The organism is Corynebacterium mendelii (assembly GCF_017307055.1).
Classification (GTDB): Bacteria; Actinomycetota; Actinomycetes; order Mycobacteriales; family Mycobacteriaceae; genus Corynebacterium; species Corynebacterium mendelii.
This window is the reverse complement of the sequence record NZ_JAFLEQ010000003.1, coordinates 599,404-657,074: the sequence shown is the minus strand read 5'-3', so window position 1 is coordinate 657,074 and position 57,671 is coordinate 599,404. Positions and strand designations below refer to the sequence as shown.

The window sequence follows — 57,671 nt, the reverse complement described above, 5'->3', positions numbered from 1 at the left end:
CTGCGGGTTTTGTTCAAACACCACGGCTTTCGTCGCCGGGGTGGAGCGCAGAAACTCGATGGCCACCGAACCGGATCCACCGCCGATATCCCACAGCACCTCCCCGGGGCGGGGCGCCAGGGCGCACACTGTAAGGGCCCGGACATGCTGCTTGGTGATCTGGCCGTCGTGGTCGAACATGTCATCGGCCAGGCCGGGAAGCCTGGTGGCGGTCGGCCCCTGCGGTATCACCGCCACCACCGACAGCGCCGATGACACCTCCGGCGGGCAGCCGGCGGTGCCGGCGGTGATTTTCTCGTCCGCCGAACCCAGATCGGACAGCACCGTGACCCGGGCGTGGTCGTGGCCGGTGTCCCTGAGCAGCCGACAGATCTTGTCCGGGCTTGTTTCATCACGGCTGAGCACCACGAAAGGCCGTCCGTCGCCGATCAGCGGCACCAGTGCTTCGATCCGGCCGGTCACCAGGGATACCACCGGGGTGGTTTCCACCGGCCAGCCGAGTCTGGCGCAGGCCACAGACACCGACGATGCCAGCGGATAGACGGTCACGGCAGCGGTGCCCAGAATCCGGCACAATGTGGTGCCGATCCCGTGGAACATCGGATCCCCGCTGGCCAACACCACCACCCGGGTGCCGCTGAGCCCGGCGAACATCTCCTCCACCGCGGGGACCAGCGGTGACGGCCAGGGCCGGCGTTCGCCGTGGACAGTATCCGGGATCAGATGCAGCTGCCGCCAGGAACCGATGATCACCTCGGCCGAGGAGATTATGTCGCGGTGGTGCTCGGGAAGGGACCGCCAGCCGTCGGCGCCGATCCCGACCACCGCCACCGGGGGGTCGGGTTCTGCCGGTTTCCGGCCCGGTTCAATCCGGGCGTTCGATGAGCTGATCATGGACCCACTCTAGCCGAGCGGGAGTCCCCTACCGCGGCATGTGCCGCCACACCGGCCGGGGCACCAGGCGCATGATGCGGGCCAGCAGCTCAAGGCGCCGGGGAATCCACAAGGTGCGGCTGGTGTGCACCCCCGACCGGTTCTGTTTGTCGATGGCGCCGACAATGGCCTGCGCCACCTGTGCCGGGGTCACCGACAGTGGCGCGGGTGTCATGCCCTCGGTCATACGGCCGATGACGAAACCGGGGCGGGCGGTGATCACCCTGACGCGGGAGCCGTGCAGCCGGTCGGCAAGCCCCTGGCAGAAAGCATCCAGCCCGGCTTTGGTTGACCCGTAGACATAGTTGGCCCGGCGGGCCCGCCACCCGGCGATCGAGGACAACGCCACCACCGTCGAATCGATCGGCTGGCGCCCCAGCAGGTCGGCAAGCACGGTCAGCAGGCTGATCTGGGCGGTGTAGTCGACGGTGGCCACCCGCACCACCTCCTGCTCATCGGTGTCGGCCACCTGCTGGTCGCCGAGAATCCCCACCGCCACCACAGCCAGACTCAGCGGGCCGTGGGCGGCAATCGCACCGGTTGCCATCTGCCGGTGGGAGGCGAAGTCGGTGGCTTCGAAAAAACACACCGAGGCTGTAGCCCCGCGGGCCGCCAACTCACCGACAAGCCGCCCGCAGGCATCGGGTCTGCGGGCGGCGACGGTGACATGGTCGCCGGGACGCACCCACAAAAGGGCGATCCGGGATCCGATCTCTGAGGTCCCGCCGACCAGCAGCATGTGGCGTGCCGGTGTCGTCACTGCAGGCTGCGGGGACGCTGGTTGAGTACCTCGCATCCGGTGTCGGTGACAACGACAATATCTTCGATACGGGCACCGGTGATGCCGGGCACATAGATACCCGGTTCGATGGAAAACACCATCCCGGGGGCCAGCGTCAGGTCATTTCCGGCGGTGATGAACGGTTCCTCGTGGGTCGACAGACCGATACCGTGGCCGGTGCGGTGCACGAAATACCTGCCCAGGCCGGCCTCAGAGATGATCCCGCGGGCAACCGCATCAATCTCGCTGCATGATACTCCCGGGCGCACCGCCTCGATCGCCGCCATCTGGGCTTTTTCCAGCACCGCGTAGGCGGTGCGCATTTTCTCGGACAGATCATCCGGTGTGGTGCCCTCCACCAGATAGGTGCGGGTGCAGTCCGAGCGGTAGCCGGCGCCGATGCTGCCGCCGATATCGACCACCACCACATCGCCCTGCTCGAGTTTCCGGTCGGAAAACTCGTGGTGCGGGTCAGCACCGTTGGGGCCGGAACCGACAATGACGAAATCGACACTGGTGTGCCCGCCGGAGATGATCAGCGAATAAATGTCGTCGGCGACCTCACGCTCGGTGCGGCCGGGAACCAGCAGGCTTTTCACCTGGGCGTGCACTTCATCGATGGCGCGGGCCGCGGCCTGCAGCTGCGCGATTTCCGCCGCGTCCTTGATCATGGTCATGGTCCGCACAATCGGGGTGGCCAGCACCGTCGAATCGGACCGGTGGCCCAAAAGCTGCTGGAAACGGAGCACATGGTCGGCGGTCAACGACTGGCCGACACCGATCTTCGCCCAGTAGGCGCCGGTTTTGCCGCGGGCCGCATTCAGCGCCAGGGTGTGCGGATCATCGCCGTCCTCCCACCCGAGAACCCGGATACCGGCGGCCGCGGCCGGTGAGCGTTTCAGCTCGCCCACATCGGTTTTCGGGGTGACGATCACCGGCTGGCGCCCGTCGGCGGGAATGGCCAACACCGTCAAACGCTCATGGGTGGCTATCCACGAGCCGGTGAAATAGGCGAAGTCGCTGCCGGTTCCCAGAATCAAACCGGTCAGCCCGTCGGCGGCGGCCTTCCCGGCGGCCTGTTCCAGCCGGGCGGCATAGACGGAGGGTTCAAATTGAGAAAGTGCTGTAGCTGACATGCATACAAGTTTAACCTGTCGGGGCCCTCCATTAGGATCAAATTCCATGGCTTATGACGCACCCGGCTACACCGCCCGCTGCCGACTGACACCGCCCTGCCGGGACTGGGCCGGGGCTGCGGCGTCAGCGGTGGTCCGGCTAACCTACGGGCACCGTTACGCCACCGGATTTCTGACGAATCTGGAACGCATCCGCCTCGCCATTGAAACCGGCACCCTGCCCGACGCGGTGGCACAGCCTGCTCCCCTGGTTATTTTCGCCCGGCATTCCCTTCCGGCCGCCGCCGGCCGGACCATCCGGGTGACCGCCGGGACCGGACGGTTCACCATCGCCGCTGCAGTGGCCATCCCCCACACCGATATTGCCGTCGGAATACTGGGCGACGACCCGGTCACCGGTGTGGTGTTGCCCGCCCTGGGCATGGGGGGACGTTTCCTCGGCTCCGAGGCGATCAACCTGGGTTTCGGGGGCACGGCCGACCACAGCCCGGACACACTGACCCCCCAGGTCGGGCGGGCGAGAATGATTGCCCACCTTCCCTTCGCAGTCTCCCGGGACACCGGCATCCGCATCCGGCACGCCGGTGTTGTGGCATCGCCGTCGACGATGCGCAACGGTGATTCCGGCGGCCCGGTCATCATCCGCAACCAGGTCGTCGGCGTGCAGTCGATGCTGCTGAACCTCGGCCGGCTGCAGCTGTCGAGTATCAGCCTGATCGGCCCCCACCTGGTGCCCATTATCCGCGCCGCAGTTCATCTCACCGGCACACACGCAGCCGCCTGACACAACCTGCACAGATCCCCGCCCCGGCTCCCCCGGCGGCAACAGCGGACAACCCGCCCCCTCGGCCGGTAGCCGCCGGTATGCCCACCGTCTCATGCAAGCACTTCGGAGACTTCTCCCCCCTGCACCGTCAGAATGCGGGTGGCCCGGAAGGAATCCTTCAGCCGCCGGTCGTGGGTGATCAGCATAACCGTGCCGGAAAAAGCATCGATCGCCTGCTCCAACTGCTCAATGGCCGGCACATCCAGGTGGTTGGTCGGTTCGTCGAGCACCAGGGTGTTGCAGCCCTGGGCCTGCAGCAGCGCCAGCGCTGCCCGGGTGCGCTCCCCCGGCGACAGATTTTTTCCCGGGCTGGTGACTTTCTGCTCGGCCAGGCCGAACTTCGCCAGCAGTGTCCGAACCTCGCTGGTGGTCCAGTCGGCCAGCAGTCCGGCGAATGCGTCGCCTAGGCTCACGGTTGTGGCAAACCGGTCCCGCAGCTGCTCCACCCGGCCGATCACCACCGACGAACCCAGATTGGCGCTGTCGGTCAGCGCCTGAAGCAGCGTCGATTTACCCGCCCCGTTATCTCCCTCAATAAGCACCCGGTCGCCGGCGTTGATCTGCAGGGAAATCGGACCCAGTGAAAAATCGCCCGCGGTGACGGTGGCATTGTTCAGCGTTGATACCACCGTCCCGGATCGTGCGGCTTCGGCAATGCTCAGCTGCAGCACCCATTCCCTGCGGGGTTCGGTCACCTCCTCCAGACGGTCGATGGCACGCTCCGACTGGGCGATTTTCGCCGCCTGTTTCTCGGTGCGGGCGGTCGAGGCGTTGCGCAGGATTTTATCGTTGTCCTTCGCCGGTGCCGAGGCCCGCCGCTTCCCCTTGTCCAACCAGTTTTTCTGGGTGGTGATCCGCGCGGCAAGCCCGGCCCGGCGGCGCTCGTAATCCTCATAGGCCTGCCGGGCACGGTCCCGGGCGCGTTGTCTTTCAGTCAGGTAGGCCTCGTAGCCGCCGCGGAATATGGCGATGGTCTGCTGCGCGGAATCAAGTTCCACAATCCCGGTGGTGGTGCGGGCCAAAAACTCCCGGTCGTGGCTGATGACGATCATCGGCCGGTGGTCACCGGCGACAAACTGCTCCAGAATCTCCAATCCGGCGGCGTCAAGATCATTGGTGGGTTCATCCAGCAGCACAATATCGTGGCGGGCCAGCATCAGCGCCGCCAGATTCGCCCGCGCCGCCTGCCCGCCCGACAACCCCGACATGGCGGTATCAGGCGAGACATCCAGTTCCAGTCCGGCAGCCACAACCGCGAAACGTTCGTCGAAATCGGCACCCCCGAGAGCCAACCAATGCTCCAGCGCATCCGCATAGGCGTCGCCGACATCACTGGTGGCCAACTGTTCGGCCAAATCATCCATTTCTTTCCCGGCCGCCGATACCCCGGTGCGGTCACGGACGAAATCGGCCACCGACACATCATCGCGGGCGACTTCCTGCCGCAGCCAGCCGATGGTGGCATCGGGGGGACTGACCGTCACCCGGCCGGTGGTCTCCAGCCCGGCCGCCGGGCAGGCGCCGATCACCGACAGCAGCGTCGACTTGCCGGACCCGTTGGCCCCCAGCAGACCCCATGTTTCACCGGGGGCCACCACCAGGTCAAGACCGTCGAACAGCCGCCGCGGCCCGAAGGCGCAGCCAAGATTATGCAGGGTGAGGGTGGCCATGGCGGTGTTCTCGATTCTCGTCCGGATCTTTGCCTGTCCGGTCGGCGGTGTGGTAGGCGGCCTTCCGGTGCCCGGCACACGACAGGATGTGGTGCATGAGGGGGTGAACAATGAATAAGAGGGTGATGAAACGGTTCGGTCAGGCGCCGATGGCCACCACACCCCGGCGGATCGCATCAATGGCACGCCGGGCGTTGCGGGTGATTTCCTCGGTGTAACCGGTGGCCGCGACCTGTTCCAGCAGATCGATGACCTGGCGGCACCAGCGGACAAAATCACCGGGGGTCAACTCCGCCCCGCAGGCCGCGGCCGCAGCCATGCAGTAGTCCATCGGTGCCCCGGCGGTCCACTGGTGGATGGCCAGTGAGAAACCGCCGTCGGGTTCCCGGGTTCCGGGAAGCGACCACCGCTGCTCATCGACGGCCAGCTCCCCGTAAATCCGGGTGATGCCGTTCATGGCGTCGGCCAAACGTTCAGTCGGCGCATCAGGCCTGCCGGAGGTTTGTTTGCGGGTTTCGAACACGCACATCGACACCGCCCCGGCAAGCTCGGCGGGATCCAGGTCATTCCAGATGCCGCGGCGCAGACACTGGGCGACCAGAAGATCGGACTCATTGTGGATGCGGGCCAGGTTCTCCCCCTCCGGGGTCACCGACGGGGTTCCGCCGGTCTCAGCTGTTGCACCACCGGCGAATTCGACATAGCCGTATTCGGCCAACAGTCCGACGATCCGGTCGAAGGTGCGGCCCAGGGTGTCGCGGGCGGAGCCGATGGATTTTTCCAGCCCCCGAAGTTTCACGCGCGCTTTGACCAGCCGTTCGGCAACACGGGCGATCTCTTCCCGGTGGGGGAAACGGTGCCCCGGGTGCTGCCGGATTTTCACCGCCAGATTGTCCAGTGTTTTCGGCTTTTTCGGCTTCGGCGCCCGCAGCTTCCGCGGCGGCGTGATTTTCTGGGAAAACAGGGCCTCCATCTCGTATTTGCGGCGCCTGCCGGCCGGTGCGCCTTTATGTTTTTTCAGCTGGGTGTGCCCGATTTTCTGGGGCGGGACTTTCAGCTGTGCGGCATGCAGCCGTCCGTGCCAGCCATCACCGGAGGTCACCCACGGCTCAGGTGAGGTCCCCGGGCGGGCGGTTTTGGTGACAATGCCGGTGTGGACCTTTTTCTTTTTGTCCGCCCAGGCGATGATGTCGCCGACGACCAGGCTGTCGAGCAGCTGCATGGTCATCTCGTCGGCCATCTCCAGCCGCCGCCGGTGGAAGGCTTTTTCCTCCCGGTTGAGTTTCTGCCGCAGCTCAATGTAGTCGAGGATGGTGGTGAAAGCGGCTTCGTGGAGCGCCCGGTCATCGTCACCGTCACCGGCGGGCAGCAGCAGTGCCCGCATCCTCTCATCGAATGGGATGCGCCCCAGCATGCCGCGCAGTTCCCCTTCGGTGGCGGCGACCAGCTTTTCCGCCCGCTCCAACCGGTCGGTGTCGGCGACGACATCGACATCGGTTTGGAACTGGGCGAAGGATTTTTCCAGCAGCCGGTGGGCCGGCTGGAAACCGATGGTGTTGATCAGGTTCACGGCCATGTTGTAGCCGGGCCGAAACGTCGAGATCAGCGGATAGGTTCTCGTCGAGGCCAAACCGGCGACGAATTCGGCATCCACCGACGGGGTCCACAGCACCACCGCGTTGCCCATCACGTCGATGCCGCGGCGCCCGGCACGCCCGGTCAGCTGCGTGTATTCGCCGGGGGTGAGATCGACGTGGGCTTCCCCGTTGTATTTGACGAGTTTTTCCAAAATGACCGTCCGGGCCGGCATGTTGATGCCCAGCGCCAGGGTTTCGGTGGCGAAGACCGCTTTCAGCAGCCCCTGGGTGAACAGATCCTCGACAATGTGACGGAACGCAGGCAGCATGCCCGCATGGTGGGCGGCGATACCGTGGCAGGCGGCTTTTTTGAACTGCGGGAAATTGAGAACCGCCAGGTCCTGCTCGTCAATGCCTTCCACCCCGTGGTCGACGATCCGGGCGATCTCGTCTTTTTCGTGGGCGTTGGTCAAATCCAGCCGGGAGCGCAGACACTGGAACACCGCATCGTCGCAGCCCGCCCGGGAGAAAATGAAGGTGATCGCCGGCAGCATGTTTTTGCCCTCCAGGATCCGCAGCACCCCGGCGCGGCGCTGCATCCTCGACGGCGCCCGCCGGGGGGTGTGCCGGTTGCGTTTTCCCCTCGGCTCCCAGTTGCGGCGGGAGCCGGCGGTTGTCGCGCCGAATTCCTGCGGGGTGTCGGGGCCGGTTTTGCGGGCGGTGGAAATCGCCTGGATCAGCTGGTTGTTGACTTCCCCTGTGGCCCCGGATTTCAGCAGCGGATGCAGTTTGCCGCCGACCATCATCCACTGGTCCAAAGGCACCGGCCGGGTTTCGGTGACCACGATGTCCGTGTCGCCGCGCACCGTTTCCAGCCAGGCGCCGAATTCCTCGGCATTGGACACTGTGGCCGACAGCCCTATCACAGTGACCGATTCATCCAGGTTGAGGATCACCTCTTCCCACACCGGTCCCCGGGAACGGTCGGCCAGGTAGTGGATTTCGTCCATGACCACATAGGCCAGCCGGTCGAGCGCCTCCGATCCGGCATAGATCATGTTGCGCAGCACCTCGGTGGTCATCACCACCACATCCGCCCGGCCGTTGATGGACACATCCCCGGTCAGCAGCCCGATATTGGCGGCGCCGTGGGCGGCGACGAAATCGTGGTATTTCTGGTTCGACAGGGCTTTGATCGGGGTGGTGTAGAAGCATTTCGTGCCCTCTGCCAGGGCTTTGTGGACGGCAAATTCACCGACGACTGTTTTTCCCGCCCCGGTGGGCGCGCACACCAGCACCCCCCGGCCGGCGTCAACCGACCGGCAGGCAGTGACCTGGAACTGGTCGGGTTCGAAGTCGAGGGTGTCGGAAAAGGAATCGAAAAAAGCGGTCCGGGCGTTGTTGTCCGTCATGGCACCAAGGATAACCGCTGGTGCCCCACAGTCGTCGCGGCCTGTCAGTAGCCCCAGGTGACCACCCCGCGGCGGATGTGGCTGATCGCCTGCGAGGCGACGGCGGCCAGGTGCCGGTCCCCGCTGAGGGTGACAATCGTTTCCAGCAGCCGGGTGGTGGCCTGTGCCCAGTCGACGAACATTCCCGGTGACAGCGACTGTCCGGCCAGCCGGGCGGTTTCCCGGCATTCGGCCAGTGTCTTGCCCGTCGTCCACAGATACATGGCCACACAGGCCTGCTCGTTGGGGGCTTGGGCCGGGGCAAGACCGCGGGCGCGGGCGGACTGCTCCAGCTGCCACCAGGTCATTCGGGTGACGGTCATGGCGAACTGCATGGCGCGGGTGGGCGCTTCGACACCGGTTGTGTTGCCCGCCGGTCCGGTGCACATCGACGCCACACCGGCAAGCTCGGCCGGTGACAGCCCCGACCACACCCCGCGGCTGATGCATTCGGCGGCCAGCAACGAAAACCGTCCGGTCAGCCCGGCCAGCAGTGTGCCGGTCGCCGTGAGCTTTTTGTCGGCGACGGCGGTTTTTCCGTCAACGTCACCGTCACCGTCATCGTCGCCGTCGGCCGGATCGGCAGCGGTGTGCTGTGCCGTCGCATCGTCCATGTAGCCCAGTGAGGTCAGCTGGCTGCAGGTGATGTCGAAAATCCGGGTGGTGCCGACCCCGAGTTCGATGCGCTGGTCGCGAAGCTGCGCCAGCGAGCGGCGGGCTTCGATCAGCCGGTCGGCGAGCAGCCGCATCAGCTCACGTTCCTCCCAGCCGTGGACCGGGTGGGCGGCTATCCGGTCATCAAGGGCGCTCAAATAGTCGTCGCCGATACTGCGTTCGGGGAAATCGGGCACCGGGTATTTTCCGGCGGCAAACCCGGCACTGACCTGTGCCCGGTAGTCGGGGACCCGGGAAAATGACTCCGCTCTTTTGCGCCTCGAGACCGGGGAGGCGGAGATTTTCCTGCTCCGTGGGCGGGCCGCGTTTTTCGGCGGGCGTTCCAGCCGCATCACCCCGACTTTCACCGGCGGGTAGGCCACAGAGTCGGCGGTGAGCCATTCGCCGCGGCCGGACGGGTGGAAAATATGGACCACCGGGTCGTTGCCCTGCGGGGCGGAATCGTTGACCACGGCCGCCAGCCGGGTCGAGCGTCTGCCCGGAAGGGCGATGACATCACCGTGGTTGAATTCCGTCAGCCGCTTTGCGATTGTGCGCCGCAGATTTCTGTGGGCCTGACCGGCCAGATAATCCAGATGGCTCATCCGCTGGTTGCACAATAATGCGTAGTCAACCACCAGTTGAACCATCTCGTCGCGGCCGGTTGTGCCCGGCGCCTGGCCGGCGTTGTCGGCAATCGCTGTGTGAAGCTTGTCGACCATTGTTTCCGCTTCCCGGATCCGGGCGGTGATCTCCCCGGTAAAGGTACGGTCGCGGCGTTCGGCGAAAGAGCACGCCACCAGGGTGCGGGCACGGTGGTAGCCGTAGGCGTCGGTCAGCCGGGCGGCCATGCCGTGGTAGGGCACCAGAGCCGATTTCAACCGAGGTGGAATTCCGGTGGCCATGGCGGCCAGCTGTGCGGCAGTGACCGTGTCATCGGCCACCACCACCGCATGCCCGTAGTCGTCCAGGCCTTTGCGTCCCGCCCGGGCCGCCAGCCGCGCCCAGGTACTGGCGGTGATCTGTTCCTCGGCTTCCGGTGTGTGGTGGCGCCTGGAGGACAGCACCACTGTTTTTGTCTGCGGGGTGAACAACGCCTCCTCTTCCCCGGCGGTGAACACCACCTTGACCAGCCCGCGGACAAATAGATCCTCAATCATGCGGCGGAAAAGCGGCAGCACCCCGGTGTGGTGGGCGGCATAGCCCGCGACCAGTTGACTGCGCAGCACCGAAAAACGCAGCTCGTCGAGATCCTCGATCGGGATGCCGGCCACGGCGGCCTCCACGATCCGCCGGATAGCGGCACTTTCCTGCTTGTCGGTCAGGCGCACTTCATGCGCGAGACAGGATTCGGCGACCTGGTCGCAGCGCAACCGGCCGGGAACCACCACCACGGCCGGCAGCATCGCATTGTCGGCCAGTATCTCCAGCTGCCGGTGGTATCCGGTCGACGAGCCGGCGACCAAGGGACGTCTGCCCCAGTTGACCGGCGGAACTTTCTGCCCCTTGGGCCGCCGCGGACCCCACAGGCTCGTCGTCTCCGGGGGCACCGATGCCCGGGCCAGGGCCAGCAGCTGGTCGAACAATTCCTCCCGGGTCGGCTCCCCGCCCGGTTGCCCCCGGTCGCTGCGCCCGGCAGCGGTCGCCGTCTTCCCGGCACCGGTAAACGTCACCGGGGTGCCGTCACCGCCGTCGCCGTGGTTGTCCCCACCGGTCTGCCCGGCGGGGCTTGCGGCGGTGGTTCCGGCGTGGCCGTCGGCGTGCTGCGACTCGTGCAGGGGAAGCAAAGCATCAGCGGCAATAACCCAGTGTTTCAGCGGCACCGGCCGGGTGTCAACGGTGACCAGCTCCACTTTCTGCCCCAGGTTGCCCAGCCACACGGCAAGATCGGCGGCGTCGGGACCCCGGTCACAGATGGCGACATAGGGCACCGATCCGCCCACCGCCATCATCACTTCTTCCCACGCCGGTCCACTGACCCTGTCCCCGATGTGGTGCACCCCGTCCAAAATGACTTTGTTCAAGGCGGCGAAACGCCCGGGAAGGGTGTGCATGCGGGTGCGCATGATCTCCACGGTGGTCACCACCACCGGTGCGTCGGCGTTGATTTCGCGGCCGTCCATGATCAGGCCGACCTTGGTGCCGTCGAGCAGGTTCTCCAGTTCCCGCCGCCGGTGGGTGGCGGTGAGAGGGGCATCGACAATCCAGGCGCAGCGGCCCCCGGTGTCCCGGTTGTGCCAGGCGGCGAACGCGCCGATCAACCTGGCCCCGGCTCCGGGAAGAGCGGACAACAGCACATTGGCGCCGCCGGCCACCAGTTCACAGGCCTGAAGCTGGTGCGGTTCGGCCTGCCGGTCAAGCCCGGTGAAAAACGATTCCACCGTGCTTGCGGCGGTGGCAGTGTGCTCGTCAGTTCGCGAAAAAGAACCCGGTTCCATGACAACCACCCTAGCGGGCGGATGGGCCGCCGCGGGCAGCGTGTGGCCGCAGATGTGACAGCCCGCGGGAAGAAGGAGGTTTAGACCACGTCGTCGAAGTCACCGGGACCCGGCTGCTGCTGTCCGCCCCGCCGCAGGCCGGGGGGTTGCGCTGCGGCGGATCCGTAGGAACCGGGGCGCACCGGCTGCACCGGCCCGAGCGGTTGGGCGGGTTCGATCGGCTGCACCCCACCGGCACCGGTGGCGGCCGAATCCAGGCGTGATGCCTGCGTGTCGTCGACATCGAGCCATTCGGGCCGGTTGACTGTGCGCCGGCGGTCGTTGATCCGGCAGAACTGGAACGCCAGCTCCACCAGCAGACACAGCACCAGGCCCAGCACCAGCATCGAGAAAGGATCCTGGCCGGGGGTGGCCACAGCGGCGAAACAAAACAGCACGACAATGATTATGCGCCGCTTGTCACGGACCGCCTCATAGGGAAGCAGCCCGAGGATGTTGAGCATCACCACTATCAGCGGCACCTCGAAAGAGATGCCGAAAATCACCAGCAGCGTCAGCAGGAACTTGAAGTAGAGCATGCCGTTGAGGGCGGTGGTCTGCGTGTCCTGGCCGATGGACAACAGAAAACTCAGGCCCACGGAGACAATGAAGTAGGCCAGCACCGCCCCGGCGGTAAACAGCAGCACCGCCAGGGAAATGAATATCCGCGAGATACGTTTCTCGTTTTTCATCAACCCCGGGGTGATAAACCCCCACAGCTGCCCCAGCCACACCGGGGAGGAAAACACCGCCCCGGCCAGCGCACCGGCTTTCAGCCGCAGCATGAACATGTCAAATGGCGCGGTGGCCAGCAGCTTGCATTCCCCGTCGGCGGAGAAATCGGCGCGCCGCTCCGGGGGGATGTCACAGTAGGGTCCCCGCAAAATATCGCCCAGGGTGGGGATACGGATGTTGACCGCCCCGACCGCGATGTGCACCCCCTGCGCGTACCAGATGTAGCCGATGATGGTGCCCACACACAGCGCCGCCACCGACACAATCACCCGGCGGCGCAGTTCCTGCAGATGCTCCACCAGACTCATCGACCCGTCGGCGCCGCCTTTGCGGCGCACCGGCAGCCGCAGCCTGCGGCGCTGATTGTCAGTGTCAGTCATAGGTGGAAGATCACAACCGGTGTTGAAGGTGCGGGGGGTCAGGCAGCCGGGCGCGGGCATCTGCACTGGCGGTGCCGGGCGCGTGTCATGGGCCGGCCCCCGGCGGCAGATGACTGCCGTCCCGGCCGTCGTCTGGTGTGGCTGGTGTTTTTTACTGCTGCTGGTTGGGGTTGTTTAAGGGGTCAACCGGCTGCTGTTGGGAAGCGGCCGGGTTCGGTTGACCGGGCTGCGGAGCCTGGTAGCCGGTGCCGGTGATCTGCTGTGGCTGGGGGTTGTCGTCGTCGTTGGCCATTTCCTTGACCTCCGATTTGAAGATGCGCATCGAGCGCCCCAGAGACCGGGCGGCATCGGGCAGCCGTTTGGCGCCGAACAAAACGACGATGAGGACAAGGAGGAGAAGAATTTCGGGGAAACCGAGAGAGGGCATGTCGTGGTCCTGGTGGTCGGCGTTGGGGTGTCCGGCCGCACCGGCAATCGGGTGCCGGTGCAGCTAGGGCGGGCCACCCACAGATGTGGTCGGCTCTACGACGTGCAGGCCGGTGGTGTCTTAGGACGGGTAGGCCGCGCGGGCACGCTGTGCCCGTTCGGCGACTGCCCGGCGCACGTCGTCGGGTACATCCACTGTAATCCCCCCGCCCTGGGAGAGCACAAATGAGGTGATCCAATCATGGGTGTGCCACCGGATGACGGCGTTGAACAGGCCGTCACGGCGCGCCCGGCGGGAAATCTGGATCGGCTCATAGTCGGCCAGCCACCGCAGATGCCCCGCCACTGAGGCCTTGGCCACATGGGCTTCATCGAAGTTGAAGGGGTCGGCATCATCGAAGGCGAATTTGTCGGCCCGCGGATCACGGTCACTATCGGTGGCCACGGGGTTGCTGACGCGGTCGAGCCGGAAGTTCCGCGGCTCCTGCCGGTCCCGGTCGAAACCGGCCACATAGCGGTGCCCGTGGTGGAAAAACACCACATAGGGGTCGATGGTGCGCTGCTGCGGGGTGGTGTCGCTTTCCTTCAGGTAGTCGAAGCTGACAGCCGTGCGGTGTTGCCGCGCCGCAGCGATGGCGGTGAGGATCCCGGCATCCGGATCCTTGTCCGGATCCCCGCCGCGGATGACCACATCCAGCCGTTTGCCGCAGATGGCCAACAGCTTGTTCAGGGCCGATTCGATGGCCTCCGGTTCGGCGACACCGGGAATGCTGCGCAGCTGCTCCAGTTCCAGAACCAGGGCGCCGGCCTCGGCCAGCGACAGCCGCAGCGACCGGCCGAGCTTCATCCCCCGGGTCAGCTGCAGCTGGTAGTTGTCTTCGTCTTCATCGATGAGCACACTGTCGTCGAGGTAGGGTTCGCAGCCGTTCTCGCACAGGCCGACCATCCCCAGGACCTTCAAATCTTCTTTCAGTGTCTGCTGGTCGACACCGAGTTCCTCGGCCGCGACCCACGGGCTGGGGGGCGTGGGCCGTTGCTTCAAATACCGCACCAGGCTGATCCGCCGGGCTGTGTCTATGGAATGATTCGTCTGTTTCATCATCGTTGTTCCTGCGTTTCAAGCGGGCTGTTCGGTGTTCCTGGCGGATGCTTTTTTCAGTTGCTGTGCTGTTCGATCAGGGCGTCCAGGCCGGCAACGATGTCGTCGACCACATCCGCCGGGGATTCGACCACAAGATCCGGGCCGAATTTCAGGGCGGTGGACACCAGCTCCGGGCGCACCACATGTAACAGCCGGTAGCGCCCCGGCTGCAGGGCCACCCCGCCGGTGACGAAACGGACAACCGGCGGCGGGGCGGTGGGGCTGACGGTGACCACCGCATCAACCCGCGGCGCCAGGGAGTCCAGGGTCTTTTCAACCAGGGCGCGGATATCGGCCGGAGCCGGTTTGTCGACTGTTGCCTCGTCGCCGGTTTTGCGCACGTCAGTGAGCTTGGACACCCGGAAACACCGGGTGTCTTTTTTCTCCGGATCCCAGCCGACCAGATACATTTTGCCTTCGTGGTTGACCAGGCCCCACGGCTCGAGTTTGCGTTTTTCCGCCACCGCTTTGTCAAAAGCCCGGTAGCCGAAGCTGCACACCATGTTCTCGTCGGTGGCCGCCAGCAACGTGGTGATCACCGAATCATCCATCGACAGATTGTCGTCGAGGAATTTCACCGGTTCACTGACCGGCCGGTCTGCGTCGATGCGCCCGTCGACTTTCAGTTTCCGCCACCCGGAGCGGGCGAAAGAACCCAGCTGGGAGCCGTCGGAGAGGGAACCGGCCAGGGTGATCACCGCGGCCTCATCGGGGGTGAAGTCGATTTCGGGAAGCCCATAGACATCGGTGTCCAGCCGCACCCCGCCGGTGTCGATCCGGGTGATCGGGACACCGGTGACCTGCAGGCGGCTGACATCCTCGCTGAGCATGCTCGACAGCCGTTCCCGGGCGTCGGCAGAGGTGGGTTTTTCGTAGCCGAACACCTTGTTGCCGATTGTTTCCGTCGAGGCTTCTCCCCCTGTTCTGTGCAGAAGGAAAATCAGCAGGTTGAGCAGGCGTTCTTCCATCGGTCCGATGGGTGTGCGTTCCGGTTTGGCGGTGATATCGGTCATGGTGTGAAGACTCGTGTCCTTCGGCGTGGGTGTAAAAGCCGTGCGTGCCGGGTGCCCCGGCATGCCCCGCACACGGTGTGGGTGACTGCGCCGGCAGCTGCCGCACGGCGGTGACCATCTTGTTCACCAACGCTACCGCGGCAGCCGTGTGCCTTTGTTTTGGCGCGCCGCGGGTACCCCCGCCGTGCGGCTACTGCGCCGGAAAATGGCGCGCCATGTGTTCCAGCAGTTCATCGACTGCCGCCGATTCAGTGGCAAACGGGTCCGGCAATTCGACGGCAACCGGCTCCGGGCGGGAAAGTTTCACCCGCATCCAGTCGACGGTGACCGGGGCGCCGAGCCTGTCGGCGGTGCGCAGAAACCGCCCGCGGATCGCCGCCCTGGTGGTGGGTGGCGGCGCATCGATGGCCGCCTGGATGGCACTGTCGCTGACCCGGCTGTTGATGCGCCCGCGGTCCGTGAGAGCCTGCAGCACCGACCGGCCGGGCCGCAGATCGTGGTAGGCGTAGTCCAGCCGGGCCAGCTTCGCGTCGCCCAGTGTCAATCCGCGGTCCAGATAGGCGTCGAAGAGCTTTGTTTTCGCCACCCAGTCCACCGATCCGGCAATCGGCGTGAGATCCCCGCTGTCCAGGCAGTCCAGCACCGTCGTCCACAGCCGGTGGATCGCCTTGAGCTGTGCGGTGGGGGTGCCTTTGCCCTCGTCCGGTTCGGGGCGCTTGTCCAGCCACCGGCCGGCCGCATCGCACCAGGCCCGCTGGATGGCCAGCGCGGTGGTGGTCACCGAGTGGTCGAGATGAACCGGCGCCCGGCCGGTGGTGTCGCGTGCCACCGTGTGGATTTGTTCGATCGATCCGGTCAACTCCAGGCCGTCGGGGGCGGCGTGCGCCTCAATCATCTCCAGCACCAGCAGGGTGGAGCCGATTTTCAGCCGCAGACTGTCATCGGCCATATTCGAATCCCCCACGATCACGTGCAGGCGCCGCCACCGGGAGGAATCGGCGTGCGGTTCATCCCGGGTGTTGATGATCGGGCGGGAACGGGTGGTCGCCGAACTGACGGCCTCCCAGACATGATCAGCCCGCTGGGAGATAACGAAGCAGGACTCATCGATATCCGGGTACGCCGCACCCGGGCGGGCGATGGTGCCTGCCCCGCAGATCAGCTGCCGGGTGATGAGAAACGGCAGAAACAGCGCCCCCAGGCGTTTGATCACCACGTCACGGCCGACCAGATAGTTTTCGTGCGCCCCGTAGGAATTACCCACCGAATCGACGTTGTTTTTCAGCACCCATATGGTGGCCCCGTCGCCGCCGAAGTCGAGGGAGCCTTCGGCTTTGACGGCCAGTCCGTCGATGATGCGGTCGCCGGCTGCCACAAAGGCCGCCAACTGGTCGATGGTGGTGCATTCGGCGGTGGCCCATTCCGGGTGGGCGCCGACATCGAGGTAGAGCCGGGAGCCGTCGGGGTGGAAAATATTCGACGAGCCGTACTGTTCGGCCACCGGCCGGAACATGGCCCGGGCCACATCGTCGGGGCTGATCACCGTCCCGTCCGCCAGGCGGCCGGTGACCCCGTATTCGGTTTCCAGCCCGATGATCCGGTTGACGTGGGCGGCTGCGGGATTCAGGGCGGAAATGGTTACTGTCCGCCCTTCTGGACGTAGGAGCGGACGAATTCCTCGGCGTTGTCCTCCAGAAGATCGTCGATCTCATCGAGCAGATCATCCGCCCCCTGGGCGTTGATCTGGCTTTGGGCGCCCGGCTGCGGGTCCGCGCCGTCGTCGCCGGAGGGTGTGTGGGCTTGCTTGTTGACCTGCCGACCTGTGGCCATCGGTATCGGTTGCTCCTTTGCGCGTGGCTTGCTGGGTGCCGGGAAACGGCCTGTGGGAAAGTCTAGCCCGTTACAGCCGGTAGCCCAGGGCAGGCTTACTGCCCCAGCGTGTTGTTCCACCTAAACGGCTGTCATCCCCGGCGTGTCACCCGGCCCCGGGGTGGGCCTGCCACCGGGGCGGCTCTACAGTGGTGCCATGTCCAGACTCGTATCCCGGCTGGATGGTTTCTCCGAGACCATCTTCGCCACCATGACAAATCTCGCGGTCAGCCGCGGCGCCATCAACGTCGGCCAGGGCTTTCCCGACGAGGACGGCCCGCAGTCCATGCTCGATGAGGCCTGCCGGCAGATTGCCGCGGGCAACAACCAGTACAGCCCCGGCCGGGGGGAAATGATCCTGCGGCAGGCTGTGGCCACCGACCGTGGGCTCTCGACCGGTATGGAGGTTGACCCGGAGTCGCAGGTGCTGATCACCGTCGGCGCCACCGAAGCGATCACCGCCACTGTGCTGGCCCTGGTGGAACCCGGCCGGGAGATCATTGTTGTTGAACCCTACTATGACGCCTACGCGGCCGCCGCCGCCCTGGCCGGGGCGCGACTGGTGCCGGTGGCACTGGAGCTGGATGATGACGGCTTCCACCTCGACCCGGCCGCACTGGCTGCTGCGGTCACCCGCGACACAGCCATGATCATCATCAACACCCCGCACAACCCGACCGGCATCGTGCTGGAAGAACAACAGCTGAAAGCCATAGCCGACATCGCCATCGCCCACGATCTGCTGGTGCTGGTCGACGAAGTCTATGAAAAGCTCGTCTATGACGGGCGCCGCCATCTGCCGCTGGCCGCCATTGACGGCATGGCCGGGCGCACCATCACCGTGTCGTCGGCGGCGAAATGCCTCAATGTCACCGGCTGGAAAACCGGCTGGGCGATCGGTCAGCCGGATGTAATCGACGCGGTGGCCAAAGCCAAACAGTTTCTCACCTTCGTCGGATGCACCCCGGTGCAGCCGGCGGTGGCCCATGCACTGCTCAACGAACGGGAGTGGATGGCCCGGCTGTGTGCGTCGATGCAGTCACGGCGCGACCAGCTCTCCGCAGCGCTGGTGCAGGCGGGTTTTCGCGTCTACCCCACCGGCGGCGGATATTTCATTGTCGCCGATGCCGCTCCCCTGGGGGTGGACGATGCGGCGCACTTTGTCACCACCACCCTCATCGACCACGGTATTGCCGCGATCCCGGTCAGCCCCTTTGCGTCCTCTGGGAACCGGCACCGTTTCGATTCGCTGGTGCGTTTCGCTTTCTGCAAAAAGGAGCAGACCATCGCCGAGGCGGCCGCGGTGCTGTCCCGCCTGAACCTGGCCGGGGGCTGACAGGTTTTTCAGTCCGGCTCGTCGATGCGGACCAGCCCGCGCTGGGCCAGGCGTACGGCAATATCGACCGGGTCACCTGCCGGGGTGATCACATCCCGGCAGTCGGCTTCGGTTCCCATCCCGGGATCGGGCAGCACCATGCGGACACAGCGTTGGTTGTTCGACACCACCAGCGAATCCCAGTTCGCCGCGACCACACTGTCGCTGTAGTGGTGCATGAACGTTCCCCTGAGATACGCCCGCGAATCCACCGGCGGTTTCCCGGCGGCCCGGGTGATCTCGGCGGGGTCGACGAGGGTTCTCATCCGGCCTTTGCCGACAAGAGCGTGGTAGAGCGAACGCTGCGGATCAATGTCGGCGTACTGCAGGTCAACCAACTGCAGCTTCGGTGAATCCCATCGAATCCCCCGGTCGGTGAAACCTTTCACCAGGGCGTATTTGGCCGTCCAGTCCAGCAGGTCGCTGGTCGACAGCGGATCGTCGTCGAGCATGCCGACAATGTTCTCCCACAGCTCGACGACTTTTTTGTCCCCCTCGCCGGTGGCGAAGTCCCGGCTGGCGGCGAGGTATTCCCGCTGGATGTCGAGGGCGGTGGCGGTGCTGCCGTCGGCCATGGGCAGCCCGGCGGTGAGGGTCAAGTCCCGGGAGATGGTTGTCACCGCCTCCACCGGCCGGGCCAGCGCCAGGTGGCTGAAATCCACCCCGGCCTCAATGGCGTCGAGCACCAGTTTGGTGGCCCCCAATTTCAGCAGGATCGACACTTGTGAGCAGTTGGTGTCCCCGATGATCACATGCAGCCTGCCGAAACGGGCGGCGTCGGCGTGCGGTTCATCGCGGGTGTTGACAATACCGCGGTTCATTGTCGTTTCCAGCGAGATTTCCTGCTCGATGAAATCGGCCCGCTGGCTGATCTGGAAGCCGGGTGTTTGACCCCGCTGCCCCAGGCCCACCCGTCCCGCCCCGGCGTAGATCTGGCGGGTCGCGAAAAACGGGATCAGCGCCTGCGCCATGGTGGAAAAATCGGTGTCCCGGGAGTAGGTGTAGTTTTCGTGCGCCCCGTAGGAGGCGCCCTTGCCGTCGGTGTTGTTGCGGTAGACCTTCAGCGGCGGGCAGGGGTCGTGGCCCTGCAGAATCGACCGGTTGGCGGCCGACAGTTCCGCCACTGCGCGGACCGCCCGGCGCATGATCACATCCCCGGCTTTGTCGTGGATCATCGCCACGAGAGGATCGGATGTTTCCGGCGACGAGAATTCCGGGTGGGCGTGGTCGACGTAGAAACGGGCCCCGCCGTCGGTGAGCACATTGGCCACCCCGAGCGCATTCGGGTCGACCACCGGAACCGTGTGGTAGCGCTTCAAATCGAAACCGCGGGAATCCTTCAGCGGTGATTCGGGCGCGAAATCCCACCGGGTGCGTTCCCGGGAACTGGTCAGGGCGGCGAAAGCCACCACCGCATGGGTGGAGGTCACTATCGGCGACAGCCCCGGCTGTGTCGGGGTGGCGATGCCGTATTCGGTTTCTGTTCCGATGAAACGTGTCATGGTGGCCTGGGGGATCTGGTCGGCGGACGGGTGGTGCGACAGGCCCGCGCGCGGGTGTCAGTAGGACAGGATACGGGCTGCGACAACCGTCAGCCCGTGCCGGCCGGCGATGCGTGACCAGGCCTGCGGGTTGGTGGTGTTGGGCAGGTCCTCGTTTTCCAGGTTTTCCGCGTCGATGGCACAGATCAGATGCCGTTCGGTGATACCGGCTGGGTTGCCGGACAGATGGTCTTTGATGGCCTCTTTTTTCGCCCGGCCGACAATATTGGCGATCATCGCCCCGGAGACGAAATCGGAATAGTGCAAAATCTCGGTCGACCCGTCCACCAGGGTCAGCTCCACGAAAGGCTTCGGGGTGAAAAGATGCGCCACCGCCTTGTCGATCAGATCGGGGGTCGGCTGGGCGCAGGGCACCGAGCTTTTCAGGTGCTTGGCGAAAATATCGGCTGCTTCCCGGGCAGTGGGGCGGTGCACCCGGATTTTCACATCCAGCCGGCCGGGCCGCAAAATAGCCGGATCAATCAGTTCCTCGCGGTTGGTGGCCCCGATGACAATCACATTCGACAGGGCTTCCACCCCGTCAAGTTCCGCCAGAAGCTGCGGGACGACGGTGGTTTCCATATCGGAGCTGACCCCGGAGCCGCGGGTGCGGAAAATCGATTCCATCTCGTCGAAGAACACAATCACCGGACGCCCCTCGGTGGCCAGTTCCCGGGCACGTTCGAAAATCAGCCGGATCTGCCGTTCCGATTCGCCGACGAACTTGTTGAGAAGCTCAGGGCCTTTGACATTGAGGAAATAGGAGGCGTGACCGTCGCCGACCCGGGTGGCCAGGGAGTTGGCGACCGCTTTGGCGATCAGTGTTTTACCGCACCCGGGAGGCCCGTAGAGCAGCACGCCCTTGGGCGCTTTCAGGTCATAGGTGCGGTAGAGCTCCGGGTGGAGGAACGGCAGTTCCACCGCGTCACGCAGACGGCTGATCTGTTCGTCCAGGCCACCGATGTCGCGGTAGGTGACATCGGGGACTTCTTCCAGCGCCAGCTGGGTGATTTCCGCTTTGGGAATGACCTCGAAGGCGTAGCCGGCTTTGGCGTCGATGAGCACGGTATCGCCCGGCTTGGGGGTGTGTGCCGCGGGGCCGACAAGCCGTCCGGCCAATTTGACCAGATGTTCGGTGCCGGAGGAATCGGCGACGATCGCCCGGGTGGAGTTGACGATTTCCTCCACATGGGCCAGCTCCCCGCTGTCGGTGAAACCGGTGACCTCCACGATCTGGGAGCCTTCCCCCAGCATCACCAGGCTGCCGGGAACAAGGGTTGCCTCATCGAGGGTGGGGGACACGCTGACCCGCATGCGTCTGTTGGAGGTGAAAATCTCCGCCTGGGCGGTGGTGCCTGCGGTGAAGCCGAGAAAAGTGCCGTACACGCACGGCGGTTCCGCCAGCCGCTCAACATCGGTTTTCATCTCGTCGAGCTTGTCGCGGGTGGTTTTGAGCAGTTCGACGAGCTTGGCGTTGCGGGCGCCCAAAGTCCGGTTGGCGAGCTTGAGTTCCGCCAGCTGCTGGCGGGAGTCGCGGTCGCCGGAGTCGGTGCCATGACGGTTGGTGCTCGTTAAAGGGCGGGTCATGTCATCCAATCTATACTAAGCATGTCCTTAACCCCCGACCCGGCCGGCCGCACCTGCCGCCCGCCCGATGTCCCCGGTGCACAGGCCGCGGACAGGCTGAACACAGTTCAGTTCGATTGTTGTCTCATCCACCGGACAGCGGCAGCGGGCCGGGTGCGGGTGCCGTGGAGCAGCTATTTGCGTGCCCGCCGCTGCGGCCGGGGGGCCACCGTGCCGTCGGCCAGACGCCTGGCCCACACCAGAAAAGCGGTGTGCGCGTTCATCCGGTGCTCCGGCCGAACCGCCAGTCCCTCCACCTTCCATTCCCGCAGCAGGGTCTCCCAGCTGCGTGGCTCGGTGAAACAGCCGAGCTCCCGCAGTTTTTCCACGGTTTTCATCAGCTGCGGGACGGTGGCCACGTAGGTCATCAGCACCCCGCCGGGAATGAGCAGTTTCGAGGCGGTGTCCAGGCAGTCCCACGGCTCGACCATATCCAGGATGATCCGGTCGACCGGGCCGTCGGTGTCGTCCGGCGTGACTTCGTTGAGGTCGCCGAGCCGGAGTGTCCACCAGTCGGGGATGGTGCCGAAGTATTCCTCCACATTGTCGCGGGCGAAACCGATGTGGTCGTCGCGGATTTCCCAGGAGTAGACGTGGCCGGTCTCCCCCACGGCGCGCAAAAGAGCCATCGACAGCGCCCCGGATCCGGCCCCCGCCTCCAGCACCCGGGCGCCTTTGAAAATATCGCCCTCGATGAGAATCTGGGCGGCGTCTTTCGGGTAGATCACGGCCGCCCCGCGCGGCATCGACAGCACATGGTCGACCATCAGATGCCGGAAACACAGGTACTGCCCGCCCTGGGCGCTGGTGACGACCGTGCCTTCGTGGGAGCCGATGATGTCGTCGTGTTTGATGCCGCCTTTATGGGTGAAAAACTCCCCACCCTGTTCCAGGATGATGGTGCTGTGTCGTCGTTTGGCGTCGGTGAGCTGCACTCTGTCGCCGGGCTGGAAGGGTCCTGAATAGGCCATGGGGATTGTTGTTTTTCGATTCTCGGTGTCGGTGGGCAAAAAGCTCAGCGGGCAAAGACACACCCTCGTGCCAGCCGGCTGGCGGGGCTTTTTTAAAAAACCCCGGCCATTTAATCTAGCAAGCGATGCTACCGGCCAAGACTCAGGTATCCGGCCAGCGCGCGGCCCAGGTATCCGATATCGGCGGTGGCACACATCTCCCGGGCGGAATGCATCGACAAAATCGGCATGCCGATGTCGACGGTTTTGATTCCCAGCCGGGTGGCCGTCAGCGGACCGATGGTCGAGCCGCAGGGCATGCCGTTGTGGGAGACAAACACCTGTGAGGGGACCCCGGCGCTGCGGCAGGCCCGGCGGAACAGGGCCGCCGTTTCGGCCTCGGTGGCGTAGCGCTGGTTGGCGTTGGCTTTGATGGCGGGTCCGCGGCCCATCATCGGCCGGTTGATCGCGTCGTGGTGCCCGGCATAGTTGGGGTGCACCGAATGCGCGGCATCCGAGGACACGCAGGTTGACCGGGCGATCATGCGGGCCGTGTGTTCCCTGTCGGCCCCCAGGGCTGCGGCGGTACGGGTGATCACCTCCGACAGAATCGGCCCCTGCGCACCCAGGCGGGTGGCGGAGCCGACCTCTTCATGGTCGAAGGCCGCCAGGACCGCGATATCACCGTTGTCCGGGGTGGGGATCCCGGTGAAATCAATCTCGGTGTCCCCGGTTGTGGCGGCCGCGTGCAGCAGTGCCTGCAGGGCAGGCCACATACTGGACAGATTATCCAGCCGGGAGGCGGCCAGAAGATTGTGGTGGGCGCCGAATACCGCCGGTTTTTCCGCCAGCGCGGAGATCAAATCATGGCCGACAATCTCCCCGGCCCGGCATCCGACGATCCCGGCGATGATCTCCATGATGTCGGTGTCGGCGTCGGCGGCAATGATCGGCTGCATGTGTGTCTGCCGGTCGGGGGAAAACGAGTTGTTTTTCTCCCGGTCGAGGTGAATGCACAGATTCGCGACCCGCATCACCGGACCGGTGTCGATGGTGTGCAGTGCCCCATCGGCGGTGGCCACCACCCCGGCCAGACGCAGCTCCCGGTCGAACCAGCTGCTCAAAATGGCGCCCCCGTAGACTTCGACCGCCGCCTGGGAAAAACCGTGCTGGTTGAGGGTTCCGATGTCTTTGAGCTTCAACCCCGGCGAGTCGGTGTGGCAGCCGATGATCCGGAAAGCAGAATCCAACCCGGCATTATCCGGCACCACGAACGCCATCAGGGATCCGCCGCGCAGCAGATAATGTCCCCCGGGTGAGGCATCCCACGGTCCTTCCCCGTCGGCGGCAATGGCGGTGAAACCGGCGCGCTCCAGCAGCGCAGCGCCCTGTTCGGCCGCATGCCGCGACGACGGGGAGCTGTCGATGAAACGGGAAAAAGCCTCCACTGTGGCGGGGCTGACAGCTAACGGGTTATCAACATCAGGCATGGACCCATATCTACCACCACCGCCCGCCCCGGCCCGAAACACCTGCCCGCTGCCCGCCCCCGGTGGCCGGTGACCACCCCGCTCCGGGCCCGCGGGCGGATGGGTGCACCGCTAGTATCCGGTGCCCATAATCCGGGGGCGGCGCAGCTGTACGACCGGCTCCCCGGCAACGGCTTCGGCATCCCGCAGGCAAGCATCGGTGATCACGATTCCGCCGGTGCCTTCCGGGAAAATCAGGGCGGTGGAATCCAGCAACGCCCTGGTGTGTCTGAGGTCCCGGTCACGGCTGGCGCGCACCACCGCGTAGGTGGGGCCGGAATCAATCAGCTCCCCGACCGCCAGCCAACTGCCGGCCCGTGTCGCGTCGGCGCTGATCAGGGGCGCGTTAGCCAGAAACAGTGCCCGGGCCCTTTCGGCGAAGGTGGCGGCGAGATCGCCGTCATCGACAGCCAGCGCCGTGGCATGGGCGACCACCAGGGCTTCGGTCAGCACTGCCGCCGAAGCCGGGGTGACGCTGTCAAAGCAGCGGTGGGTTTTCAGTCCCGTTCCGGCCACCGGCTCCCGGGAATCGAAGTAGCGGCCCGGGTGCAGCGGATCGGCGTAGTCATGTTCTATGTCGGCGAGCAGTTCCACGGCCAGCTGCCAGTGGTTCCCGGTGTGCTCATTGACTTTCAGCAGCGCCAGAACCCACCACGCCAGGTCGGCCAGTGTGGCCGCCGCGCCGCCGGGTTCCCGCTTGTGCCGACGGTTGTCCGGATCGATCAGGGACAGCCCGGCGACTTCCACGGCCGCGGCGGCCGCCAGCACCGCCTGCAGGGCGGTACGCCCACCCAGCACATGGGCGGCCTCCACCATCCCGACAATGGCCTGGCCGTTGTATTCCATGACCAGGTTCTCGTCGCGGCGCGGCCCCTGTTCAGCCCGGCGGGCGGTGATCAGCACTTTGCGAATCGCGTCGAGCTGATCGGCTGACGGCGGATCGGTGGCCAGTACCGGCACACTGCCGGTATGGAATTTCGGACTCCGCGGGTGGTCGGGGATGTCGAACAGCCGGGCGGCTTTGCGCCCCATGTCCTCGCCCAGGATCCGCTTCAGCTGCGGACGATTGAGCAGGTAGCTTTTCCCCTCCACGCCGTCGGTGTGCGAATCCAGCGAGGTGGCGAACCCGCAGCCGGGAAGCTGCATCTCGGTCAGCACGAATCCGAGGGTGGCCCGCAGGGCGTGGCGCGCCATAAAGTCGCTGCCGACACTGGCGTAGGCGGCCAGGGCCCGCATCATCAGCGCCGAATCCGACAGCCGCTTCTCACACTGCGGCACCATCCAGGCGTTGTCGGCGGTGTAGTGGAAAAAACCACCCCCCACCTGGTCGTGGATCGCCCCCGTCACAATCGCGTTGAACGCCCGGCGCAGCGCCGACGACAGGCTTTCCGAACCGGTGTTTTCCACCCGCCGGGCCAGCGCCAGCAGGATGGAGGGGCGCAGGAATTTCGGTGCGCCACCGAAACCACCGTTGACCCGGTCCTCCCATTGCAGAAGACGGTTGAACCCGGCCGCGCGGACCCGCACACAGTCGTCCTCGGTGGCCGGATCACCGGTGCCGCTTGTGGCCGCATGCTCGATGAGCACCTCCCCGGCGGAGGCGGCGATATCGGTCAGGCGCTGCCGGTTGTTCTGCCAGGTGTCGGCAATCCCGGAGATCACATCGGCAAAACCCAGCCGGCCGCCGCGGGTGGCCGGCGGCAGATACGTCGAGGCGTAAAACGGTCGGCCGTCGCAGTCGGTGAACACAATCAGCGGCCAGCCGGCCGACTGCCCCAGCGCCTGGGCGGCGGCCAGATACAGCGAGTCGACATCCGGGTTCTGGTTGCGGTCGACGAGGACGCTGACCATGGTGTCGTTGATCAGCCGGGCGGTGTCATCGACGGTGAACGACTCCTGCGACATGGTCCGGCACCACTGGCAGGAGGAGTACCCGATGACGATCATCACCGGCACATCCCTTGCGCGGGCTTCCTCCAGGGCGTCGGACCCCCAGCCCCACCAGTCGATCGGGTCGTCGGCGTGATCCGCCAGAAAGGGGGACGTCGAGTTGCTCAGTCGGTCGGCCATACCACTATTGTGCCCTTTTTTCACCCTCTGTGCGGCTGCGGCGGACACTATGACCACCCGTCACCGGCCGACCGCGCACGGGCTAAAGTTACAACCCGCCATGGATTCACCCGCCAATGACCACCCCACCGACACAGTCGACTCCCGGCGGCACCGCCGCCCGGTGCGGCTGTCGGTGACCACCGCCAACGATTTCAAACAGTGCCCGCTGAAATTCCGGCTCCGCCGGATCGACGGAATCCAGCAGCCGCCGACACTTCCCCTGGTGGTCGGCATCACCGTCCACCGGGTGCTGGAAGTATTTTTGGGCAAGAAGCCCGCCGACCGGGATTTTCGCACCATCCCCCGGCTGCTCGAGGAAGCGCTGAGCCATGTTCGCGCCCGCCCGGAGGTCGACCAGTTCATCACCGACACCGGCGAAGACACCGTCCGCGAGGAGTGCCTGGCGCGCCTGCGCCAATACTGGCGGACGGAGAACCCGGCCGCCCTGACATGCCGCTCGACCACCGAGATGCCGATCACCCACGATCTGGCCGGCGGTGTCCCGGTGACCGGTTTCATCGACCGGGTCGATGATGCGGGCGGTAAGGTGAGGATCCTCGACTACAAAACCGGAAAACTGCCGAAACCCCGCTACCGCGGCGAAGCGCTGTTCCAGCTGCGTTTTTACGCCCTGGTCTACTGGCGTATCACCGGCACCATCGCCAGCCAGCTGAAACTGCTCTACCTCAAGCCGGGGGCGGCCGGTGAAATCACCGACACACCCACCAGACAGCAGCTCGAAGACACAGAACGCGACATCGAAAGGCTCTGGGCGGCGATCACCCGGGCGGGGGCGACCGGCGAATTCGTCACCCGCCGCGGCCCGCTGTGCAACTGGTGTTTCTACAAAGACACCCACTGCCCGGAATTCGGGCACACTCCCCCTGCCTATCCGGGCTGGCCGGGCGGGCAGCCGTCCACCCAGCCGCAGCTGACGGCCACACCAACCGACCCGGACCGGTAACCAGCCGCGGGGACAGGAAAACACGGCACCCGCCCGCAGCGCCTGCGGGCGGGTGCCGTGAACCAGTCTCGGACAGGGTCCGGGCGGAAAAAACCCGTCAGTTTTCCAGGTAGAGGGTGCCCCGGAAGACCGGGTGCATGAGATTTTCCTTGCTCAAGACCTGGTCGAGGGTTTTTTCATCCATCAGCTTGTGCTCCAGGACCAGCTCCCGGACGGTTTTTCCGGTGTCAGCGGCCTCTTTGCCGATCACATCGCCCCAGTGGTGGCCGATGAAGGGATTGAGAAAAGTCACGATTCCGATCGAGTTGTCCACGTAGGCCCGGCACACCTGCGGGTTGGCGGTGATCCCGGTGACGCATTTGTCGGTGAGGGTGACAACCGCATTGCGCAGGATACGCAGCGACTGGAACAGCGATTCGCCGATCACCGGTTCCATAACATTGAGCTGCAGCTGCCCCGCTTCGGCCGCCATGGTGACAGTCAGGTCGTTGCCGAAGACTTTGAAACACACCTGGTTGACGACCTCGGGGATGACGGGGTTGACTTTCGCCGGCATGATAGACGAACCGGCCTGCCGGGCCGGAAGATTGATCTCATTGAGTCCGGCCCGCGGCCCGGAGGACAACAGCCGCAGATCATTGCAGATTTTCGACAGTTTCATCGCGGCGCGTTTGACCGCCCCGTGGGCCAGCACATAGGCGCCGGTGTCGGATGTGGCCTCGATCAGATCCCGGGCGGATTTCATGTCCAGGCCGGTGACCTCGGTCAGGGAGGCCACCACCTGGTGGCGGTAGCCGGCCGGGGTGTTGACACCGGTGCCAATGGCCGTGGCCCCCAGGTTGACTTCCAGCAGCCGGTCGGCGGCGTCTTTGAGGACCTGCTGTTCTTCGGCGAGGTTGTGGGCGAAAGCCTGGAACTCCTCGCCGAGAGTCATCGGCACGGCATCCTGCAGCTGGGTGCGGCCCATCTTCAAAATGTCGATGAATTCGTGTCCCTTGTCGCTGAAGGCGGCCTGCAGCTGGTCGATGGCCGAAATAAGCTCGCCCAGGGCGTAGTAGACACCCAGCCGGAAACCGGTCGGGTAGGCGTCGTTGGTCGACTGGCTCATATTGACGTCATCGTTGGGGTTGATGATGTCGTAGGAGCCTTTCGGCTTGCCCATGTATTCCAGCGCCAGGTTGGCGATGACCTCGTTGGTGTTCATGTTCAGCGAGGTTCCGGCCCCGCCCTGGAACACATCCAGCGGGAACTGGTCCATGCAGCGGCCTTCCTCCAGAATCTGGTCGCATGCCCAGCAGATGGCCTCGCATTTGTCGGCGGGCAGGGTGTGCAGCCGCCGGTTGGCCAGCGCGGTGGCTTTTTTCACCTGCACCATGCCGCGGATGAATTCCGGCACCTGGTTGATGGTGGTGCGCGAAATCTGGAAGTTCTCGATCGCCCGCAGCGTGTGCACCCCGTAGTAGGCATCGTCGGGAACCTCCATCGTCCCGAGCAAATCCTCTTCGATGCGGTAGCCGGGACGGGCGGAATGGGCAGGGTCCGCGGTCCCCGCAGTCTTCGTCTCCCCGGCGGAGGAATCCTCTTTCGTCGCCTTCGTTGTTTTCGCGGGCTTCGTTTTGCCGGATTTCTTCTGTGCCATGGTGGTCACTGTCCTCACATTGTCAAAAAATAAAAGGGTGTGAAAATCAAACTTCACCCGCCCGGGCAACAACACCGGCAGGCCGTACCACCCGAGTGTAGTAACCGGCGGGCAATCCACCACCCCGCTTTCCACCCCATCACAGGGGCATTTCCCTCTGGTGGGGCCGCCCCATCGACCAGGCGCACATGACATAAGGGGGCCGCACCGGAAAATACCGGTGCGGCCCCACACGAACCCGTGCCCGCAGGATTTTTCAGCTGCGGGTGTTACAGGCGGGCGATACGGATTTCGGAGGCCAAGATCGCCTCGCCGCCGATCGCCGCGATCTGGTCCATGATGTGGTTGGCGTCGACCCGCGGCACCATGGCGCGTACCGCCACCCAGTCAGCCAGGGCCAGGGGGCTGACTGTCGGGCCGGAGATACCCGGGGTGATTGCCTGGGCTTTCTCCAGGGCGTCCTTGCGGACGTTGTAGTCGAGCATGAGGTAGTCGCGGGCGTGCAAAATACCTTCGATCCTGCGCAGCAGCACCCGGCGTTCCTCGGTTTCCGGTGCCCCGGAGCGGGCCACCACAACAGCCTCGGATTCGATCAGCGGTTCCCCGAAAGGTTCCAGGCCCTGCTGGCGCAGGGTACGTCCGGTGGAGACGACATCGGCGATCGCGTCGGCGACGCCGAGTTTGATCGATATTTCCACCGCCCCGTCCAGTCTGATGACCTCAGCGGCCTGTCCCCTGGCAGCCAAATCCCGGCGCACCAGGTTCGGGTAGCTGGTGGCGATGCGGCTGCCGTCAAGATCATCGGTGGTCAGTCCGGCACCTTTGGGGGCCGCGTAGCGGAAAGTGGAGGAACCGAAACCCAGGGCCATGACCTCGGTGACATCGGCCAGCGAGTCCGCCGCCAGATCCCGGCCGGTGATTCCCAGGTCGAGCTGGCCGTTGGCGACATAGATGGCGATGTCTTTGGGGCGGAGAAAAAAGAACTCGACGCCGTTTTTCGTATCGGCGACCGTCAGCGATTTCGTATCGCCCCGGGAGGAGTAGCCGGCTTCTTTGAGGATGGCCATGGCAGTCTCCGACAGGGAGCCTTTGTTGGGTACAGCGACTTTGAGCATGGTGGGGTGTGGGTTCTTTGATGGTGGGTTGGTGGGGGAAAACGTGAAATGGCGGGCGCGCATTCCGGACAGGGCGCCGACCTGTTAAAGATGCCGGTAGATGTCCTGCGGTGACAGACCCCGGGAGATCATCATCACCTGCGACCAGTAGATCAGCTGGGAGATTTCTTCCGCCAGCTCGTCGTCGCTTTGGTATTCACCGGCCATCCACACCTCGGCGGCTTCCTCGACGACTTTCTTGCCGATGGCGTGGACACCTTTTCCGAGGGCCTCGACGGTGGCCGAACCCTCGTTGTTCGCCGCGGCTTTGGCGGCCAGTTCCGTGTACAGCGATTCGAAGTCTTTCACAGCCGCAATTGTTCCACAGCCTCTGCCGGTCTCACCCACGTGCCCCGCGCAACCTGGTGAACCAGTCGGTGATCTCGTCAAGACTGCTGGCCGCCAAAACCGCATTGCCCTGCGGCGGGGTGCCGGTGAGCTGACCGATGGTGGTCACTCCGTCGGCAACCGTGGTGTGTTCGTCGGCCGGCAACCCAATGACGGTGCAGCCGGCGGCGACAGCGGCAGCCATCCCGGTTGTCGAATCCTCGAACACGAGGGTGTCGGCGGCGGTGGCACCCAGCCGGGTGACAGCCTCCAGATACATATCGGGTGCGGGTTTGCCGTGGGCCACCTCGTCGCCGCAGATGGTGGTGGCAAACAACTCTTCCCCGAGGGCGTCCAGCGCCGGTTGCGCCAGCACCCGCGGGGTGTTGGTGGCCACCGCCATGGGGATGCCCGCGCGGTGGATACTGTCCAGCAGCCGGACAATGCCGTCGTCGACGTGAAGATGCTCGGCAAACAGCTGCCCCATGCGGTCGACCATCCAGGCGTACCACGTCTGCTCCAGTTCCCGGGTGGGCGTGACCGAGGCGTTGGTGGCGCACACCCGGAAGGTGTTGGAAAATGATCCGCCGATAGTCTCCTGCCGCTTCTCGGCTGTCAGCGGGGCACCCAGGTGTTCGGCCAGTTCAAAAGTGGCGATCGACCAGATCGGCTCCGAATCGACCAGGGTCCCGTCCATGTCCCAGACAATTGCATCCATCACGGCACCCCACCATAGCGGCACAATGCCGAATCCCGCAGCGCAGACCGGCCGGCCGCCGGCTTTTACAGCTCGTCGATGCCCAGCCCGCAATCATCGCCGGCGTCTGCGTCATCATCCGGATCGATGCTGAAGGTGATCGCCTCCAGGTTGTCCTCGTCGGCCCCGCAGGCGGTACCGGCGCGGCGGATGAGCTGGCGCAGCCGGGTTTCGTCGTCGTCCTCGATCAACGCCCCGTCATGTCTGCGGTTGCAGTCAATCAGTGCGTCCCACCAGCAGGCGACAGCCTGTTCGGCCGCGGCCGGATCCCCGGCCGCGCTGTCCAGGGCCGTCAGCCCCCGGTCGAGAACCTGTGCCACATCATCCACGGCCGAAGGATCGATCAGCGGCATCCAGTTGTGTTTTTCTTCCTCGCGCAGATAGGCGCCGGTGGCGAAATCCTTCAGTTCGCCGACGAATTCCTCGATGTCGGCGCCAACGGCCCGACGTGCCGGTCCAGGTGTGTTCACAGGTAAACCCCCAACAAAGATCCGAGAGCACGGCTGACGGTGTTTCCCGCCTGACTGTCCGTGCCCGTCGGCCGGGAGGTGGACGCGGTGGCCCACGCGTCAACAGCGGCCAGGGCACCGGGGGTGTCCAGGTCATCGGCCAGACGGTTTCTCAGTTCGGCCACCAGTGTATCGGCAGCCGCGGCATCACCGGCGCTGCGCGCCGCGGCGCGCCACAGTTCAAGGCGTTGACCGGCCCGGGCCACAAGCCCGTCGGAGAAATCCCGGTCACTGCGGTAGTGCCCGTCAAAGATCGCCAGCCTGATCGCCGAGGGGTCGTGCCCGGCGTCGGTGAGTTTGTGGACAAAGACCAGGTTGCCGAGCGATTTGGACATTTTTGTCCCGTCCAACCCGATCATGCCGGTGTGGGCGTAGTGGCCGGCCATCGGGGTGATGCCGGTGGCGGCTTCCACATGGGCGGCAGTGTATTCGTGGTGGGGGAAAATCAGATCGCGGCCGCCGGCCTGGACGGCGAAATGTGCGCCGAGCCGCCCGGCCGCGATGGCCGCGCATTCGATGTGCCAGCCGGGGCGCCCGGCACCGAAGGGGGCCTGCCAGAACGGTTCGCCCTCCCGGTGGCCCTTCCAGACCATCGCATCAAGCGGGTGCCGTTTGCCCGGCCGCTGCGGGTCACCGCCGCGTTCGGCCGACAATTCCAGCATGGTGTGGTTGTCGTAGCGGGATTCGTAGCCGAAATGCTCGGTTGCCTCAACCGTGCAATAAATGTCGGTGGCGCCGGTGTCCGGGTCGGTGAGACGGTAGGTCACCCCCCGGTCGATGAGGGTGCCGACCAGCTCGATGATCTCGTCGATGACGTCGGTGACGGCGACGAAATCATCCGGCGGGATCACCGACAGTGCCGCCATATCGGAGCGGAACAAATCAATTTGTTGACTGCCCAGGCTGCGCCAGTCCACCCGGTCGCGGTCGGCGCGTTCAAACAGGGGATCGTCAATGTCGGTGATGTTTTCGACGAAATGGACCCGGTAGCCGTTGTCCAGGATGAGCCGGTGCAAAACGTCGAAAGCCAGGTAGGTCGCCGCATGGCCCAGATGCGTCGCATCATAGGGGGTGATTCCGCAGACGTACAGTCCGACCGGGGTATCGGTGGTGGCGGGAAGCTCCACGGGGAAAATGCCGTCGCGGGCATGGTCGTACAGGGTCGGTGGCACCGGCGTGCCGCCAACAACATCAACAACAGGGTGCGTCCAGGTGTGCATGCCCACCAGGCTACCGGCCTGCCCGGCGCCGCTGTCCGCGCCCCCGCCGTTGCCCCGGCGGCGGGCGGGTGAGCGATTGTGCACCGCTCATGCCGCCCCCGTTTTACCCGGGTGTGTCACACGGGGCTGAGATAGCCGGTGGCCAGCAGGGCCATGACCGCCAGGCCGACCGGGATGCGGTAGGCGGCGAACCAGGCGAAGGAATGGCCGGAGACGAACTTCAGCAGCCAGGCGATGGAGGCGTAGCCCACCCCGAAAGCAATCAGGGTGCCCACCCCGAGCTGGGCGGCGCTGGCGGCCTGGCCCGCCTCCGGGGAAAACGCGTCCGGCAGGGAAAACAGTCCCGAGGCCAGCACCGCCGGGATAGCCAGAAGGAAGGAAAAACGCGCCGCGGTCGGCCGGTCAAGCCCCAACAACAGCCCGGCGGAGATGGTGCCGCCCGAGCGGGAAACCCCGGGGATCAGCGCCAGGCACTGGGCCAGCCCCATCACCACCGCGTCTTTCATGGTCAGTGCCGTCATGCCGCGTTTTTTGCTGCCGTATTTTTCCGCCGCAATGAACACGAAGGAAAACAGCACCAGCACGCTGGCGGTGATCCACATGTTGCGCAGCCCCTCACGGATGACATCCCGGCCCAGAAAACCGATCACCCCGACCGGGATGGTTCCGGCGATGACCATCCACCCCATCGCATAGTCCTGCCCCCGTTTCGAGCGGTCGGCAAGACCCGTGAACCATCCTTTGATGATCCTGATGATGTCCTTGGCGAAATACACCAACACCGCGGCTTCGGTGCCCAGCTGGACGACCGCGGTAAACGAGGCGCCGGCATCGGTGCCGAACACCAGGTCGGAGACGATGCGCAGATGCCCCGAGGAACTGACGGGCAAAAACTCGGTCAGCCCCTGCACCACCGACAGCACAATGGTCTGCGGCCAGCTCATCGCCGGTTCGGGGGAAGCGGTCTGGGCGAAAGCGTGGGAGACAGTGCCGCTAACCGCTCCCGCCCAGTCGGTGACATGCTGGGTGGCGGCGGTAACGAAGCCGGGAAGTTTCAAGTCGATCACGCGGGCCTACGCTACTACGGTTTGGTCCCCCGGTTGTCCGTGCCACGCCACCGCCCCCCGCCCGAGGGCATCCCCGGTGGGGCGGGAAAACCCCCGGGAACACCCAAACCGCATGGTAGTGTGGCTAACCGTGAAAAAACGCGCGCTCGGCACCACCATTGCACTTTTATCCCTGGCCGCCGGCACACTGGTCGGCTGCGGCCAGCAGGATACCGGCGACGGGGAGTCAATCCAGTACGGTTCTGCCACCCCGGCGGATTCCCCGGCGGCCGATCATCCGGCCGGAACCGGTTTCACACCCGGCGGTGATGTGGCCGGGACTGTCGGCGGCTACCGCACCATGGTCTCGGACGGGCACCGGTTGGCGCTCCGCGGCGAGACCGGTCTGGCCGTGGGAAGCGTGGGGCAGCTGGAAGACGGATCGGCGTTTACCACCCGGCTGGATAAGGCTTGCGGCGATGTCTCCGCCACAGTCGATCCCGCCCGACAGGCGGGTACTTTCGTTCTCGCCTGCCCCGCCGGTGCCGATGGTGCCGGTGAACCGACCGTGTATCTCATCGACGCGAAAGAGCCGTCGCTTGACCGCACCGTCACCGTCGACCATCCGGTAACCAACGCCGCTGTCCTCACCGATGGCCGGGTGGTGGCCACATCCCGCGACGACTCGACGGTCACCGTCACAGGTGCCGATGGCCGGGACACCCGGGAGATCAAGCTGGACGACAATTCCGACCGGCTGATTGCGGTACCGGTCGACGGCGGCACCGACGGGGTGGTTTCCGCTAACCGGAAGCTGAGCAAAATCGCCGGCATATCGCTTCCCCAGTCCGATGCCGCCTACCTGCGTGGCGGGCGCGGCTTCGCGGACATGCGCCCGGCCGGTGACCAGACATTCATTGTCACCGATGCGCTGGAAAATGAACTGATGGTGTTCACCATCGATCCGGTGGTCAGGCTGCACCAGACCGCCCCGGTGGATCCCTCCCCGTGGGGCTTGTTCTGGGATGCCGACCACCAGCTGGCGTGGGTGTCGTCCACCGCCGCCAACACCATTACCGGCTATTCGATTGCCGCCGGTGTCCCGGTGGCCCACGGGCAGCTGTCCGCACAGCCCAACGTCCGCGCCATCGCCGGCGCCGACGGCCATATTGTCACCGTCTCCGCTGATTCACCGGTGATCACCGTCATCGACAAAGCCGATGTCGCCCGCGCCGCCGACCAGGCCCCGGCCGACGACGGCGCCGCCACCGGCGATAAACCGGTGCACCCGAACAAACCCACCGCCACCACCACCGCCACCGAATAGAAAACGACGACCATGCGACAACCCGTTCACGCCGCCTACAGCGCACTGTATCCCGTGGCACTGAAAGCCATGTTCAGGCTTGCCCCGGAAACCATCCACACCGCCATGATGCGGGGATTAAACGCCTACGCCGGAACGCGCAGCCTCCACGGGCCGGTGGGCCGGATGTTCAGCGTCGATGACCCGATCCTCGGGCAGGACCTGTTCGGTGTCCATTTTCCCGCCCCGCTGGGACTTGCTGCGGGCTTCGACAAAAACGCCTCCGCCGCCGACGCGTGGCAGTCCCTCGGTTTCGGCTACGCGGAACTGGGCACCATCACCGCCAAAGCGCAGCCCGGCAACCCCCGGCCGCGCCTGTTCCGTCTGCCGGACGATCACGCGATCATCAACCGCATGGGCTTCAACAACCAGGGTGCGGTGCAGGCCGCGGCGAACCTTCGGGCACACCGGGGCGACGGCATTATCGGCATCAACATCGGCAAAACGAAACTCACCCCCGCCGACCGGGCGGATGAGGACTACCGCTACTCGGCCGCGATGCTGGGGGATCTGGCCGACTATGTCACCGTCAACGTCTCCTCGCCGAACACTCCCGGTCTGCGTGACCTGCAGGCGGTGGAATCCCTTGAACCGATTCTGTCGGCGGTCACCGATTCCACCGATTCGCCGGTGCTGGTGAAAATCGCCCCCGATCTGTCCGATGACGATGTCGACGCGGTGGCGGATCTGGCCGTGAAACTCAAACTGGCGGGCATTGTCGCCACCAACACCACCATCACCCGTGACGGTCTTGTCACCCCGCCGGCCCGGGTGGAAGCCATGGGCGCCGGGGGGCTGTCGGGTCCGCCGGTGGCCGCCCGGTCACTGGAGGTGATCAGCCGGTTGTACCGGCGGGTCGGCGGGAAGCTGGTCATTGTCGGTGTCGGCGGCATCGAAACACCCAAGCAGGCTTGGGACCGTATTGCCGCCGGTGCCTCGCTGCTGCAGGGCTACACCGGTTTCATCTACGGCGGACCGGCCTGGGCCACCGACATCCACACCGGAATCGCCGACCAGCTGCGCAAATGGGGATTTTTCTCCATCTCGGAGGCTGTCGGCTGCGGCAAACCCTGGCTGGGCGACTGACCTTCCGGCCGCCACAGCCGCGGCCGAGCCGAAGATCAGGTGTTGAAGTACTTGGCCTGCGGGTGGTAGAGCACGAACGCGTCGGTGGATTGTTCCGGATGCAGCTGGTATTCCTCGGAGATCTTCACCCCGATCCGGCCGGCGTCGAGTAGCGCGACCACTTCTTCCCGCGGCTCCAGGGCCGGGCAGGAACCATAGCCGAAGGAGTAGCGGGCACCCCGGTAATCCAGGTCGAAAAACCTGCGCGGATCAGTGGCGTCGAAGTCACCGACATGGACACCGGCCCCCAAATCCAGTTCGGCGCGGATGCGGGAATGCCAGTATTCGGCCAGCGCCTCGGTCAGCTGCACCCCGATACCGTGCACTTCCAGATATTCGCGGTAGGAGGATTCGGCGAACAGCTCGTTGGCGAAATCCGCGATCGGGGTGCCCATGGTCACCAGCTGCAGCGGGAACACATCGACCTTCCCCGTTTCTTCCGCGCGCTGCCGGTCGAGGATGAAATCGGCGATACACAAATGCCTGCCGCGGATTTGCCGGGGGAACTCAAACGAGGTGACCACCTCGGCATCAGGGGACGGTTCGGCCAAAAGATCAACGCGTCGACCGTCTGAAACAGCCGGAAAATAGCCGTAGACGACGGCGGCATGGTCGAGGATTTTCTCCGCTTTCAACCGGTCCAGCCAGCCGCGCAACCGCGGCCTGCCCTCAGTTTCGACCAGTTCCTCAAATGTCGGCCCCTCCCCTTTCCGGGCGCCTTTCAGCCCCCACAGGCCCATGAACAGGGCACGTTCATCCAGGTTGGGCAGATATTCTTTCAAGGGTAGCCCCTTGACAATGCGGGTTCCCCAAAACGGCGGGGTGGCCACCGGGAAATCCCGGGCCACATCGGAGCGCTCCGGAATAACCAGGTCCTTGTTTTCCTCCCGGCGTCTGGCTGCCACCCGGAGGGCCTTTTCCCGCCGGGCCTGCCGTTCCAGACGTTTTTTCTCCCGCTGTTTGGCGGCTTTGAGGGCCTCCGGATCCGCCAGCGGGTCATCACCTTTTTTCAGCGCCATGATCTCATCGAGCAGGCGCAGGGTTTCGAATGCATCCCGGGCGTAGTGCACCTCGCCGTCATAGACCTTGGTCAAATCGTCTTCGACATAGGCGCGGGTCAGGGCGGCGCCACCCAAAATCACCGGGGTTCCGGAGGCTTCCGCCTCATTCATCGCCTGCAGGTTTTCTTTCATCACCACCGTCGATTTCACCAGCAGCCCGGACATGCCGACACAGTCGGCGTTGTGCTCCTCAACGGCCGACAAAATCGTCGAGATCGGCTGTTTGATACCGAGGTTGATCACGTCGTATCCGTTGTTCGACAAGATGATGTCGACCAGGTTTTTGCCGATGTCGTGCACATCACCTTTGACCGTGGCGATGACAACCTTGCCCTTGGATGATCCCTGGCCGGCATCTTCCATGAACTGTTCCAGGTGGGCGACCGCGGCTTTCATGGTTTCAGCCGAGGCCAGCACGAACGGCAGTTGCATCTGCCCGGAGCCGAACAGCTCACCGACAGTTTGCATGCCGCGCAGCAGGTCATCGTTGATGATGGCCAACGGCTCTTTTTCTTTCCTGGCGGCATCAAGGTCGTCGACCAGGCCGTTTTTCTCCCCGTCGATGATGCGCTGCGCCAGCCGGTCAAACAGCGGCATCGCGGCCAGGGCTTCTGCCCGCTGGTCGGCGGAGTTTTTCGCGTCGACGCCCTCGAAAAGATCCATGAACGTCGACAGCGGATCGTAGTCGGCGCGCCGCCGGTCCCACACCATGTCAAGTGCGACTTCCCGCTGCGTGTCATCGATGCGGTTCATCGGCAGGATTTTCGACGAGTGCGCGATCGCCGAATCAAGGCCGGCTTTGATGCACTGGTCCAAAAACACCGAATTGAGCACCTGGCGGGCGGCAGGATTGAGTCCGAAGGAAATATTGGACAGACCCAGTGTGGTGTGGATATCGGGATAGAGTTTTTTCAGCTCCCGGATCGCCTCGATGGTTTCGATGCCGTCCCGCCGGGTTTCCTCCTGTCCCGTGGAGATCGGGAAGGTCAGGCAGTCGACGATAATGTCCTGCTGGGCCAGCCCGTAGGTGCCGGTGATGTCGTCGATCAGCCGGGAGGCGATGGCGACCTTCTTTTCTCTGGTCCGTGCCTGGCCCTCTTCGTCGATGGTCAGGGCCACCACTGCGGCGCCGTGTTTTTTCACCGCCCGCATGATCGTCCGGTAGCGGGAATCCTCGGCGTCGCCGTCTTCGAAGTTGACGGAGTTGACCGCACACCGGCCGCCGAAAAACTCCAGGCCTGCTTCAATGACCGCCGGCTCGGTGGAGTCGATCATCACCGGCAGCGTCGACGAGGTGGCGATCAACGGCGCCAGCACAGCCATATCGTCTTTGCCGTCACGGCCGACATAGTCGACGCACAGGTCAATCATCTGCGCACCGTCACGGGTCTGCTGTTTGGCGATCTCGATGCAGGTGTCGGTGTCGCCGGCCAGCATCGCCTCCCGGAAAGCCTTGGAACCGTTGGCGTTGGTTCGCTCACCGATTAAGGTGATGCCGGTTTCCTGGGTCAGGGGCACCTGGCTGTAGAGCGATGACACGCAGCCGCCGGGAATAAGCCCCGCACCGGGTTCCCGCTTGGCCGGAGCAAGCCCCAGCACATGCTCGCGGACTTTTTTTATGTGTTCCGGGGTGGTGCCACAGCAGCCGCCGACCATCGACAAACCGTAGTCGGTGACAAAATGTCCCAGCGCTTCGGCCAGTTCATCGGCGGTGAGCGGATACTGGGCACCGTTAGGTCCCAGAATCGGCAGGCCGGCGTTCGGCATCACGGACACCGGTTGCCCGGCAGTGGCCGCCAGGTAGCGCAAGTGCTCGCTCATCTCCGCCGGACCCGTGGCACAGTTCAGCCCCACCATGTCAACCCCCAGGGCATTGACCGCGGTGTAGGCGGCGGCGATATCCGATCCCAGCAGCATGGTGCCGGTGGTTTCCACCGTCAGGTGCACCACAATCGGTACTTCCACCCCCAGCTGGTCGAAAGCCATCCGCACGCCGTGGACCGCAGCTTTGACCTGCAGCAGATCCTGGCAGGTCTCGATCAGGATCGCATCTGCCCCACCTTCCACCAGCCCGAGTCCGGCCTCGGCGTACCAGTCGCGCAACAGCCCGAAGGGTGCATGCCCCAGCGACGGCAGTTTGGTGCCCGGTCCCAACGACCCGAGGACGAAACGGGGAACACCATCCGGGCCATCACCCATCTCGTCGGCGACTTCCCGGGCAATCGAGGCACCCTTGAAAGCCAGTTCCCGGCACCGGTCGGCGATATCGTAGTCGTTCAGGTTCGGGTGGTTGCAGCCGAAGGTGTTGGTCTCCACCAGGTCGGCCCCGGCCTCGAAATAGGCGCGGTGGATGCCTGCCACCACATCGGGACGGGTGTCGTTGAGAATCTCGTTGCAGCCCTCCAGCCCGGCGAAGTCGGTGTCGACATCAAGATCGTGTGCCTGCAGCTGGGTGCCCATGGCTCCGTCACCGATGAGTACCCGGCGGTTCAGGGCGGCAAGGAAGTCTCTGGGACAGGGTGTGGTGACCATGAATAGACAGAGTAGTACAGCCGGAGTGAACCCCCAAAACCACAGTTCACCGGACAGAAAGATTCTCTGCTGCCCGTATCAGGCCAGCAAAGCTCAACGGACGGTTAGTTTTGTTTCATGATCCGGTTGCGGATCAGCACACCGGCGATCAGCGATGCCACACCGTAGGCCGGAAGCCAGAAGGACTCCATGGACATCAGTACGACATGGGGAACAAACCGGCCGACGATAATCATGCCCACTGCCGCGCCCAGGGCGATAAGCCGTGACATATTGGCGCGCTGGGCCGCACCGACAGTGAAAAACGCACCGACGATCAGGCCTGCCGCGCAGTTGAGCAGGAAGGTCGGCGTGACCTCGAAGGCACTGAAAAAACCTTCGCGGAAAGCGTGGACCGCGAAGGTGATGAACATGACGAAGGCGAGCACCAGAAAAGCGCCGCCGATACGGATGGCTGTGGGCACAGTAGCCGGCGGACGGTTGGGCTGGGTATTGCTGGGATTCATAGGTGCCCCATTCTACGCGTCAGGCACACAGACAGCTCCGCACTATCCCCAGGAAGTGCCTTCGGCACTGTTCCCGGCCCGCTATGGGGGTGGGAACAGTGCCGAAAATCTTTCATATGTCCCCGTCACCGTTGAGGCGTCGGGATGGGCCACGGAAGATTAGCGAGGCATAGGGGGCATGGGGATCATGCCGTTCTGGAAAGCGAACCCGATGCCACCAAGGGCAGCCAAGATGGCAGCGACCACGGCAATATACTTGACCTTGTCGCCGGTCTCGATGTATTTGCTGGACAGGTTCTTGGCATCGGTGGCAGACGACCCCTTGACGATCTTGCACTCTTCAAGCCGGTCGGCAGATGCCTGCACAAAAAACTTCCACTGCTCTTTATTGCTCTCGTTCAGCGTACCCGGTAAGTACTTACGGATATCACCGGCAAATTCCTTTGATTCTGTCTCGGCTTGAGCAAGCAAATCCATCTTGGTCTTGACTCCATCGGGGAGGTCAATTGAAGACTTAAGATCAGAACACTTCGCATTGGACCATAATTTCGCATACTCCGATTTGGTCCAGGTGGTTTCGGCAGTAGCAGCGGGAGCCAACACACCGCCGAGCAGGGCAGCGGTAGTGACAACGGTTGCAATCTTGCGCATCAGAGAAATCCTTCACAGTAGGGGGCACCTCGTTGGTGGCTTGAGCCTGATATTACACCAAGAGATATACTAAGACAACGATTATCGATTGAGATTATCCATTCGGAAGATAATGAGCGAATTCGATACCGTACCTAAAAATGACACTGCCGAAAGCCTTCATCAGGGGCAGTTTCATCGCCGTCGCCGGATCGCTTTCTGGCAATGACAGCAGGTGGTTAAATCTTCCATGGGTAAACGTCGGCAGTCAAGTCTGAGACGTTACACATGCCGTCGAAAACCGGTTGGCTCCCCCGTTTGGGTAAGAAATAACCCCGTGACCACGGTGCGGACTTATTCGCCGAACCAGGCACACGGGGGTTATTCCTTATCGTGACGGGTCACGCTCCCACCATCCACGCTGTGGCCGGTGGGGTGCATCCGCCAAGTTTTTTAAGAAGCGCCGGAAGGCTTCCTACCTGTTTTCGTGCCAGCCCCACAAAATGGACCGGCCGATCGAATGGAAGTACAGGTTGAATCCCAGCACCGTCGGGGTGGCATCCTCCGGGATGTCGAGTTTCTCAACGTCGACGGCGTGGACGGCGAACAGGTAGCGGTGTGGACCATGTCCGGCCGGGGGCTGCGGGCCGTAGTAGCCGCGCTTGCCGCCGTCGCCTTTGAGCACTGTGACACCGTCAATCCCACCCATGGTGTCGTCACCGGCCCCCTGCTTCAGTTCGGTGATATCGGCGGGAATGTTGCAGGCCGCCCAGTGCCAGAATCCGGATCCGGTGGGCGCGTCGGGGTCAAAGCAGGTAATGGCAATCGACTTGGTGCCCTCGGGGAGATCGGACCAGCTCAACTGCGGGGAAACGTCGTTGCCGCCGAGAAACTTCTCGTCAAAGGTGCCGCCATTGTCGAGATCGGTTGATTCCAGCGGAAACGAAGGAAGGTCCTTCAGGGGTGCGTATGGGTCCGGGCCGGGGAATCGGGGATCGTCTGCATAATTGCTCATGCCCCCTGTTTACTTCAATAGTGGGCCGGAGGAAACCCCCAACACCCCCCTGTACCCAAACTGTTATCCAACAATCATGTGGCTTTAAGGTGGATCATCCCCGGCGCAGGAGGGAGGGGGCCACTCCCGCAGGTCAGCGGCAACGTACTGGTAGGCGCCCTTTCCGACGCGCTAATCCGCAGGTGGAAAAAATGACGGGGGTATCTTATTTGTATATACCGCCACTGTCGGTGGGTGGAGTGTTCACCTGTGGCCGCCTAATCCGGGCCATAACCGGTCAGGTGGCTGACCATCGTTGGTACAGCTGCGCATACCGGCCGCCTGCGGCGATCAGTTCCTCGTGGGTGCCGTCTTCGATGATGCGCCCGTTGTCCATCAGTAAAATCCGGTCGGCTGTCTCGGCCTGGTCGAGCCGGTGGGCCACCACCAGGGAGGTTCTGCCCTCCGACAGCATGGCGGCCGCTTTTTCCAGGGCTCTGGCGTGATCGGAACCGGCCTCACTGGTGGCTTCATCCATGATCAGTACCGGCGGATCCACCAACAGTGTGCGCGCCATGGCGATCTGCTGGGCAACCACCGGTTCTATGTCGTCGTGCCCGGCACCGATGTTGGTGTCGAGTCCTGCAGGGAAGAAACGGTTCCACGAATCGGTCTTCTCATCCAGGCCGACCGCGGCCAGGGCTGCGAGCAGTTCGGAATCCTCTGCCCCGGGCTTGGCCATGGACAGATCCCCGCGCAGGGTTCCGGAAAACAGGTGCACTTCCTGGCTCATCAGCAGTACCTGCCGGGTGGTCCAGGTATCGGGGACCGTCGCGGTATCGGTGCCGCCGACGGTGATGGTTCCGGATGCCGGTCTTACCAGACCCGCAATGGCTGCGGCCAGTGTGGATTTACCGGCCCCGGAAGCCCCCACCAACGCTGTGGTGGTTCCCCCTTCCAGGGTCAGCGACAGATTGTCGATCACCGGTGGTGCGCTGTTGTAGGCCACGGTCAAACGGTTGCAGTCGACGGGCACGCCGGGGGCGCAGTCGGCGGGAAGCACCTGCCCGGCACGGCTGGTGTCAGCCAGGTTCGCCAGCGACACGGCCCGCCCGAGGGAAGTCAGTCCGCGCTGAATGGATCCGGCGAACATGAGGATATTGAACACATGGACCTCCAGACGGGCCACCAGCAGCACGGCGGCGGTTGCCTGCCCGAGGGTGATGGTGCCGGCGGTGATCGCCAGCATGGCGATGCCCAGGGTGAGAACCAGCAGCACCGTGTAGAGCAGAAAAGCCTGGGTGAGCACCTGGTTCAGGGCCGCCGAGACTTTCGTGCGGGCGGTCACCGCTTTCCAGGAGTTGTTCTCGAGGCGTTTTTTCGCCCAGTCCCCCAACCCCAGGGCCCGGATGGTGGGCATGCCGCGCACCGTATCAAGCAGCATGTTGTTGCGCCGGGCTTCGGCCGTGGACGCATTGTTCGATAATCCGGGCAGGATCAACAAACTGACTTTCACCGCCGGCCAGGCCACGGCCACCAGCACCACGAACAGCACCGCAAAATGCCAGCTGACCATGATCAGGGCAAAGAAGGTGAAGGGAAAAGCCAGGACAGTGATGATCAGGCGGGTTCCGGCATCCCTGATCAGACTGAGTGTGTCATCGATGTCGCGGGTCAAACGGGAAATGACGTTGCCGGTTCCCAGCTCAAGCACATCGGGAACCGGGGCGTTGAGAGCCGATCCGAGACATGCTTTGCGCAGGTCAACGCCCAAACGAGCGGACCGGGACAAAAGAAACCAGCTTCCCATGGTCCGGCCGAGGGTTTCCAGCACCATCAGCACCGCGATAGTTGCGGCCAGCGTGACAACGGCGCTGTGCCCTTTACCGAAGATACCGACGGCCTGACCGGTTGCCACGTCCACCATCCGCCCCCACAGGCTGTTGCCGGCGGTTTGGGCGCCCATGGTGATGCTGAATATGCCAATCGTCAGGATCCACCAGGAAGCGGACGGTTTCGACGGCATGCGGCCCAGGGTGCGGACAATGGTGCCCACCGGAGCCGGCTGGAGGGCGTCACCGGCGTCGGGCTGTGCGGTGGTGTCGGTTGCTGTGCGTCCACTCATTGTTGTTCCTCCTCCCGCCTGCCGGGGACCCGGCATATTCGGGTCAAAGCACTGCCGGTAAGTACCCGGTCGGCAACCGACTTCCAGGCATGTGCCCCGGTGATCACAACGGTTGTTTTCCGCCCCCGGATTGCCGCCGTGTTGGCGGCCACCGCATCCAGGGTGACCGCATCCAGCCCGGTGGTCGGTTCATCAAGCACCAGCACGTGCGGGTCGGCTGCCAGTACCCGGGCCAGGGCGACGCGCTGCCGCTGCCCGCCGGAAAGGTTCAGGCCCGCTTCACCGATCACACCGTCGGGAAGCTGCGCCGGGCAACCGGTGTCATTGGTGGGATCCCGGCTACCCAGACGGGTGACGATATCCCGGCAGCAGGCCGCATCCAGCGCAGCCCGGACACGGGTTGTACCGACCTGTCCGGTGGGATCGATATTGTCGGCCAGGCTGCCCTCGAAAACAGTGACCTTGTGCGGGGCGACAATGGTTCCGGGGTTGTCCGACAACGTTGCCACCATCTCTGACACCAGCCGTTTTTCCTCCGCTGTCGCCGGGGCAAGAACGGTCAGGCCCGCCCCGAAAACACCGGCGGGGCCTCCGGTCACCGGGGTGGGAGCGCCGCCGGTGGCACGGGCTACGGACACAGCGGTATTGAAATCGATGATCCGGCCGGCTGAGGCGGCTGATCTTGACCAGACGTCAATGGCGAATCCAACCGCAAAACCGGACACCTGCAGTGTGGTGGGCACCAAAATGGTGACGGTGACCAGCTCCGCGGGGCTGATCCTGCCCTCGAAGGCCATCACGGCCGCCCATGCGACCGTACTGAAACCGAACACGACCGGCACCAGCTGCCGGATTTGGCCGAGCACCAGCAGGGTCGTGATCTCGGAGAGGGAAGCTTCGAGCACACCGTCCATGTGCCGGGCGAACTTGTGTTCCGAGGCCGCCACCGCACCCAATCCCTTGACCACCCGGGAGCCGCTGGCAAGATCGGTTCCAACACTGATCGCGGCTGTTTCAGCCTGCCTCCTGGCGGCGGCTTTGGCGGTGATCACCGGTGCGGTGGCCAGGCCGGCCAGTGAAGTGGCAACCACTCCGCCTGCCACGCACAACCCGAACCGCCAGTCGATAAACGACAGGGTCACAGCCGTGACCAGGGAGTAGAAACCCACCGGCACGGGGAAGAAAAACACTTCCTTCACATCAACCAGGTTGGTGGAATCCTGGTCGATGGTGTTCAAAATGGTGCCCGGTGTCATCTCCGGGCGGGGGCCGTCGACGAGTGCGCCCAAAAGTTCCAGGCGCAGACCGTGAGTGACCCGCTTGCCGGTGATGTCGACCAAAGGTGAGGTGGTTGTTTCCAGCACCCAGTTGATGATTTGCAGGGCAATGAGTATGCAGGCGACAGCGCTAAAGGCGGCCCAGGTTCCCACCGCCAGCACCGAATCGGTGGCCTGGCCCAAAACTTTTGACACGGCAACGGTACTCGCCTGCTGGATGAGGACCATCACCACAATCAGCCACGTTGCCGTGCGGTGGCCGAATAAGGCGGCCAGTGTCAGCCTGCGGGCCGAAGATATTGTCCGGCCGGTCAGCAGGGGCTGTTCACCGGGTGGGGTGTCCGGGGCGATCCACCGCCAGCGCCGGGCGGGGGACGGTCGGGGCGAAAAGATTGGCACGCTTCGACAGCTTACCGGCGCCGGTGACAGGTGACCGCGATGTGGCAGCCTGTGGGGCCGGGTCTTCGTCCCATGATTGTCACAACGGGGAAAACCTTCCGCCGCAATCTCGCCAAGGCGCCGCCAATAAGCCGGAAAAATTCATCACAAGCTGGTAATTTGTTTCCGGGCAACATTGCACGATAGGCTTAGGCGGTGCCCAGCTGAGAAACGCTGGATGCCACACCCTGTCCGGGTGGCGGAATGGTAGACGCGCTAGCTTGAGGTGCTAGTGTCCTATTAACGGACGTGGGGGTTCAAGTCCCCCTCCGGACACACGATGACACAGGCGGCAACCTTCACGGTTGCCGCCTGTGTCGTTTGCCCGCCCTTGTCACCCGGTTGTTTGTACAGGTGGAGGGGGCGGGTTTTTGCGTGCGGTTTCTACTCGTGGAACGCACCGCGCTGGTCGTCGAAGAAGTCTTTCAGGTGGTGGGTTCCGTGGGGTTCGCCGATGGCATCCCGGGACAGATAGGTTTCCATCATTTTCAGCCACATCGGCGCCCTGTCGCCGGCCACCGCGGCCACAACGTCGCGTCCTTTGTCACCGAAATCGGGAACCCGCACAATTGTCGGGTCGGTGCCCAACGAGGTGATCGCCATATCAAGAATCTGGCCGTAGGTGAAAATATCCGGCCCACCGACGGTGAACGGCTCGGGCGCGATCTCGGATTCAGCGGCATCAAGCAGTGTGTCGGCCAGGTCGGCACCGTGCACCGGATTGAGGCGGATATCCGGATCAGGCGGCAGGAATACCGTCTCGCCGGCCGCCTGCCGCAGTACTCCCGCCATGTCGGAGAAAAACCCCGATGGTGAGGCGATGACAGTGTCCACCGGGCTGAGCTGGCTGGCATGGACGAACGCTGCCTTGGCCGCCAGTCCGCCCACTGCCCCCGGTGTCGCGTTCAACGAATTGATGTAGACAAACCGGGTGGCACCCGCCTGGCCGGCCGCGGCCAGCAGATTGACGTTGGCGCCGAAATCGATGGCCCACCCGTCCCCGCCTGCCCGGCCGACAGCACTGATGACAATATCGGCCCCGGCGACAGCGGTGGCACAGGCTGCACGGTCGGTGAAATCAGCCACCCGGATGTCATCGGCGATATGGCTGATTGACGGGGCCCCGGCTTTCCCGGGAATCCTGGTTTTGACTTCGTCGCGCACACAGGCGATGACCCTGTGGCCGCGGTCGTGGGCACGGTGAACAAGATAACGGCCTGCATAGCCGGTGGCTCCCGCCACTGCGATCGTTGCCATGGGGTGTTTGTCCAATCGGTCGGTTGTTGTGGTGCTGGCGAACGCCGTTGCCGGAGGAGATATATCCTCCCCGCGAAAGCCCAGCCTACCGGCCACTGCGTGTGGGAGCGGGACTCTGGTGTCCGGTCGGCACCTATCTGCTGTGCCCCTGGCGGATGTGACGGCGGTAAAGTGTCGCAGACGGTGAAGATGGGCAATACCCCTTGTGCCCTGACCGTCACCCCCGATGTTGCCCACGACGTTGTGAAAGCACACCCTCATGCCTGACCAGTCCCCCATCGATCCGGACGAGCTTGACATCTGCCTGAAAGTGCTGCGCCGGGCCGGTGATCTTGATGACGAACACCCCGATTCGGTGGTACTGCAGCGGGCGGTCGGCAGGTTGTTCAAGGCGGTGAAAAAATCCCGCCGGAAAAAAGCCCGGCAGAAAAGACTGGATGCCGATCGGGCGGTGCTGGCGAAAACCGCCACCGCCAATCCGCGGCGCCTCGATGATGAAACCTCCGGGCTGTTGATCACCCCGGCTGAAGGGCAACACAAAGCGCTCGGGCCGGGTGATGTGGCCACCCCGTACGGATTCGCCGGGAAACTGCAGCGGGCACAAAACTGCTATGTCTGCAAAAAGCCCTACACCCTGGTCGATTCCTTCCACCACCAGTTGTGCCCGGATTGTGCGGCCGACAACCGCCGCCGCAGATCCCAGCGGGTGGATTTGACCGGCCGCCGGGCACTTCTCACCGGCGGGCGGGCCAAGATCGGCATGTACATTGCACTGAAACTGCTGCGCGATGGCGCGGATCTGACGATCACCACCCGTTTTCCCAACGATGCGGCCCGCCGGTTTGCCGCTGTCGCCGATTCACCCGACTGGCTGGACCGGTTGCATATTATCGGTATTGATTTACGCGACCCTGCCCAGGTGGTGGCGTTGGCCGACCGGGTGGCCGCTGTAGGCCACCTGGATATTCTCATCAACAATGCCGCCCAAACAGTCAGACGGCTGCCCGGTGCCTACAACGGGCTGGTGGATGCGGAAAAAGCCCCGTTGACCGGGCTGGAGCAACACATCGACTGCACTGTTTTCGGCGAAACCTCGGCTTTGCACCCCAAGGCTTTGGCCGCCGGGGGTACTGCAGCCCTTGGTGCCGCTGGTCCACTACCCGCGGAGACACCCGAACCCCCGGAAGATGACACCCGGGCGCTGGCTGCCGCACAGGCACAGATTCATGCCTCCAGGCTCGCGGCCATGGCCATGACCGGGGGTTCCGCTGCCCTGGAGGAGGTGGAGCGCGGCACCGCCATTGATGCCGGCGGGCTGATCCCGGACAAAGTCGACCACAATTCGTGGGTGGCCACCATCGGCCAGGTTGATCCCCTGGAGATGCTGGAAGTGCAGCTGTGCAACGCCACCGCACCGTTTATTCTCATCGACCGCCTGCGCCCCGCCCTGGAGGCCTCTCCAGCCAGACGCAAATACATCGTCAATGTCTCCGCCATGGAGGGGGTGTTTTCCCGCGGCTACAAAGGCCCCGGGCACCCGCACACCAACATGGCCAAAGCCGCGTTGAACATGCTCACCAGAACATCCGCCAATGAGTTGTTCGAGCACAATATTCTCATCACCGCGGTCGATACCGGGTGGATCACCGACGAACGGCCCCATACGACGAAAAAACGGCTGGCCGAGGAAGGCTTCCACGCCCCGCTGGATCTGGTCGATGGGGCGGCCAGGGTCTACGACCCGATTGTGCAGGGCGAAAACGGGGTGGATCTCTACGGGTGTTTCCTCAAGGACTACCAGCCTTCCAGCTGGTAAATCCTGGTGGACTTGCCTGGTGTGTGCCCCGGCTGTGGTACCGGCCGGGGCACGGCACAGGCAGAAAAACCCGCCGGCTTTTACTGGAGCCGGTCACGGGCTGCCTGTGCCGCAGCCACCAGCACCTCCAGCGAAGCCGTCGTTTCCTCCCAGCCACGGGTTTTCAGCCCGCAGTCCGGGTTGATCCACAAAGCTTCGGCCGGCACCGATTCCAGGGCGGCGTCCACCAGTTCGTCGACTTCCCCGCGGTCGGGCACCCGGGGCGAGTGAATGTCCCACACTCCGGGCCCGATGCCACGCGAATAACCGTGGTCCTTCACAGCGGCGAGCACCTGCATGCCGTTTCGGGCTGCCTCAATGGAGGTCACATCCGCATCCAGGTCATCGATGGCGTCGATGAGCTCATTGAACTCCGAGTAGCACATGTGGGTGTGAATCTGGGTTTCCGGTGCAGCTCCTCCGGTGGCCAACCGGAAGCTTCCCACCGACCAGGCGAGATAGTCGCCCTTGCGGTCTTTGACCAGGGGCAGCAGTTCCCGGATCGCCGGTTCATCAACCTGGATGATTTTCGCCCCGGCGGCCACCAGATCGGCGATCTCGTCACGCAGCACCAGAGCCACCTGGTCGGCGGTGTCCCCCAGCGGCTGGTCGTCACGGACAAAAGACCACGCGAGCATGGTCACAGGTCCGGTCAGCATGCCTTTGACCGGCTTATCGGTCAAAGACTGGGCGAAAGCGAACCAGTCGACGGTCATGGCTTCCGGGCGGACGATATCACCGTAGAGGATCGGCGGGCGCACACACCGGGAGCCATAGCTTTGCACCCACCCGTTGGCGGTGGCGTGGTAGCCGTGAAGCTGCTCGGAGAAATACTGCACCATGTCGTTTCGTTCGGCTTCCCCGTGCACCAGCACATCCAGGCCGAGTTCCTCCTGGCGGGCAATGCAGTCGGCGATTTCTTTTTCCATCGCTTCCCGGTAGGCCCGGTCATCGATCTTTCCATTGCGGTGGGCCGCCCGGGCCTGTCTGATCTGACTGGTCTGCGGGAATGACCCGATGGTGGTGGTGGCCAGCGGGGGCAGCGGAACACTGGTTTTCTGGGCGCTGCGGCGGACCTGCCAGGGTTGCCGCGTGCGATCGGAGTCGGTAACAGCTGCGACCCTGCTGCGCACCGTTGCGCTGTGGGTGCGGCCGGAGTTGGTGCGCGATGCCCGGGCTGCAGTCGACTCCTGCACCGCCGCTTCCAGTTCAGCGGAACTTTCGCCGGCTGCCAGGCGTGCCAGGACTGCGACTTCGCCTGCTTTTTCCGCGCCGAAAGCCAGCCAGGATTTCAGTTCCGGATCGGTGTCGAAGCTGCTGTCACCGGCAAGCGTGTAGGGCACATGCAGCAGCGATGCGGAGGTTGATACCGCCACTTCTCCCCTGCTCTTTAACGCTTCAATCACCTCCAGTGCATCGGATAAGTCGGTGCGCCAGATATTGCGGCCGTCCACCACCCCGGCAACAATGCCGATACCGCCCTTCCACGCAGGCAGCAACTGCTCGGGAGAGGTCTTTTCCCCGGCACTACAGCGCTCATCAGTGCGGTAGGTGACCAGATCCACGCCAAGGGCATCGATGCCGGTGTCCTGCAAAAGCTCCACGGCAGCATTGCCGTCACCGAAATAGGTCTGGACCACAAGCCCGGTGTCCGGGTGGCTGTCATGCAGTGCGGCGGCAAGCCGCCGGTAGGTTTTTTCGGCTTTGCCACCGATGGCTCCGGCACGTTCCGGATCGGCATCAATATCGGTTGCCAGAATCGGCTCATCAAGCTGGATCCAGCCCACGCCCGTGGCCGCCAGCCGGGTGATCAGTTCCGCGTAGCAGTCGACGACTGCGTCCAGCAGCTCAAATGGACAGCTGCCGTCAGTGGTGCGTGCCAGTGCCAGATAGGTGATCGGCCCCACCAGCACCGGCCGGATACGGGGTTCAACAGCGACCGCGTCAGCGATATCGGCGACAAACCATTCGGCGTCGAGTTCCGGCTGTGAGACGGAAGACAATTCCGGGACCAGATAGTGGTAGTTGGTGTCGAACCATTTGGTCATCGCCAGGGCGGGAATGCCCTGCGCACCCCGGGCAGCAGCAAAGTAGCGGTCGATGTGGCCCGGCAGCCCATCATCGATTGTGTGGTCGGCGAAAACCCGGACACGCTGCGGGAAAAGCCCCAGCAACGCGGTGACATCGTGGACCGCATCGTAGTAGCTGCGTCCGGCGTGGGCGATACTGGAAAGACCGTTTTTCCCCAGATTCTCGCTCAGTTCACGGGTCAGACGCTGCGCGGTGGCCGACAGCTCCCGGCCGGTGGAAGGGTCGGCCCAGAATTTCTCGAGGGCTTTTTTCAGTTCACGGTTGGGGCCGATCCGGCCGACACCGGCGACGGTGGAATCAAACAGGGTGGGCATGATGCCTTCACTTCCGACATTGGTTTTCAGGGTGGGTGGAGAACATGCGCCCGGCACAGCGCTGGAAACAAGCGACCCTTACTAGACCGCTCTGTTCACAAAGTTTTATTGCAGACCGATCGGTCTGTCAAGTAGCGGAATGGACACCCCCGCCCTGCGCGCCGGGCGACGGCACTGACACCCCAGCTCACCACGATGGTTGGGGGACGGGAAAACTTTTCCCCTCCGGCGAGTGTTCATCCCGGCTGCGGTGCCGAAAAAAGTCTTCCCTTCATACCCACCGGGGTAATAACATGGACTGTGCCCCCCTTTGCCCCGCCGACCTGAATCCTTGCGAGCATGACACCCATTACCACCACCGCCCGGCACGCCGCGGGATTTGTCCCGCCGGTCATTGTTGCCGCGGCGCTGACAGCCGCACTGTGCACAGGCTGTTCGACCACGACCGGCACCTCCGCCGACGATCCGGTCTCGGTCACAGTGACCACCAAGCTCCAGCAGGCCCCGGCCACCACCGCTACGGCGTCCGCTGCCGGTGACGGCTTCGGCAAAGACCAGCCGGCGGGTGACCGGACAAGCTGCGCCGACACAAGTTCCGGGGATTTGATCAGACAGGTCGCCCGCACCATCCCCGACCGGAAACAACCCGACTGGGGGTGGCGGGTCACCGATGACACCATCACGCCCTGCGGCGGGCCGGGCTACGCCATCATCCAACGACTGCCCACCAGGTTTGTCATGGACGGCAACCAGTTCGGGCATGCGGAAACCCGGATTCTGTTTTTCGACGGTGCACAGTTTGCCGGTATGACACCACCCGCCGGCAACTATTCGATCTCCCCGTCACACGGCGGTGACACCTTCACCTTCTTCGGCCCCGGCAACTGCCTGGAAGGCCCCGGTGCCGGCACCGCTGCCGGCGCCCGTTTCCGCGCGACAGTGACACAAGGGCAGGCGGCGATCACACTCGTCGATCCGGATGTGGGCTGCAGCAACAACCTGCTTGAAACGCCGCCCGGATCCCTGCCGCCGGAGAAACTCCCGGAGCAGATGTCCGAGAATTTGACCTCCTACAACAACCGGAACATCACCGGGCCGGTGCCGTTTGAGGGCTACTCTTCGGCCACCGAGCTGTGGAAGTTCCCCCAGGCGGACAACAACGGGGATACAACCAGCCTGTTTTTCACCACGTCCAGCGGAAACATTCTCTGCCACGCGGCCACTGGCCCATTACAGGGCGGATCGCCGCTCGAGTGCCGGCTGCACAACACCGACGGGGCTACCCCGGGGCAGGGCACGCGGCATGCCTGCAGCGCGGATGAGATCGGTATGCCCGCCGGTGACGGTGATGTGCCGTCGGCGGTGAAGCTGGACTCGAACAATCTGCCGTGCGCCTGGCCCGGGCCGGCCCTGGTCGTCGATGAGACGACCCCGGTGGCGGTACTTGAACCCGGTGAGCATCTGCTGGACGGGCACTCCTTTGTGTGCACCGCCACCGGGGAAACAATGACCTGCACCAACAATGGCTACAGCTTCACTCTCACCCCGCAAGGGGTGTCGGTGTGGTATCCGACAGACACCTATTAGGCCACCGGCTTTCAACCTGCGAACACCCCGTCCGGCGGCCAGGCGTGTCCCCCCGCACCCGGCGGGCCGGGGTGGTGTCACCCGCGCGGATTGATCCGGGACACGTTCTGTGACGAGAAAACTCTCACACGGTGCCGTCGAAGGCGTTGAGGACCCGTTCCGCTCCCAGGGTCGGGGTGATTTGGCCGTGGCGCAGCTGCGCTTCGACGAGTTTTCTCACCTTTTTCACATCCGGGTTGGTGTTGAGCCGTCCGAGCAGGGTTTCATGCACCATCGACCACATCCAGCCGACCTGCTGCTCGCGGCGGGTGTGCTCGAAACGCCCGGTCTCCAGCATCACTTTGTGGTGCTCTTCGACGGTGTCCCAGAATTTGTCCAGCCCGTTGCCTTCCACCGCCGACATGGTCATGGTCGGGGTTTTCCAGTGGGCGTCCTCGGACTGCACCATGCGCAGGGCGGCAGACAGATCCCGGGCGGCGCGTTTGGCGTGTTTGACATTCGGCCCGTCGGCTTTGTTGATGGCCACCAGATCAGCCATCTCCAGGACACCTTTTTTGATCCCCTGCAGCTGGTCGCCGGCACCGGCCAGGGCGAGGAAGGTGAAACAGTCAACCATGTTGGACACGGTGACCTCCGACTGCCCGACACCGACGGTTTCGACGAGAATGATGTCGAAACCGGCGGCTTCGAACACAACCATCGATTCGCGGGTGGCTTTGGCCACCCCGCCCAGTGTCCCGGCCGACGGGGAGGGTCGGATGTAGGCGTTGTCTTCCACCGACAGTTTCGCCATGCGGGTTTTATCGCCCAGGATCGATCCGCGGGTTTTCGTCGACGACGGGTCGATGGCCAGCACCGCAACCTTGTGGCCTTCGGCCAGAAGTTTCATGCCGAGGGCTTCGATGAAGGTGGATTTACCCACCCCGGGCACCCCGGTGATCCCGACCCGCAGGGCATTGCCGGAATGCGGCAGCAGTTTCACCAGCAGCTCCTGGGCCAGGACTTTGTGGGCTGCCGCGGTTGATTCGAGCAGCGTGATCGAGCGGGCGATCTTCGACCGGTTGCCTTCCCGCACACCGTGGAAAAGATCGTCGACGTCGATGCGTCTGCGGGCGCGTTTGACGACTTCGGGGGCAATGGCTGTCACATCCCCCAGATCGGTTCCTCCGGTGGTGAGCAGCGCCGATCCCTGATGGTGCTGCTCGAGGTATTCCTCGCTGTTGATGTCCACTGGTGTTCCTGCCGGTTTTTTAACTTCCCTCTCCCCTTCACGGCCCTGCCTGTCAGACAGGCCCGGGCCGGGTGTGCCCGGGTGGTGGCAGGTCGCTGGGGAGATGAGAAGGGATGTGGTGTGTGTGCAAAAAGTGTGCGGCCCCGCCACCCCACCGCCCCGCCGCGCGGCGGTCGGGACGGTGGGGTAATAAATGGGGATACTACCGGGTGTTTTCTACATCACCGGTAGATCGGCTGTGGCGTCTTCTTCCTCAATCTCGGGGATGTCCAGGTCGAAGCCGAGCTGCTTGGACAGTTTGTCCATCATGTCGATGGCGGCGTCGGCGATGACGGTTCCGGGCGGGTAGATGGCGGCCGCGCCGTCATCGTAGAGCTCCTGGAAGTCACCGGGCGGAATAACGCCGCCGACCACAATCATGATGTCCTCGCGGCCGAGTTTCGCCAGTTCCTTTTTCAGCGCCGGTACAAGCGTGAGATGACCTGCGGCAAGCGAGGACACGCCGACCACGTGCACATCGTTGTCGACCGCGGAGCGGGCAGCTTCCGCCGGGGTCTGGAACAGCGGTCCGACATCGACGTCCATGCCCAGGTCGGCGTAGGCCGAAGCCACCACCTTCTGGCCGCGGTCGTGGCCGTCCTGGCCCATTTTCGCGATGAAGATACGCGGACGGCGGCCCTCCTCTGCTTCGAAAGCATCGGCCATGGCAATGGCTTTTTTGACGTTGGACACCTCCCCTTCCTTTCCGACCTCGTCTTTGTAGACACCGGACAAGGTCCTGATCTCCGCTTCATGGCGGCCGAAGACTTTCTCCATGGCGAAGGAAATCTCGCCGACAGTGGCCTGCACGCGGGCCGCATCCACGGCCAGTTTCAGCAGGTTGTGGTCCAGGTCACCGGGTTCTTTGGTCTCCATCTTGCAGGCCTCGGTGAGCTTGTCGAGGGCTTCCTTAACGGCATCATTGTCGCGGTTCTGCCTCAGCCACTCGAGTTTTTCCAGCTGCTCCTGGCGGACCTTGGTGTTGTCGACTTTCAGCACCTCGATCTGCTCGTCTTCGGCGACGGTGTACTTGTTGACGCCGATCAGGGCCTGGCGGCCGGAGTCGATGCGGGCCTGGGTGCGGGCCGCGGACTCCTCGATGCGCAGCTTCGGAATACCCTCGATGGTCGCCTGCGCCATACCGCCGGCTTCCTCGACTTCCTCGATGTGTTTGCGCGCCCGGTTGGCCAGCTCGTTGGTCAGCCATTCGATGTAGTACGACCCGGCCCACGGGTCAACGGGCCGCACCGTACCGGATTCCTGCTGCAGAAGCAGCTGGGTGTTGCGGGCGATGCGGGCGGAGAAGTCGGTGGGCAGAGCCAGTGCCTCATCGAGGGCGTTGGTGTGCAGCGACTGGGTGTGGCCCTGGGTGGCGGCCATGGCCTCAATGCAGGTGCGCGGCACATTGTTGAACACGTCCTGGGCGGTCAGCGACCACCCGGAGGTCTGCGAGTGGGTGCGCAGCGACTGGGATTTTTTGTTCTTCGGGTTGAAGTTGCCGACCAGTTCACTCCACAGCAGCCGTCCTGCCCGAAGCTTCGCGATCTCCATGAAGGTGTACATGGAAATGCCCCAGAAGAAACTCAACCGCGGGGCGAACTTGTCGACGTCGAGTCCCACTTCTTTGCCGGCCCGGATGTATTCCACACCGTCTGCCAGGGTGTAGGCCAGCTCCAGGTCGGCGGTGGCCCCGGCTTCCTGGATGTGGTATCCGGAGATCGAAATCGAGTTGAACCGCGGCATCTTCATCGACGTGTACTCGAAGATGTTCGAGATGATCCGCATCGACGGTTTCGGCGGGTAGATGTAGGTGTTGCGCACCATGAACTCTTTGAGGATGTCGTTTTGGATGGTGCCGGCGAGATTTTCCGGGGCCACACCCTGTTCCTCTGCGGCGACGATGTAGAGCGCCAGAATCGGCAGCACCGCGCCGTTCATGGTCATCGACACCGACACCGCACCCAGGTCGATGCCCTCGAACAGCTGCCGCATGTCCAGAATCGAGTCAATGGCCACACCGGCCATGCCGACGTCACCGACCACGCGCTCATTATCGGAGTCGTAGCCGCGGTGGGTGGCCAGGTCGAAAGCCACCGACAGGCCTTTCTGGCCGGCCGCCAGGTTACGACGGTAGAAGGCATTGGATTCGGCGGCGGTGGAAAACCCGGCGTACTGCCGAATCGTCCACGGCTGGTTGGTGTACATCGTCGGGTACGGTCCGCGCATGAACGGCGGCATGCCGGGGAAGGAATCCAGTGGGTGGGCGGGACGGTTGTCTTCCCCGCCGCCTTTGGCGGCTTCATCCCGGTCGGCGCGGGTGTAGACCCGGCGCACATCGATTTTTTCCGGGGTGGCCCAAACTTGTTCCGATGCGGCCGGCGGGGTGGCTGCGGCTTTCGGCGGCTGGCCGGCGGTTAAGGGGGTGTCCTTGAAATTGGGGATTGTCATGGCTTGATCCTCACGCTCCCAGCTCGCTGAGCAGCTCATCCAGTGTGGCGGCCGCATCGATGGTCATGTTCAGGTAGTCGTCGGGGCTGTGGTCATCGTCGGCGTCGGCGAAGGATTTCTTTGCCCCGGCCACAAGAACGGTTTTCACGCCCGCATCGCGCAGGGCTTTGACGGCATCCTGCCCGGAATTGGCGTATTCGGGATCAGCGCCGCAGATCACCGCGATCGGGGATGTTTTCGCGGCGGCGGCGAATTCTTCTGTTCCCGGTGTCAACTGCCCGGGGTTGATCGCCTCAATACCGCCGGAGGCGAGCAGGTTGGTGGCGAAGCCGGTGCGCACATTGTGTTTGGCCAGCGGTCCCAGCGGAATCAGGACCGCTTGGGGGCGCTCACCGTGCTCGTCAAAGAAATCGTCCGACCGGTTGCGCAGGCCCTCGAATTGGGCTGCGAAACGCCTGATGCCTTCCGGTTCCCGCCTTTTGTCTTTCGGCAGCGGTTTTTCCAGCAGGTTCGGGAACTCGTTGATGCCGGTGACCTTCTTGATGCGGTGGGCGATATCGTCGCGCACCTTTTCGTGGTTGTCGTCCAGGGCCTTGCCGATCATGCCCGATGCGACAGCCGCCCGGTATCCGCCGGCGGCTTCCACTTCCTGGAAAATCTTCCAGGACACTTTCGCCAGCTCATCGGTCAGTTCCTCGATGTAGTAGGACCCGCCGCCCGGATCAACCACAAAGCCGAGATGGGACTCCTCGAGCAGCAAAAGGTTGGTGTTGCGGGCGATGCGGTGCGCAAACGAGCGGGAGGTATTGGGCAAACCGCCGCACACCGCTGTATCGAAGGGCAAAATCTCCACATCGGTGGCCCCGCCGACACCGGCGGCGAACGCCGCCACCGTGCAGCGCAGCATATTGACGAAGGGGTCGCGTTGGGAGAACATCACCGGGGCGGTGACCGCATGCTGCGGGGTGCTTCCCGCA

The 57,671-nt window shown here is 64.2% G+C and carries 42 protein-coding genes and 1 tRNA gene (2 of these 43 only partly in view); 8 read left to right on the top strand and 35 right to left on the bottom strand.

The window, feature by feature from the left end:
* The 3 genes in view from cbiE to JZY06_RS02580 are tightly spaced (at most 28 nt apart) and all read right to left on the bottom strand, a layout consistent with a single transcriptional unit that may run on beyond the window.
* Window positions 1-894: the 5' portion of a precorrin-6y C5,15-methyltransferase (decarboxylating) subunit CbiE gene (gene cbiE / locus JZY06_RS02590; RefSeq protein WP_207118219.1), read on the bottom strand. The gene continues 459 nt to the left of window position 1, outside the view; the window shows 894 of its 1,353 coding nt (coding positions 1-894); it begins with the start codon at window positions 892-894; the stop codon falls past the left edge of the window.
* A gap of 28 nt (window positions 895-922) precedes the next feature.
* Window positions 923-1,672, bottom strand: coding sequence for an SDR family NAD(P)-dependent oxidoreductase (locus tag JZY06_RS02585; RefSeq protein WP_207118321.1), 750 nt, complete (start codon window positions 1,670-1,672; stop codon window positions 923-925).
* Between the two features lie 17 nt (window positions 1,673-1,689).
* Window positions 1,690-2,850, bottom strand: a complete 1,161-nt coding sequence (locus tag JZY06_RS02580; RefSeq protein ID WP_207118218.1) for a M24 family metallopeptidase — start codon at window positions 2,848-2,850, stop codon at window positions 1,690-1,692.
* Window positions 2,851-2,896: 46 nt separating this feature from the next.
* Between JZY06_RS02580 and JZY06_RS02575 the strand changes: the two genes are divergently transcribed.
* A complete protein-coding gene (locus JZY06_RS02575) occupies window positions 2,897-3,634 on the top strand; it encodes a hypothetical protein (RefSeq protein ID WP_207118217.1) in 738 nt (245 codons plus the stop codon).
* Between the two features lie 92 nt (window positions 3,635-3,726).
* Here JZY06_RS02575 and JZY06_RS02570 read toward each other — a convergent pair whose 3' ends face one another.
* From JZY06_RS02570 to JZY06_RS02530, 9 genes are all read right to left on the bottom strand, one after another.
* Window positions 3,727-5,346, bottom strand: coding sequence for an ABC-F family ATP-binding cassette domain-containing protein (locus JZY06_RS02570; RefSeq protein ID WP_207118216.1), 1,620 nt, complete (start codon window positions 5,344-5,346; stop codon window positions 3,727-3,729).
* A 139-nt stretch (window positions 5,347-5,485) separates the two neighbouring features.
* A complete protein-coding gene (locus JZY06_RS02565) occupies window positions 5,486-8,335 on the bottom strand; it encodes a DEAD/DEAH box helicase (RefSeq protein WP_207118215.1) in 2,850 nt (949 codons plus the stop codon).
* Window positions 8,336-8,379: 44 nt separating this feature from the next.
* Window positions 8,380-11,466 carry a DEAD/DEAH box helicase gene (locus JZY06_RS02560; protein WP_207118214.1) on the bottom strand — a complete coding sequence of 1,029 codons (3,087 nt, stop codon included), beginning with the start codon at window positions 11,464-11,466 and terminating at the stop codon, window positions 8,380-8,382.
* 80 nt (window positions 11,467-11,546) lie between these two features.
* Window positions 11,547-12,620, bottom strand: a complete 1,074-nt coding sequence (gene tatC, locus JZY06_RS02555) for a twin-arginine translocase subunit TatC (protein ID WP_242516439.1) — start codon at window positions 12,618-12,620, stop codon at window positions 11,547-11,549.
* Window positions 12,621-12,771: 151 nt separating this feature from the next.
* The gene (gene tatA, locus JZY06_RS02550) at window positions 12,772-13,047 is read right to left on the bottom strand and encodes a Sec-independent protein translocase subunit TatA (protein ID WP_207118213.1); all 276 of its coding nucleotides are present in this window, start codon (window positions 13,045-13,047) and stop codon (window positions 12,772-12,774) included.
* 120 nt (window positions 13,048-13,167) lie between these two features.
* Window positions 13,168-14,145 carry a helix-turn-helix transcriptional regulator gene (locus tag JZY06_RS02545; protein WP_207118212.1) on the bottom strand — a complete coding sequence of 326 codons (978 nt, stop codon included), beginning with the start codon at window positions 14,143-14,145 and terminating at the stop codon, window positions 13,168-13,170.
* Window positions 14,146-14,201: 56 nt separating this feature from the next.
* Complete coding sequence (locus tag JZY06_RS02540; protein ID WP_207118211.1) at window positions 14,202-15,200, bottom strand: helix-turn-helix transcriptional regulator; 999 nt, start codon at window positions 15,198-15,200, stop codon at window positions 14,202-14,204.
* Window positions 15,201-15,390: 190 nt separating this feature from the next.
* Window positions 15,391-16,875, bottom strand: a complete 1,485-nt coding sequence (gene pafA / locus JZY06_RS02535) for a Pup--protein ligase (protein WP_377769002.1) — start codon at window positions 16,873-16,875, stop codon at window positions 15,391-15,393.
* Window positions 16,839-17,030, bottom strand: a complete 192-nt coding sequence (locus JZY06_RS02530) for a ubiquitin-like protein Pup (RefSeq protein WP_207118210.1) — start codon at window positions 17,028-17,030, stop codon at window positions 16,839-16,841. The genes pafA and JZY06_RS02530 overlap by 37 nt, the downstream gene beginning before the upstream one ends.
* Before the next feature lie 196 nt (window positions 17,031-17,226).
* Between JZY06_RS02530 and JZY06_RS02525 the strand changes: the two genes are divergently transcribed.
* Window positions 17,227-18,405, top strand: a complete 1,179-nt coding sequence (locus JZY06_RS02525; RefSeq protein ID WP_207118209.1) for an aminotransferase class I/II-fold pyridoxal phosphate-dependent enzyme — start codon at window positions 17,227-17,229, stop codon at window positions 18,403-18,405.
* An 8-nt stretch (window positions 18,406-18,413) separates the two neighbouring features.
* Here the strand turns inward: JZY06_RS02525 and dop are convergent, their stop codons facing one another.
* From dop to JZY06_RS02500, 5 genes are all read right to left on the bottom strand, one after another.
* The gene (gene dop / locus JZY06_RS02520; protein ID WP_207118208.1) at window positions 18,414-19,946 is read right to left on the bottom strand and encodes a depupylase/deamidase Dop; all 1,533 of its coding nucleotides are present in this window, start codon (window positions 19,944-19,946) and stop codon (window positions 18,414-18,416) included.
* Window positions 19,947-20,003: 57 nt separating this feature from the next.
* Window positions 20,004-21,572, bottom strand: coding sequence for a proteasome ATPase (gene arc / locus JZY06_RS02515; RefSeq protein ID WP_207118207.1), 1,569 nt, complete (start codon window positions 21,570-21,572; stop codon window positions 20,004-20,006).
* A gap of 173 nt (window positions 21,573-21,745) precedes the next feature.
* A complete protein-coding gene (locus tag JZY06_RS02510) occupies window positions 21,746-22,582 on the bottom strand; it encodes a tRNA (adenine-N1)-methyltransferase (RefSeq protein WP_207118206.1) in 837 nt (278 codons plus the stop codon).
* A 128-nt stretch (window positions 22,583-22,710) separates the two neighbouring features.
* Window positions 22,711-24,051: a M18 family aminopeptidase gene (locus JZY06_RS02505; RefSeq protein ID WP_207118205.1), complete on the bottom strand. Its 1,341-nt coding sequence runs from the start codon at window positions 24,049-24,051 to the stop codon at window positions 22,711-22,713.
* A gap of 111 nt (window positions 24,052-24,162) precedes the next feature.
* Window positions 24,163-26,160: a thioredoxin domain-containing protein gene (locus tag JZY06_RS02500; RefSeq protein ID WP_207118204.1), complete on the bottom strand. Its 1,998-nt coding sequence runs from the start codon at window positions 26,158-26,160 to the stop codon at window positions 24,163-24,165.
* Window positions 26,161-26,260: 100 nt separating this feature from the next.
* Between JZY06_RS02500 and JZY06_RS02495 the strand changes: the two genes are divergently transcribed.
* On the top strand, window positions 26,261-27,166 hold the full coding sequence (locus tag JZY06_RS02495) for a RecB family exonuclease (protein ID WP_207118203.1): 906 nt from the start codon (window positions 26,261-26,263) through the stop codon (window positions 27,164-27,166).
* Window positions 27,167-27,263: 97 nt separating this feature from the next.
* Here JZY06_RS02495 and aspA read toward each other — a convergent pair whose 3' ends face one another.
* The 7 genes from aspA to JZY06_RS02460 all read right to left on the bottom strand — a co-directional run bounded on the left by aspA (window position 27,264) and on the right by JZY06_RS02460 (window position 33,716).
* The gene (gene aspA, locus JZY06_RS02490; protein WP_207118202.1) at window positions 27,264-28,805 is read right to left on the bottom strand and encodes an aspartate ammonia-lyase; all 1,542 of its coding nucleotides are present in this window, start codon (window positions 28,803-28,805) and stop codon (window positions 27,264-27,266) included.
* A 269-nt stretch (window positions 28,806-29,074) separates the two neighbouring features.
* Window positions 29,075-29,920 carry an ATP phosphoribosyltransferase gene (gene hisG, locus JZY06_RS02485; protein WP_207118201.1) on the bottom strand — a complete coding sequence of 282 codons (846 nt, stop codon included), beginning with the start codon at window positions 29,918-29,920 and terminating at the stop codon, window positions 29,075-29,077.
* Between the two features lie 84 nt (window positions 29,921-30,004).
* On the bottom strand, window positions 30,005-30,268 hold the full coding sequence (locus JZY06_RS02480; protein ID WP_330617037.1) for a phosphoribosyl-ATP diphosphatase: 264 nt from the start codon (window positions 30,266-30,268) through the stop codon (window positions 30,005-30,007).
* A gap of 31 nt (window positions 30,269-30,299) precedes the next feature.
* Window positions 30,300-31,004 (bottom strand): HAD family hydrolase, encoded by a 705-nt coding sequence (locus JZY06_RS02475; protein WP_207118199.1) that lies wholly within the window; start codon window positions 31,002-31,004, stop codon window positions 30,300-30,302.
* 65 nt (window positions 31,005-31,069) lie between these two features.
* On the bottom strand, window positions 31,070-31,513 hold the full coding sequence (locus JZY06_RS02470) for a hypothetical protein (protein WP_207118198.1): 444 nt from the start codon (window positions 31,511-31,513) through the stop codon (window positions 31,070-31,072).
* Window positions 31,510-32,772, bottom strand: coding sequence for a cysteine--1-D-myo-inosityl 2-amino-2-deoxy-alpha-D-glucopyranoside ligase (mshC, locus tag JZY06_RS02465; RefSeq protein ID WP_207118197.1), 1,263 nt, complete (start codon window positions 32,770-32,772; stop codon window positions 31,510-31,512). The genes JZY06_RS02470 and mshC overlap by 4 nt, the downstream gene beginning before the upstream one ends.
* A gap of 116 nt (window positions 32,773-32,888) precedes the next feature.
* Window positions 32,889-33,716 (bottom strand): undecaprenyl-diphosphate phosphatase, encoded by an 828-nt coding sequence (locus JZY06_RS02460; protein ID WP_207118318.1) that lies wholly within the window; start codon window positions 33,714-33,716, stop codon window positions 32,889-32,891.
* A gap of 253 nt (window positions 33,717-33,969) precedes the next feature.
* On the opposite strand from JZY06_RS02460, the gene JZY06_RS02455 reads away from it, so the two are divergent.
* Both JZY06_RS02455 and JZY06_RS02450 read left to right on the top strand, forming a co-directional pair.
* Window positions 33,970-35,145 carry a hypothetical protein gene (locus JZY06_RS02455; RefSeq protein WP_207118196.1) on the top strand — a complete coding sequence of 392 codons (1,176 nt, stop codon included), beginning with the start codon at window positions 33,970-33,972 and terminating at the stop codon, window positions 35,143-35,145.
* A 12-nt stretch (window positions 35,146-35,157) separates the two neighbouring features.
* The gene (locus JZY06_RS02450; protein ID WP_207118195.1) at window positions 35,158-36,270 is read left to right on the top strand and encodes a quinone-dependent dihydroorotate dehydrogenase; all 1,113 of its coding nucleotides are present in this window, start codon (window positions 35,158-35,160) and stop codon (window positions 36,268-36,270) included.
* A 35-nt stretch (window positions 36,271-36,305) separates the two neighbouring features.
* Here the strand turns inward: JZY06_RS02450 and metH are convergent, their stop codons facing one another.
* From metH to JZY06_RS12475, 6 genes are all read right to left on the bottom strand, one after another.
* Window positions 36,306-39,902: a methionine synthase gene (gene metH / locus JZY06_RS02445; protein WP_207118194.1), complete on the bottom strand. Its 3,597-nt coding sequence runs from the start codon at window positions 39,900-39,902 to the stop codon at window positions 36,306-36,308.
* Window positions 39,903-40,006: 104 nt separating this feature from the next.
* Window positions 40,007-40,408, bottom strand: a complete 402-nt coding sequence (locus tag JZY06_RS02440; RefSeq protein WP_207118193.1) for a hypothetical protein — start codon at window positions 40,406-40,408, stop codon at window positions 40,007-40,009.
* Window positions 40,409-40,567: 159 nt separating this feature from the next.
* On the bottom strand, window positions 40,568-41,059 hold the full coding sequence (locus tag JZY06_RS02435; protein ID WP_207118192.1) for a hypothetical protein: 492 nt from the start codon (window positions 41,057-41,059) through the stop codon (window positions 40,568-40,570).
* A 454-nt stretch (window positions 41,060-41,513) separates the two neighbouring features.
* Window positions 41,514-42,053 carry a YbhB/YbcL family Raf kinase inhibitor-like protein gene (locus tag JZY06_RS02430; protein WP_207118191.1) on the bottom strand — a complete coding sequence of 180 codons (540 nt, stop codon included), beginning with the start codon at window positions 42,051-42,053 and terminating at the stop codon, window positions 41,514-41,516.
* 277 nt (window positions 42,054-42,330) lie between these two features.
* The gene (locus JZY06_RS02425; RefSeq protein ID WP_207118190.1) at window positions 42,331-44,157 is read right to left on the bottom strand and encodes an ABC transporter ATP-binding protein; all 1,827 of its coding nucleotides are present in this window, start codon (window positions 44,155-44,157) and stop codon (window positions 42,331-42,333) included.
* Window positions 44,154-45,833 (bottom strand): ABC transporter ATP-binding protein, encoded by a 1,680-nt coding sequence (locus JZY06_RS12475; RefSeq protein WP_330617035.1) that lies wholly within the window; start codon window positions 45,831-45,833, stop codon window positions 44,154-44,156. Before JZY06_RS12475 ends, JZY06_RS02425 begins: the two co-directional genes overlap by 4 nt.
* A gap of 229 nt (window positions 45,834-46,062) precedes the next feature.
* Here JZY06_RS12475 and JZY06_RS02415 point away from each other — a divergent pair.
* Window positions 46,063-46,148: transfer RNA gene (locus JZY06_RS02415), tRNA-Leu, on the top strand.
* A gap of 108 nt (window positions 46,149-46,256) precedes the next feature.
* Here the strand turns inward: JZY06_RS02415 and JZY06_RS02410 are convergent.
* A complete protein-coding gene (locus tag JZY06_RS02410) occupies window positions 46,257-47,129 on the bottom strand; it encodes an NAD(P)H-binding protein (RefSeq protein WP_207118189.1) in 873 nt (290 codons plus the stop codon).
* Between the two features lie 259 nt (window positions 47,130-47,388).
* Between JZY06_RS02410 and JZY06_RS02405 the strand changes: the two genes are divergently transcribed.
* Window positions 47,389-48,945, top strand: a complete 1,557-nt coding sequence (locus JZY06_RS02405; protein ID WP_207118188.1) for an SDR family oxidoreductase — start codon at window positions 47,389-47,391, stop codon at window positions 48,943-48,945.
* An 80-nt stretch (window positions 48,946-49,025) separates the two neighbouring features.
* Here the strand turns inward: JZY06_RS02405 and metE are convergent, their stop codons facing one another.
* Window positions 49,026-51,389 (bottom strand): 5-methyltetrahydropteroyltriglutamate--homocysteine S-methyltransferase, encoded by a 2,364-nt coding sequence (gene metE, locus JZY06_RS02400; protein ID WP_207118187.1) that lies wholly within the window; start codon window positions 51,387-51,389, stop codon window positions 49,026-49,028.
* A 339-nt stretch (window positions 51,390-51,728) separates the two neighbouring features.
* Between metE and JZY06_RS02395 the strand changes: the two genes are divergently transcribed.
* On the top strand, window positions 51,729-52,976 hold the full coding sequence (locus tag JZY06_RS02395; RefSeq protein WP_207118186.1) for a hypothetical protein: 1,248 nt from the start codon (window positions 51,729-51,731) through the stop codon (window positions 52,974-52,976).
* 124 nt (window positions 52,977-53,100) lie between these two features.
* On the opposite strand, the gene meaB is transcribed toward JZY06_RS02395, so the two are convergent.
* The 3 genes from meaB to JZY06_RS02380 all read right to left on the bottom strand — a co-directional run.
* On the bottom strand, window positions 53,101-54,201 hold the full coding sequence (meaB, locus tag JZY06_RS02390; protein WP_207118316.1) for a methylmalonyl Co-A mutase-associated GTPase MeaB: 1,101 nt from the start codon (window positions 54,199-54,201) through the stop codon (window positions 53,101-53,103).
* A gap of 222 nt (window positions 54,202-54,423) precedes the next feature.
* Window positions 54,424-56,694: a methylmalonyl-CoA mutase gene (scpA, locus tag JZY06_RS02385; RefSeq protein ID WP_207118185.1), complete on the bottom strand. Its 2,271-nt coding sequence runs from the start codon at window positions 56,692-56,694 to the stop codon at window positions 54,424-54,426.
* 10 nt (window positions 56,695-56,704) lie between these two features.
* Window positions 56,705-57,671 carry the 3' portion of a methylmalonyl-CoA mutase family protein gene (locus JZY06_RS02380; RefSeq protein ID WP_207118184.1) on the bottom strand. The gene runs 914 nt beyond the window's last position, so the window shows 967 of its 1,881 coding nt (coding positions 915-1,881); its start codon lies off the right edge, out of view; the stop codon is at window positions 56,705-56,707.

Excerpts from the sequence above, each read along its gene's own strand:
- JZY06_RS02585 (WP_207118321.1), bottom strand. The coding sequence starts at position 1,672 with ATGCTGCTGGTCGGCGGGACCTCAGAGATCGGATCCCGGATCGCCCTT.
- JZY06_RS02580 (WP_207118218.1), bottom strand. The coding sequence starts at position 2,850 with ATGTCAGCTACAGCACTTTCTCAATTTGAACCCTCCGTCTATGCCGCC.
- JZY06_RS02575 (WP_207118217.1), top strand. The coding sequence starts at position 2,897 with ATGGCTTATGACGCACCCGGCTACACCGCCCGCTGCCGACTGACACCG.
- JZY06_RS02570 (WP_207118216.1), bottom strand. The coding sequence starts at position 5,346 with ATGGCCACCCTCACCCTGCATAATCTTGGCTGCGCCTTCGGGCCGCGG.
- JZY06_RS02565 (WP_207118215.1), bottom strand. The coding sequence starts at position 8,335 with ATGACGGACAACAACGCCCGGACCGCTTTTTTCGATTCCTTTTCCGAC.
- JZY06_RS02560 (WP_207118214.1), bottom strand. The coding sequence starts at position 11,466 with ATGGAACCGGGTTCTTTTTCGCGAACTGACGAGCACACTGCCACCGCC.
- tatC (WP_242516439.1), bottom strand. The coding sequence starts at position 12,620 with ATGACTGACACTGACAATCAGCGCCGCAGGCTGCGGCTGCCGGTGCGC.
- tatA (WP_207118213.1), bottom strand. The coding sequence starts at position 13,047 with ATGCCCTCTCTCGGTTTCCCCGAAATTCTTCTCCTCCTTGTCCTCATC.
- JZY06_RS02545 (WP_207118212.1), bottom strand. The coding sequence starts at position 14,145 with ATGAAACAGACGAATCATTCCATAGACACAGCCCGGCGGATCAGCCTG.
- JZY06_RS02540 (WP_207118211.1), bottom strand. The coding sequence starts at position 15,200 with ATGACCGATATCACCGCCAAACCGGAACGCACACCCATCGGACCGATG.
- JZY06_RS02530 (WP_207118210.1), bottom strand. The coding sequence starts at position 17,030 with ATGGCCACAGGTCGGCAGGTCAACAAGCAAGCCCACACACCCTCCGGC.
- JZY06_RS02525 (WP_207118209.1), top strand. The coding sequence starts at position 17,227 with ATGTCCAGACTCGTATCCCGGCTGGATGGTTTCTCCGAGACCATCTTC.
- dop (WP_207118208.1), bottom strand. The coding sequence starts at position 19,946 with ATGACACGTTTCATCGGAACAGAAACCGAATACGGCATCGCCACCCCG.
- arc (WP_207118207.1), bottom strand. The coding sequence starts at position 21,572 with ATGACCCGCCCTTTAACGAGCACCAACCGTCATGGCACCGACTCCGGC.
- JZY06_RS02510 (WP_207118206.1), bottom strand. The coding sequence starts at position 22,582 with ATGGCCTATTCAGGACCCTTCCAGCCCGGCGACAGAGTGCAGCTCACC.
- JZY06_RS02505 (WP_207118205.1), bottom strand. The coding sequence starts at position 24,051 with ATGCCTGATGTTGATAACCCGTTAGCTGTCAGCCCCGCCACAGTGGAG.
- JZY06_RS02500 (WP_207118204.1), bottom strand. The coding sequence starts at position 26,160 with ATGGCCGACCGACTGAGCAACTCGACGTCCCCCTTTCTGGCGGATCAC.
- JZY06_RS02495 (WP_207118203.1), top strand. The coding sequence starts at position 26,261 with ATGGATTCACCCGCCAATGACCACCCCACCGACACAGTCGACTCCCGG.
- aspA (WP_207118202.1), bottom strand. The coding sequence starts at position 28,805 with ATGGCACAGAAGAAATCCGGCAAAACGAAGCCCGCGAAAACAACGAAG.
- hisG (WP_207118201.1), bottom strand. The coding sequence starts at position 29,920 with ATGCTCAAAGTCGCTGTACCCAACAAAGGCTCCCTGTCGGAGACTGCC.
- JZY06_RS02475 (WP_207118199.1), bottom strand. The coding sequence starts at position 31,004 with ATGGATGCAATTGTCTGGGACATGGACGGGACCCTGGTCGATTCGGAG.
- mshC (WP_207118197.1), bottom strand. The coding sequence starts at position 32,772 with ATGCACACCTGGACGCACCCTGTTGTTGATGTTGTTGGCGGCACGCCG.
- JZY06_RS02460 (WP_207118318.1), bottom strand. The coding sequence starts at position 33,716 with ATGAGCTGGCCGCAGACCATTGTGCTGTCGGTGGTGCAGGGGCTGACC.
- JZY06_RS02450 (WP_207118195.1), top strand. The coding sequence starts at position 35,158 with ATGCGACAACCCGTTCACGCCGCCTACAGCGCACTGTATCCCGTGGCA.
- metH (WP_207118194.1), bottom strand. The coding sequence starts at position 39,902 with ATGGTCACCACACCCTGTCCCAGAGACTTCCTTGCCGCCCTGAACCGC.
- JZY06_RS02440 (WP_207118193.1), bottom strand. The coding sequence starts at position 40,408 with ATGAATCCCAGCAATACCCAGCCCAACCGTCCGCCGGCTACTGTGCCC.
- JZY06_RS02435 (WP_207118192.1), bottom strand. The coding sequence starts at position 41,059 with ATGCGCAAGATTGCAACCGTTGTCACTACCGCTGCCCTGCTCGGCGGT.
- JZY06_RS02430 (WP_207118191.1), bottom strand. The coding sequence starts at position 42,053 with ATGAGCAATTATGCAGACGATCCCCGATTCCCCGGCCCGGACCCATAC.
- JZY06_RS02425 (WP_207118190.1), bottom strand. The coding sequence starts at position 44,157 with ATGAGTGGACGCACAGCAACCGACACCACCGCACAGCCCGACGCCGGT.
- JZY06_RS02410 (WP_207118189.1), bottom strand. The coding sequence starts at position 47,129 with ATGGCAACGATCGCAGTGGCGGGAGCCACCGGCTATGCAGGCCGTTAT.
- JZY06_RS02405 (WP_207118188.1), top strand. The coding sequence starts at position 47,389 with ATGCCTGACCAGTCCCCCATCGATCCGGACGAGCTTGACATCTGCCTG.
- metE (WP_207118187.1), bottom strand. The coding sequence starts at position 51,389 with ATGCCCACCCTGTTTGATTCCACCGTCGCCGGTGTCGGCCGGATCGGC.
- JZY06_RS02395 (WP_207118186.1), top strand. The coding sequence starts at position 51,729 with ATGACACCCATTACCACCACCGCCCGGCACGCCGCGGGATTTGTCCCG.
- scpA (WP_207118185.1), bottom strand. The coding sequence starts at position 56,694 with ATGACAATCCCCAATTTCAAGGACACCCCCTTAACCGCCGGCCAGCCG.